Origin of the sequence: Streptomyces achromogenes subsp. achromogenes (assembly GCF_000720835.1) — a bacterium.
Taxonomy (GTDB): Bacteria; Actinomycetota; Actinomycetes; order Streptomycetales; family Streptomycetaceae; genus Streptomyces; species Streptomyces achromogenes.
Genome location: NZ_JODT01000014.1, coordinates 1 through 56,106, shown reverse-complemented (window position 1 = coordinate 56,106; position 56,106 = coordinate 1). Strand labels below are relative to the sequence as shown.

Annotated in this window: 51 protein-coding genes and 1 tRNA gene (1 of these 52 only partly in view); 23 read left to right on the top strand and 29 right to left on the bottom strand. The window is 71.6% G+C overall.

What is annotated here, in order from left to right; genetic code table 11:
• Positions 1-543, bottom strand: partial view of a 3-hydroxyacyl-CoA dehydrogenase gene (locus IH25_RS0115535; protein ID WP_030609404.1) — the 5' portion only. The gene continues 972 nt to the left of window position 1, outside the view; only the first 543 of its 1,515 coding nucleotides appear in the window; it begins with the start codon at positions 541-543; its stop codon lies beyond the left edge, outside the window.
• A 149-nt stretch (positions 544-692) separates the two neighbouring features.
• Between IH25_RS0115535 and paaN the strand changes: the two genes are divergently transcribed.
• Positions 693-2,387 carry a phenylacetic acid degradation protein PaaN gene (paaN, locus tag IH25_RS0115530; protein ID WP_030609400.1) on the top strand — a complete coding sequence of 565 codons (1,695 nt, stop codon included), beginning with the start codon at positions 693-695 and terminating at the stop codon, positions 2,385-2,387.
• Here paaN and IH25_RS0115525 read toward each other — a convergent pair.
• Genes IH25_RS0115525 through IH25_RS42970 form a run of 3 tightly spaced genes read right to left on the bottom strand, consistent with a single transcriptional unit; the run spans position 2,384 to position 4,979 of the window.
• Positions 2,384-3,136, bottom strand: coding sequence for a TrmH family RNA methyltransferase (locus IH25_RS0115525; RefSeq protein WP_030609397.1), 753 nt, complete (start codon positions 3,134-3,136; stop codon positions 2,384-2,386). The two genes, paaN and IH25_RS0115525, sit on opposite strands and share 4 nt — an antisense overlap.
• Entirely contained in the window at positions 3,133-4,344 is a 1,212-nt protein-coding gene (locus IH25_RS0115520; RefSeq protein WP_030609394.1) for an HTTM domain-containing protein, read from the bottom strand. The genes IH25_RS0115525 and IH25_RS0115520 overlap by 4 nt, the downstream gene beginning before the upstream one ends.
• Positions 4,341-4,979, bottom strand: coding sequence for a DUF5819 family protein (locus tag IH25_RS42970; protein WP_051753941.1), 639 nt, complete (start codon positions 4,977-4,979; stop codon positions 4,341-4,343). The genes IH25_RS0115520 and IH25_RS42970 overlap by 4 nt, the downstream gene beginning before the upstream one ends.
• A 994-nt stretch (positions 4,980-5,973) precedes the next feature.
• Here IH25_RS42970 and paaA point away from each other — a divergent pair.
• From paaA to IH25_RS0115490, 5 genes are read left to right on the top strand one after another with little or no spacing between them, the layout of a single operon-like run.
• Complete coding sequence (gene paaA, locus IH25_RS0115510; protein ID WP_030609389.1) at positions 5,974-6,990, top strand: 1,2-phenylacetyl-CoA epoxidase subunit PaaA; 1,017 nt, start codon at positions 5,974-5,976, stop codon at positions 6,988-6,990.
• Positions 6,987-7,274 (top strand): 1,2-phenylacetyl-CoA epoxidase subunit PaaB, encoded by a 288-nt coding sequence (gene paaB, locus IH25_RS0115505; RefSeq protein WP_014673816.1) that lies wholly within the window; start codon positions 6,987-6,989, stop codon positions 7,272-7,274. The genes paaA and paaB overlap by 4 nt, the downstream gene beginning before the upstream one ends.
• Complete coding sequence (gene paaC, locus IH25_RS0115500; RefSeq protein WP_030609383.1) at positions 7,271-8,002, top strand: 1,2-phenylacetyl-CoA epoxidase subunit PaaC; 732 nt, start codon at positions 7,271-7,273, stop codon at positions 8,000-8,002. The genes paaB and paaC overlap by 4 nt, the downstream gene beginning before the upstream one ends.
• On the top strand, positions 7,996-8,601 hold the full coding sequence (paaD, locus tag IH25_RS0115495; RefSeq protein WP_030609379.1) for a 1,2-phenylacetyl-CoA epoxidase subunit PaaD: 606 nt from the start codon (positions 7,996-7,998) through the stop codon (positions 8,599-8,601). The genes paaC and paaD overlap by 7 nt, the downstream gene beginning before the upstream one ends.
• Positions 8,601-9,665, top strand: coding sequence for a 2Fe-2S iron-sulfur cluster-binding protein (locus IH25_RS0115490; RefSeq protein ID WP_030609375.1), 1,065 nt, complete (start codon positions 8,601-8,603; stop codon positions 9,663-9,665). Before paaD ends, IH25_RS0115490 begins: the two co-directional genes overlap by 1 nt.
• Before the next feature lie 188 nt (positions 9,666-9,853).
• Here the strand turns inward: IH25_RS0115490 and IH25_RS0115485 are convergent, their stop codons facing one another.
• The 3 genes from IH25_RS0115485 to IH25_RS0115475 all read right to left on the bottom strand — a co-directional run bounded on the left by IH25_RS0115485 (position 9,854) and on the right by IH25_RS0115475 (position 12,613).
• Positions 9,854-10,183: a rhodanese-like domain-containing protein gene (locus IH25_RS0115485; protein WP_030609373.1), complete on the bottom strand. Its 330-nt coding sequence runs from the start codon at positions 10,181-10,183 to the stop codon at positions 9,854-9,856.
• Between the two features lie 44 nt (positions 10,184-10,227).
• Complete coding sequence (locus IH25_RS0115480) at positions 10,228-11,040, bottom strand: hypothetical protein (RefSeq protein WP_030609370.1); 813 nt, start codon at positions 11,038-11,040, stop codon at positions 10,228-10,230.
• A gap of 133 nt (positions 11,041-11,173) precedes the next feature.
• Positions 11,174-12,613: a DUF2252 domain-containing protein gene (locus IH25_RS0115475; RefSeq protein WP_030609367.1), complete on the bottom strand. Its 1,440-nt coding sequence runs from the start codon at positions 12,611-12,613 to the stop codon at positions 11,174-11,176.
• 314 nt (positions 12,614-12,927) lie between these two features.
• On the opposite strand from IH25_RS0115475, the gene IH25_RS0115470 reads away from it, so the two are divergent.
• Both IH25_RS0115470 and IH25_RS0115465 read left to right on the top strand, forming a co-directional pair.
• On the top strand, positions 12,928-13,521 hold the full coding sequence (locus IH25_RS0115470; RefSeq protein WP_030609364.1) for a TetR family transcriptional regulator: 594 nt from the start codon (positions 12,928-12,930) through the stop codon (positions 13,519-13,521).
• Positions 13,522-13,681: 160 nt separating this feature from the next.
• The gene (locus tag IH25_RS0115465) at positions 13,682-14,146 is read left to right on the top strand and encodes a hypothetical protein (protein WP_030609362.1); all 465 of its coding nucleotides are present in this window, start codon (positions 13,682-13,684) and stop codon (positions 14,144-14,146) included.
• A 63-nt stretch (positions 14,147-14,209) separates the two neighbouring features.
• Here IH25_RS0115465 and IH25_RS0115460 read toward each other — a convergent pair whose 3' ends face one another.
• The 7 genes from IH25_RS0115460 to IH25_RS0115430 are packed head-to-tail and all read right to left on the bottom strand — an operon-like array spanning position 14,210 to position 21,510.
• Positions 14,210-15,274 (bottom strand): isocitrate/isopropylmalate dehydrogenase family protein, encoded by a 1,065-nt coding sequence (locus IH25_RS0115460; protein ID WP_051753940.1) that lies wholly within the window; start codon positions 15,272-15,274, stop codon positions 14,210-14,212.
• A 4-nt stretch (positions 15,275-15,278) separates the two neighbouring features.
• A complete protein-coding gene (locus tag IH25_RS0115455) occupies positions 15,279-16,535 on the bottom strand; it encodes an aconitase/3-isopropylmalate dehydratase large subunit family protein (RefSeq protein ID WP_157846976.1) in 1,257 nt (418 codons plus the stop codon).
• Between the two features lie 11 nt (positions 16,536-16,546).
• A complete protein-coding gene (locus tag IH25_RS0115450) occupies positions 16,547-17,059 on the bottom strand; it encodes a LeuD/DmdB family oxidoreductase small subunit (protein WP_157846975.1) in 513 nt (170 codons plus the stop codon).
• Between the two features lie 15 nt (positions 17,060-17,074).
• Positions 17,075-18,412: an MFS transporter gene (locus tag IH25_RS41195; RefSeq protein WP_030609351.1), complete on the bottom strand. Its 1,338-nt coding sequence runs from the start codon at positions 18,410-18,412 to the stop codon at positions 17,075-17,077.
• Positions 18,412-19,356 (bottom strand): hypothetical protein, encoded by a 945-nt coding sequence (locus tag IH25_RS41190; RefSeq protein ID WP_030609349.1) that lies wholly within the window; start codon positions 19,354-19,356, stop codon positions 18,412-18,414. Before IH25_RS41190 ends, IH25_RS41195 begins: the two co-directional genes overlap by 1 nt.
• 16 nt (positions 19,357-19,372) lie before the next feature.
• Positions 19,373-20,089, bottom strand: a complete 717-nt coding sequence (locus tag IH25_RS0115435; RefSeq protein WP_051753939.1) for a YqcI/YcgG family protein — start codon at positions 20,087-20,089, stop codon at positions 19,373-19,375.
• Between the two features lie 38 nt (positions 20,090-20,127).
• Entirely contained in the window at positions 20,128-21,510 is a 1,383-nt protein-coding gene (locus tag IH25_RS0115430) for a LeuA family protein (protein WP_078844260.1), read from the bottom strand.
• A gap of 840 nt (positions 21,511-22,350) precedes the next feature.
• Between IH25_RS0115430 and IH25_RS0115425 the strand changes: the two genes are divergently transcribed.
• From IH25_RS0115425 to IH25_RS0115395, 7 genes are all read left to right on the top strand, one after another.
• Entirely contained in the window at positions 22,351-23,451 is a 1,101-nt protein-coding gene (locus IH25_RS0115425; protein WP_030609342.1) for an amidinotransferase, read from the top strand.
• Between the two features lie 27 nt (positions 23,452-23,478).
• Complete coding sequence (locus tag IH25_RS0115420) at positions 23,479-24,621, top strand: aminotransferase-like domain-containing protein (RefSeq protein ID WP_051753937.1); 1,143 nt, start codon at positions 23,479-23,481, stop codon at positions 24,619-24,621.
• A gap of 11 nt (positions 24,622-24,632) precedes the next feature.
• Positions 24,633-26,012, top strand: coding sequence for a hypothetical protein (locus IH25_RS0115415; RefSeq protein ID WP_030609339.1), 1,380 nt, complete (start codon positions 24,633-24,635; stop codon positions 26,010-26,012).
• Positions 26,013-26,330, top strand: a complete 318-nt coding sequence (locus IH25_RS0115410) for a chorismate mutase family protein (RefSeq protein WP_030609337.1) — start codon at positions 26,013-26,015, stop codon at positions 26,328-26,330.
• Positions 26,327-28,477: an aminodeoxychorismate synthase component I gene (pabB, locus tag IH25_RS0115405; protein ID WP_030609335.1), complete on the top strand. Its 2,151-nt coding sequence runs from the start codon at positions 26,327-26,329 to the stop codon at positions 28,475-28,477. The genes IH25_RS0115410 and pabB overlap by 4 nt, the downstream gene beginning before the upstream one ends.
• Positions 28,461-29,441, top strand: a complete 981-nt coding sequence (locus tag IH25_RS0115400) for a prephenate dehydrogenase/arogenate dehydrogenase family protein (protein WP_051753936.1) — start codon at positions 28,461-28,463, stop codon at positions 29,439-29,441. Before pabB ends, IH25_RS0115400 begins: the two co-directional genes overlap by 17 nt.
• Positions 29,442-29,642: 201 nt before the next feature.
• Positions 29,643-31,070 (top strand): amino acid permease, encoded by a 1,428-nt coding sequence (locus tag IH25_RS0115395; protein WP_051753935.1) that lies wholly within the window; start codon positions 29,643-29,645, stop codon positions 31,068-31,070.
• Positions 31,071-31,110: 40 nt separating this feature from the next.
• Here IH25_RS0115395 and IH25_RS0115390 read toward each other — a convergent pair whose 3' ends face one another.
• The 3 genes from IH25_RS0115390 to IH25_RS0115380 all read right to left on the bottom strand — a co-directional run bounded on the left by IH25_RS0115390 (position 31,111) and on the right by IH25_RS0115380 (position 34,182).
• Positions 31,111-32,580, bottom strand: a complete 1,470-nt coding sequence (locus tag IH25_RS0115390) for an MFS transporter (RefSeq protein WP_394298432.1) — start codon at positions 32,578-32,580, stop codon at positions 31,111-31,113.
• A 210-nt stretch (positions 32,581-32,790) separates the two neighbouring features.
• Positions 32,791-33,867, bottom strand: a complete 1,077-nt coding sequence (locus tag IH25_RS37550) for an LAETG motif-containing sortase-dependent surface protein (RefSeq protein WP_030609328.1) — start codon at positions 33,865-33,867, stop codon at positions 32,791-32,793.
• A 231-nt stretch (positions 33,868-34,098) separates the two neighbouring features.
• Positions 34,099-34,182, bottom strand: a tRNA-Leu gene (locus IH25_RS0115380).
• A 460-nt stretch (positions 34,183-34,642) separates the two neighbouring features.
• On the opposite strand from IH25_RS0115380, the gene IH25_RS0115375 reads away from it, so the two are divergent.
• The 6 genes from IH25_RS0115375 to pknB all read left to right on the top strand — a co-directional run bounded on the left by IH25_RS0115375 (position 34,643) and on the right by pknB (position 43,043).
• A complete protein-coding gene (locus tag IH25_RS0115375) occupies positions 34,643-35,509 on the top strand; it encodes an FhaA domain-containing protein (protein ID WP_030609326.1) in 867 nt (288 codons plus the stop codon).
• Between the two features lie 10 nt (positions 35,510-35,519).
• Positions 35,520-36,059, top strand: coding sequence for an FHA domain-containing protein FhaB/FipA (locus IH25_RS0115370; RefSeq protein WP_030609324.1), 540 nt, complete (start codon positions 35,520-35,522; stop codon positions 36,057-36,059).
• 140 nt (positions 36,060-36,199) lie between these two features.
• Complete coding sequence (locus tag IH25_RS0115365) at positions 36,200-37,861, top strand: Stp1/IreP family PP2C-type Ser/Thr phosphatase (protein WP_030609309.1); 1,662 nt, start codon at positions 36,200-36,202, stop codon at positions 37,859-37,861.
• Positions 37,862-37,888: 27 nt separating this feature from the next.
• Positions 37,889-39,340 carry an FtsW/RodA/SpoVE family cell cycle protein gene (locus IH25_RS0115360; RefSeq protein ID WP_030609306.1) on the top strand — a complete coding sequence of 484 codons (1,452 nt, stop codon included), beginning with the start codon at positions 37,889-37,891 and terminating at the stop codon, positions 39,338-39,340.
• Positions 39,337-40,821, top strand: coding sequence for a peptidoglycan D,D-transpeptidase FtsI family protein (locus tag IH25_RS0115355; RefSeq protein WP_030609303.1), 1,485 nt, complete (start codon positions 39,337-39,339; stop codon positions 40,819-40,821). The genes IH25_RS0115360 and IH25_RS0115355 overlap by 4 nt, the downstream gene beginning before the upstream one ends.
• Before the next feature lie 206 nt (positions 40,822-41,027).
• Positions 41,028-43,043 (top strand): Stk1 family PASTA domain-containing Ser/Thr kinase, encoded by a 2,016-nt coding sequence (pknB, locus tag IH25_RS0115350; protein ID WP_030609300.1) that lies wholly within the window; start codon positions 41,028-41,030, stop codon positions 43,041-43,043.
• A gap of 67 nt (positions 43,044-43,110) precedes the next feature.
• Here pknB and IH25_RS0115345 read toward each other — a convergent pair whose 3' ends face one another.
• From IH25_RS0115345 to IH25_RS0115325, 5 genes are all read right to left on the bottom strand, one after another.
• The gene (locus IH25_RS0115345) at positions 43,111-43,857 is read right to left on the bottom strand and encodes a class E sortase (protein ID WP_030609297.1); all 747 of its coding nucleotides are present in this window, start codon (positions 43,855-43,857) and stop codon (positions 43,111-43,113) included.
• A 27-nt stretch (positions 43,858-43,884) separates the two neighbouring features.
• Positions 43,885-45,141 carry a class E sortase gene (locus IH25_RS41920; RefSeq protein WP_209445319.1) on the bottom strand — a complete coding sequence of 419 codons (1,257 nt, stop codon included), beginning with the start codon at positions 45,139-45,141 and terminating at the stop codon, positions 43,885-43,887.
• Positions 45,138-45,776, bottom strand: coding sequence for an aminodeoxychorismate/anthranilate synthase component II (locus IH25_RS0115335; protein WP_030609290.1), 639 nt, complete (start codon positions 45,774-45,776; stop codon positions 45,138-45,140). Before IH25_RS0115335 ends, IH25_RS41920 begins: the two co-directional genes overlap by 4 nt.
• Positions 45,773-45,934, bottom strand: coding sequence for a hypothetical protein (locus tag IH25_RS40675; RefSeq protein WP_030609287.1), 162 nt, complete (start codon positions 45,932-45,934; stop codon positions 45,773-45,775). The genes IH25_RS0115335 and IH25_RS40675 overlap by 4 nt, the downstream gene beginning before the upstream one ends.
• Positions 45,935-46,086: 152 nt before the next feature.
• Entirely contained in the window at positions 46,087-46,875 is a 789-nt protein-coding gene (locus IH25_RS0115325; RefSeq protein ID WP_030609284.1) for a DUF881 domain-containing protein, read from the bottom strand.
• A gap of 152 nt (positions 46,876-47,027) precedes the next feature.
• Here IH25_RS0115325 and crgA point away from each other — a divergent pair, with 152 nt between their 5' ends.
• On the top strand, positions 47,028-47,282 hold the full coding sequence (gene crgA / locus IH25_RS0115320) for a cell division protein CrgA (RefSeq protein ID WP_030609281.1): 255 nt from the start codon (positions 47,028-47,030) through the stop codon (positions 47,280-47,282).
• A gap of 270 nt (positions 47,283-47,552) precedes the next feature.
• Here crgA and IH25_RS0115315 read toward each other — a convergent pair whose 3' ends face one another.
• Together IH25_RS0115315 and IH25_RS0115310 are read right to left on the bottom strand one after the other, a co-directional pair.
• Entirely contained in the window at positions 47,553-48,440 is an 888-nt protein-coding gene (locus IH25_RS0115315) for a rhomboid family intramembrane serine protease (RefSeq protein ID WP_030609280.1), read from the bottom strand.
• Between the two features lie 122 nt (positions 48,441-48,562).
• Entirely contained in the window at positions 48,563-49,093 is a 531-nt protein-coding gene (locus IH25_RS0115310; RefSeq protein WP_030609277.1) for a peptidylprolyl isomerase, read from the bottom strand.
• A gap of 210 nt (positions 49,094-49,303) precedes the next feature.
• On the opposite strand from IH25_RS0115310, the gene IH25_RS0115305 reads away from it, so the two are divergent.
• A complete protein-coding gene (locus IH25_RS0115305; RefSeq protein ID WP_030609275.1) occupies positions 49,304-50,008 on the top strand; it encodes a DUF5324 family protein in 705 nt (234 codons plus the stop codon).
• A gap of 55 nt (positions 50,009-50,063) precedes the next feature.
• On the opposite strand, the gene IH25_RS0115300 is transcribed toward IH25_RS0115305, so the two are convergent.
• Genes IH25_RS0115300 through IH25_RS0115280 form a run of 5 tightly spaced genes read right to left on the bottom strand, consistent with a single transcriptional unit; the run spans position 50,064 to position 56,069 of the window.
• Positions 50,064-51,260, bottom strand: a complete 1,197-nt coding sequence (locus IH25_RS0115300; RefSeq protein ID WP_030609272.1) for an acyltransferase family protein — start codon at positions 51,258-51,260, stop codon at positions 50,064-50,066.
• 24 nt (positions 51,261-51,284) lie between these two features.
• The gene (locus IH25_RS0115295) at positions 51,285-52,481 is read right to left on the bottom strand and encodes an LLM class flavin-dependent oxidoreductase (protein ID WP_051753955.1); all 1,197 of its coding nucleotides are present in this window, start codon (positions 52,479-52,481) and stop codon (positions 51,285-51,287) included.
• 11 nt (positions 52,482-52,492) lie between these two features.
• Complete coding sequence (locus IH25_RS0115290; RefSeq protein ID WP_037654998.1) at positions 52,493-53,869, bottom strand: NtaA/DmoA family FMN-dependent monooxygenase; 1,377 nt, start codon at positions 53,867-53,869, stop codon at positions 52,493-52,495.
• Positions 53,866-54,795 carry a hypothetical protein gene (locus IH25_RS0115285; protein WP_030609264.1) on the bottom strand — a complete coding sequence of 310 codons (930 nt, stop codon included), beginning with the start codon at positions 54,793-54,795 and terminating at the stop codon, positions 53,866-53,868. The genes IH25_RS0115290 and IH25_RS0115285 overlap by 4 nt, the downstream gene beginning before the upstream one ends.
• Positions 54,796-54,815: 20 nt before the next feature.
• Complete coding sequence (locus IH25_RS0115280) at positions 54,816-56,069, bottom strand: pyridoxal phosphate-dependent aminotransferase (protein ID WP_037654996.1); 1,254 nt, start codon at positions 56,067-56,069, stop codon at positions 54,816-54,818.
• Between the last annotated feature and the right edge of the window lie 37 nt (positions 56,070-56,106).

Below are 56,106 nucleotides of genomic sequence, written 5' to 3'. Positions count from 1 at the left end.
GGTCTTGCCCCAGGCGCGGGCGGTCTCGTACGCGCGCGTGGCCGAGGTGACGTCGGTGGCGAACCCGGAGACCACCTCCACGAGCGGCAGCAGCGGCGCCGGATTGAAGAAGTGCAGGCCGACGAAGCGGCCCGGGTGACGCAGGGCGCCGCCGATCGCCGTCACCGACAGCGAGGAGGTGTTGGTGGCCAGCAGGCAGTCCTCGGCGACGATCTCCTCCAGCTCGCCGAAGAGCCGCTGCTTGACGTCCAGCCGTTCCAGGACGGCCTCCACCACCAGGGCGCAGTCGGCCAGCTCCGCGAGGCCGTCCGCGGGCGTGAGGCGGGCGCGGGCCGCGTCCCGGTCGCCGGCGGAGAGCCGGCCCTTGTCCACCAGCCGGTCGAGCCGGGCGCCGATCGCTTCGGCCGCGTCCCGGGCCCGCCCGGGCACGGCGTCGTAGAGCCGCACGGGATGGCCGGCGACCAGCGCGACCTGGGCGATGCCCTGGCCCATGGTGCCGGTGCCGACGACGGCCACGGGGCTGCTGAGGTCGAGTGCTGTCATGTGCGCGATCCTCCCGCACGACGTTTTCCACAGATGCGGCGGACCCCCTTGTCCCGACCGATCGTTCGGTTACTCTAGCTCTGACGGGCAGCCCCTGCCCAGGTCACGGACTCGATGAAGAGGCTCTCCAGACGAGGAGTTGGTCCCGCATGGCCGCCGAACCGACCGCCCACGAGTTGCTCCGAAAGCACCGGCCCACGCTCGACCAGGCACTGGAAGCGATCCGCACGCGCGCGTACTGGTCCCCGCATCCCGAGCACCCGAAGGCGTACGGCGAGAACGGCAGCCTGGACGCGGCGGCGGGCAAGGCCGCCTTCGACGCCCTGCTGGGCAACCGCCTCGACCTCGCCGACCAGCCCGGCATCGACGACTGGGTGGGCGGGGAGGTCTCCCCGTACGGCATCGAGCTGGGCGTGACCTACCCGCATCCGGACATCGACGTGCTGCTGCCCGCCATGCGGGCCGGGCAGCGCGCCTGGCGGGACGCGGGGCCCGAGCTGCGGGCCGTGGTCTGCCTGGAGATCCTGAAGCGGATCAGCGACCGCACGCACCAGTTCGCGCACGCGGTCATGCACACCTCCGGCCAGGCGTTCATGATGGCGTTCCAGGCGGGCGGCCCGCACGCCCAGGACCGCGGCCTGGAGGCGGTGGCGTACGCGTACGCGGAGCAGGTGCGCACCCCCGAGCAGGCGGAGTGGACCAAGCCGCAGGGCAAGCGCGACCCGCTGGTCCTCACCAAGCGGTTCACCGCGGTCCCGCGCGGCATCGGCCTGGTCATCGGCTGCAACACCTTCCCGACGTGGAACGGCTACCCGGGCCTGTTCGCCTCCCTGGCCACCGGCAACGCGGTCCTCGTCAAGCCGCACCCGCGCGCGGTGCTGCCGCTCGCGCTGACCGTCCGGATCGCCCGGGACGTGCTCGCCGAGGCGGGCTTCGACCCGAACCTGGTCGCGCTGGCCGCCGAGCGCCCCGGCGAGGGCATCGCCAAGACCCTCGCGCTGCGCCCCGAGATCAAGATCATCGACTACACGGGGTCGACGGCGTTCGGCGACTGGCTGGAGACCAACGCCCACCAGGCGCAGGTCTACACGGAGAAGGCCGGCGTCAACACGGTGATCGTGCACTCCACGGACGACTACCAGGGCATGCTGTCCAACCTGGCGTTCTCGCTGTCCCTGTACAGCGGCCAGATGTGCACCACCCCGCAGAACCTGCTCATCCCCCGCGACGGCATCGCCACCGACCAGGGGCACAAGTCCTTCGACGAGGTCACCGCCGACCTCGCCCGCGCGGTCGACGGCCTGCTCGGCGACGACGCCCGCGCGAACGCGCTGCTGGGCGCCATCGTCAACCCGGACGTCAAGGCCCGCCTGGAGGCCGCGGCGGGTCTCGGCGAAGTCGCCCTCGCCTCCCGCGAGGTCGCCCACCCGGAGTTCCCGGGCGCGGTGGTGCGCACCCCCGTCATCGTCAAGCTGGACGGCGCCAAGCCGGACGACGAGGCCGCGTACATGAGCGAGTGCTTCGGCCCGGTCTCCTTCGCGGTCGCCGTCGACTCGGCGGCCGACGCCGTGGAGCTGCTGCGCCGCACCGTCCGGGAGAAGGGCGCGATGACGGTCGGCGCGTACACCACGGACGCCGCGACCGAGCAGGCCGTCGAGGAGGCCTGCCTGGAGGAGGCGGCCCAGCTGTCCCTCAACCTGACCGGCGGGGTCTACGTCAACCAGACGGCCGCCTTCTCCGACTTCCACGGCTCCGGCGGCAACCCGGCGGCCAACGCGGCCCTGACCGACAGCGCCTTCGTGGCCAACCGCTTCCGGATGGTGGAGGTGCGGCGGGAGGCCTAGGCCGGTGGCGCGCCCCCGGTCGCGCTCCAGTGGTACAGCGTCATCGCCACGCTGGTGGCGAGGTTGTAGCTGGAGACCTGGGGGCGCATCGGCAGGCGCAGCAGATGGTCGGCGCGGGCGCGCAGCCGGTCCGACAGGCCGGTGCGTTCCGAGCCGAAGGCCAGGACGGCGTCGTCCGGCAGCCGGATGCCCCGGATGTCCTCGCCCTCCGGGTCGAGCGCGAACAACGGCCCGGCGGGCAGTTCGTCGAGGTCCAGCCGCTCCACGGCGGTCGCGAAGTGCAGACCCGCGCCGCCGCGCACCACGGTGGGGTGCCAGGGGTCGAGCGTGCCCGTGGTGACCACCCCGGTCGCCCCGAAACCGGCGGCGAGCCGGATCACGGCACCGGCGTTGCCCAGGTTGCGCGGGTTGTCCAGCACCACGACGGGGGCGGTGCGGGGCGTGCCGGCGAGCGCGCGCAGGTTCGCCGCGCGGGACGGCCGTACGGCGAGCGCGGCCACACCGGTCGGATGCGGGCGCGGGACGAGGGCGGCGTACTCCGGCCCGGACACCTCCGTCAGCAGGGCGTCCAGGGTGTCGCGGACGTCCCCGGCCAGCTCCTCGGCGAGACCGAGCGCGGCCCGCCGGTCGGTGGTGACCGCGACCGGCACCTCGGCGCCGAAGCGCAGCGCGTGCTTGAGGGCGTGGAAACCGTCGAGCAGGACGGCGCCCTCGGCGTGCGCGCGCCAGTGGCTCAGCGGGTCGGTCATGCGGTGAACCCTACGTGGTCGGCCGTGCTCTCCTCCTTGGGGCGCGGTGCCGGGACCGCGCGGCCGGGGCTCCGGGCGAGCCGCCCCCGCGCGCGGCCCGCCAGGTCGCCGAGCCGGCGCAGGAAGGACGTCGGCAGGAACACCGCGTCGGCGGCGATCATCGCCAGCGAGAAGAACGGCAGGCCGAGGACGACCGCGATCACCGTGTGCTCGGCCATCATCACCACCAGCAGGACGTTCTTGACCCGCCGGTTGAACAGGGTGAACGGGAAGGCGACCTGCACGGCGACCGTCCCGTAGGTCACGATCATCATGATCGTTCCGCTGGAGGACATCAGGTCCGCCAGCCCGGGCCAGGGCGAGAAGTAGTCCAGGTGGAGCGGGTAGTAGACGGCGGTGCCGTCCTGCCAGCGCGAGCCCTGGACCTTGTACCAGCCGGCCGTGGCGTAGATCAGGCAGGCCTCGGCCATGATCACGGCCAGGGCGCCGTTGTGCAGGACGTTGGCGATGACGTCCAGCAGAAGCCGGGGACCCTGCCGGGCCGTCCACCGCCCGACGGCCCACCACAGACCGAGTCCGGCCCACGCCGTCCACAGCAGCACCGGGATCTGCCAGCCGTTGTCGAACCGCCCGGTCCCCATCGCGATGACGAGCGCCAGGCCGAGCACCGCCCACAGCGCGGGCCCCGCCAGGTCGGCGGGCACCCGTTCGCCACGCGCGCGTGCCGCCGCCGCGTGGGCCGCGCGGCGGGCATCGAGGGACCACACCTGTCCGCAGCGCGTGAACACCAGGTAGATCGACATCAGGTGCAGGACGTTGTCACCGCCGTCGCCGACGAAGACGCTGCGGTTCTGCAGCGACAGCACGCCCACCATGAACAGCAGGGAGGCGGTCCGGGTGCGCCAGCCGAGCACCAGGGCCGCGGAAGCGAGCACGGCCAGCACGTAGCAGAGCTCGAACCAGAGCCGCCCGTGGGACCACAGCAGCACCGTGAAGGCCTGGTTGTCGGCGGTCAGCTGCTTGGCGAGGTTCCAGCCCCACGGTCCGGTGGGACCGTACAGCTCGTGGCGGTGGGGGAACTCGCGCAGCAGGAACAGCAGCCAGGTCCCGGCGAACCCGATCCGGATCACGGCGCTCTGGTACGGCCCGAGGGCCACGCCGGTGACCTGGTCGACACCGCGCGACAGCGTCAGGGAGAGACGGTTCACCGCACGCCTCCCGCGGCCTCGTCGGGCGTCACGGACCACCAGGGCAGCAGGCGGTAGACGGGTTTGTCGGACACGCGCTCACGGCTCCAGGACGGCGGCTGCACATTGGTGGTGCTGGAACGGACCTGCACGCGCTGGATCACGCCGATCCGGCTCGCCGGATCGCTCCGGTACAGGCGCATCACCACGATCCGGCGCAGATACTGCTCGGACAGCGAGCCGCGCAGGCCGATGGCGCGGTTGTCGGCTCCGTGCGTGGCGGAGAAGAAGTCCCAGGCCCGGCGCAGCTCGTTCTGCTGGGTGTGGCTCGGCGCCGGATTGCCGTCGATGGCGGCGCCGTCCTGGGCGGACAGGTCGGTCCACGCGGTGGTGAGCAGCCCGCCGTCGCGCATCCGCACCTCGGCGCGGACCTGTACGGCGATGTTCTGCTGGAGCGGGTTCGGGGCGAACAGCTTCCAGTTCTGCTCGAACTCGGGGTACACCCACTCCTCTATCGCCTTGCCGTGCTGCTTCGTCACGGTGTTGGAGGGCGCGAGGCTGAAGAAGACCATCAGCAGATGCACACAGGCGACCACCGCGATCACGGCGAGCGCCAGCGCGGCGACGACCTGGTAGCCGGGGGAGAGGGCGGCCACGCCGGTACGGGGCCTGGGCACCGCCTGGCCGGGACGCGACGCGGCCCCGGGCCCGACGGCACCGGCGTGGGGCCCGGGCGCGGGCCCGCCGGTGCGGGGGCCGGCGCCGGTGATACCGGCACGGGGCTCGGACGCGGGCCCGTTGGTACGGGGACCGGTGTCGGCGGTGCCGGCGTGGGGCCCGGGCGCGGGAAGGTCGGCGCGGGCACCAGGCCAGGTGACAACGGCGCGGGGTCCGGGCGGGGGCACGGGGGCAGGGGGCTCGGGCGGGGACACGGGGGTTGGGGGCTCGGGCGTGGCGGCCGGTGGCGGGGCCGGCCGTGGTGGCTGATCCGGGAGACGCGTCCCGGCCGGCCCGTCGGGAGCCTGCGGTTCCCGCGAGTCCTCGTCGTACGCGTCCATTGGGTCCCGTCCCCCGTTTCGGCTCATTCTCGTTCGGCCCGGTCGTTCCGCTAGGTCTCGTCCGCCCGTCGTCCGGGCGGGGGCAGCCGTCGGCGCCGGGTTCGTCACAGGCGCCGCGTGCCGCACGGGCGCCGCCTCTCGGCGCCCGCACGGAACGGAACGGTACTCAGCCGGGGGCACCGGGCGCAGCCCCGGGTACGAACCGAGGAGGTGACCCTCGCTCCGGGCGCGACGCGGGACCACGGCGGATACGGCTCCGTCGCTCCGGCCGGCGCCTTGACCGGGCACTGCTTGCTGCCGTCCCCGCCCCTGCCAAGCCGGGCCTCGCTTCCGTCTTCACCCCGCGGGGGCGCGCCCCGCCCCAGCCCCTCGCGACGCCCTCCCGGCCCCTCCCACCCCTCCCCGGACCCAGCCCGGACCGGCCCGCCCGCCGCCTTCCCGCGCGTTGTCCACAGGTCGCGGCGGGAGTTTTCCACAGCGGTTGACACCCCGTGGCGGCCCGGCACACCATGGATTGCGCACGGACCGAACGATCGGTCGGGCCGGGCGGAGAGGACAGTGTTCACCGCAGAGCCGAGGTCAGGGGGACCGCATGGCCACAGCAGCCGCGCAGCGCACGGCCCGTACCGGGACGGACGGCGCGCCGGACACGGCCGACACGACGGCCTACCAGCGCGCCTTCGACGCGGCCGTGGCCGCCGACGAGCGCATCGAACCGCGCGACTGGATGCCGGACGCCTACCGCGCGACCCTGGTCCGGCAGATCGCCCAGCACGCGCACTCCGAGATCATCGGCATGCAGCCGGAGGCCAACTGGATCACCCGCGCGCCCTCCCTGCGCCGCAAGGCGATCCTGATGGCCAAGGTCCAGGACGAGGCCGGCCACGGCCTGTACCTGTACAGCGCGGCCGAGACGCTCGGCACCAGCCGTGACGAGCTGCTGGACAAGCTGCACGCCGGCCGCCAGAAGTATTCGTCGATCTTCAACTACCCGACCCTGACCTGGGCCGACGTCGGAGCGATCGGCTGGCTGGTGGACGGCGCCGCGATCACCAACCAGGTCCCCCTGTGCCGCTGCTCCTACGGCCCGTACGCCCGCGCGATGGTCCGGATCTGCAAGGAGGAGTCCTTCCACCAGCGCCAGGGCTACGAACTGCTGCTGGCCCTCAGCAAGGGCACACCGGAGCAGCACGCCATGGCCCAGGACGCGGTGGACCGCTGGTGGTGGCCGTCGCTGATGATGTTCGGCCCGCCCGACGACGAGTCCCAGCACTCCGCGCAGTCGATGGAGTGGAAGATCAAGCGCCATTCCAACGACGAACTGCGCCAGCGTTTCGTGGACATCTGCGTCCCCCAGGCCGAGTCCCTGGGCCTCACCCTCCCCGACCCGGACCTGCGGTGGAACGAGGAGCGGGGGCACTACGACTTCGGCGCGATCGACTGGACGGAGTTCTGGGAGGTCCTCAAGGGCAACGGCCCCTGCAACGAACAGCGCCTCACCCAGCGCAGGCGCGCCCACGACGAGGGCGCGTGGGTACGGGAAGCCGCCGCGGCCTACGCGGCCAAGCACACCGGCGACACCGGTGGGACGGGAGCGACGCGAGCATGAGCACCACCGACTGGCCCCTGTGGGAGGTCTTCGTCCGCTCCCGGCGCGGCCTGTCCCACACCCACGCCGGCAGCCTGCACGCGCCCGACGCCGAGCTCGCCCTGCGCAACGCCCGCGATCTGTACACCCGGCGCGGCGAGGGCGTCTCCATCTGGGTCGTCCCGGCCGCCGCCATCACCGCCTCGTCGCCGGACGAGAAGGACCCTTTCTTCGAGCCGGCCGCCGACAAGCCCTACCGGCACCCGACCTTCTACGAGATCCCGGAAGGGGTGAAGCACCTGTGACCGCCACCGGCCCCGCCACCGTCCCGGTGACCGCCGCGCTCGCCCTCGGCGACGACGCCCTGGTGCTCTCCCACCGCCTCGGAGAATGGGCAGGGCACGCCCCCGTCCTGGAGGAGGAGGTCGCCCTCGCCAACATCGCCCTGGACCTGCTCGGTCAGGCCCGGGTGCTGCTGTCGCTCGCCGGCGACGAGGACGAACTGGCCTACCTGCGCGAGGAACGGGCCTTTTGCAACCTCCAACTGGTCGAGCAGCCGAACGGCGACTTCGCGCACACCATCGCCCGCCAGCTGTACTTCTCCACATACCAGCACCTGCTCTATGCCGACCTGGCCGCGGGCGACGGCCCGTTCGCACCGCTGGCCGCCAAGGCGGTGAAGGAGGTCGCCTACCACCGCGACCACGCCGAGCAGTGGACGCTCCGGCTGGGTGACGGCACGGAGACCAGCCATGAGCGGATGGCCCGGGCGTGCGCCGCGCTGTGGCGGTACACCGGGGAGATGTTCCAGCCGGTGGAGGGCCTGGCCGCCGACTGGACGCGGCTGGAGGAGCGGTGGCTGGAGTCCGTCACGGAGGTGCTGACCCGTGCCACCCTCACCCTGCCCGAGGGGCCGCGCACCGGTGCCTGGTCGGCGGGGGCCGGCCGGCAGGGCCTGCACACCGAGCCGTTCGGCCGGATGCTCGCCGAGATGCAGCACCTGCACCGCAGCCACCCGGGGGCGACATGGTGACCGGCACCGCCCTGGAGGCGGAACTGCTGGAGCTGGCCGGGTCGGTGCCCGACCCCGAGCTGCCCGTGCTGACGCTGCGGGAGCTGGGCGTGCTCCGCGCGGTGCACCTCCACGACACGGACGCGGTGGAGGTCGATCTCACGCCCACCTACACCGGCTGCCCCGCCATCGAGACGATGAGCGTCGACATAGAGCGGGTGCTGCGCGCCCACGGCATGCGCGAGGTCACCGTCCGCACGGTGCTCAGCCCCGCCTGGTCGACCGACGACATCACCCCCGAAGGGCGCGAGAAACTGCGGGAGTTCGGCATCGCACCGCCCCGCACCCGACGGGCCGCCGACCCCGTTCCGCTGACCCTGGGCCCGACCCGCACACGGACCACGACCACGGCCACGAACGCCACCGCAGCCACGGATCCGGCCATGGACGCGGGCACGAGCGCGTCCCCGCCCCCCACGTCCGGCACCGAACCGGTCCGCTGCCCGCACTGCGGCTCGGCCGACACCGAGCTGCTGAGCCGGTTCTCCTCGACCGCGTGCAAGGCGCTGCGCCGGTGCCTGGGCTGCCGCGAACCGTTCGACCACTTCAAGGAGTTGTGATGGCACGCTTCCACCCGCTCCCGGTGGCCGCGGTCGACCGGCTCACGGACGACTCCGTCGCCCTCACCCTCGCCGTCCCGCCCGGACTGCGCGAGCAGTACCGGCACGCTCCCGGCCAGCACCTCACGCTGCGCCGCCGGGTGGACGGCACGGAGATCCGCCGCACGTACTCCATCTGCTCCCCCGCCCCCGATCCGGCCGGCGAGGGGCCGGCCATCCTGCGGGTGGGGGTGCGGCTGGTGGACGGAGGAGCCTTCTCCACGTACGCGCTGAAGGAGATCGACGTCGGGGACGAGCTGGAGGTGATGACCCCGGCGGGCCGCTTCACGCTGGACCCGGCTCCGGGGTGGTACGCGGCGGTGGTCGGCGGCAGCGGCATCACCCCGGTGCTGTCCATCGTCGCCACGCTGCTGGCCCGCGAGCCGCGGGCCCGGTTCTGTCTGATACGCAGCGACCGGACGGCCGCTTCGACGATGTTCCTGGAGGAGGTCGCCGACCTGAAGGACCGCTATCCCGAGCGGCTTCAGCTGGTGACCGTGCTCTCCCGGGAGGAACAGCAGGCGGGCCTGCCGTCGGGCCGGCTCGACCGGGAACGGCTCACCGGGCTGCTGCCCGCGCTGGTGCCGGTGGCGGAGGTGGCGGGCTGGTTCCTGTGCGGGCCGTACGGGCTGGTGGAGGGCGCCGAGCGGGCGCTGCGCGACCTGGGCGTGGCACGGGACCGGATCCACCAGGAGATCTTCCACGTGGACGCGGGCCCGGCCCCCACGGCATCGGTGACGGCCCCCGCGCACAGCACCGTCACCGCGCGGCTGGACGGGCGCGGTGGCACCTGGCCGGTACGGGAGGGCGAGTCGCTGCTGGAGACGGTGCTGCGCAACCGGCCCGACGCGCCCTACGCCTGCAAGGGCGGGGTGTGCGGGACGTGCCGGGCCTTCCTGGTCGCGGGTGAGGTGCGCATGGACCGCAACTTCGCGCTGGAGACGGAGGAGACGGAGGCCGGGTATGTGCTGGCCTGCCAGTCGCATCCGCTGACGGAAAGGGTGGAGCTGGACTTCGACCGCTGACCCGCCGCCCTCGACCGCTGACCCGCCGGCCTCGACCGCCGACGCGCCGGCTTCAACCGCCGACGCGTCGGTTTCGACCGCTGATCCGGGCGGCGGAGTGGCTGCGGCGGCGCCCATCCACTCGGCTGACGGGAAGGGCCCCCAGGGGTCGGCCGAACCCAGAGGACGGCCGAAGCCTGAGGACGGGGCTAGACGACGAAGCCCGGGGTGCCGTCGTCGGTGACGACCGGACGGCCGGCCCGCTGCCAGTCCTGCATGCCGCCGTCGACGTTCACCGCGTCGATGCCCTGCTGGACCAGGTACATGGTGACCTGGGCCGAGCGGCCGCCGGAGCGGCAGATGACGTGGACGCGGCCGTCCTGCGGGGCGGCCTCGGTCAGCTCGCCGTAGCGGGCCACGAAGTCGCTGAGAGGGATGTGCAGCGCCCCCTCGGCGTGGCCCGCCTGCCATTCGTCGTCCTCGCGGACATCCAGCAGAAAGGCATCGTCCTTGACGTCCGTCACCTGGACCGTGGGCACACCAGCTCCGAAATTCATGGCTCCGACGCTACCCGAAGCCGGGCTCAGCCCTGTCCCAGCAGCCCGGCCAGTTCCGCCTCCCGCTGGGCGATGTCGGCGCGCAGCCGGCCGGCGATCTCGTCGAGCAGCCCGTCGGGGTCGTCCGGGGCGAGCCGGAGCAGCCCGGCGATCGCGCCCTCCTCCAGCTCGCGGGCGACGAGGCTGATCAGCTCCTTGCGCTGGGCGAGCCATTCGAGGCGGGCGTACAGCTCCTCGGCGGGGCTCGGCCGGCGTTCCGGCGGCACCGGACCGGCGGCCCACTCGGCGGCCAGCTCGGTGAGCAGGGCCTCGTCGCCGCGCGCGTAGGCGGCGTTGACCCGGCTGAGGAACTCCTCGCGCCGCTTGCGCTCCGCTTCCTCCTGGGCCAGGTCGGGGTGGGCCTTGCGGGCGAGGTCGCGGTAGAGCTTGCGGACCTGCTCACTGGGGCGCACCCGCTGCGGGGGCCGTACGGCCTGGCCGGTGAGCATGGCGGTGGCCTCCGGGAACAGGCCGTCGCCGTCCATCCAGCCGTGCAGCAGCTCCTCCACGTCCGGCAGCGGCAGCACCCGGGCGCGGGCCTCGGCGGCGCGGCGGACGTCCTCGGGGTCACCGGTGCGGGCGGCCCGCGCCTCGGCGATCTGCGCGTCCAGTTCCTCGATCCGGGCGTACAGCGGGCCGAGCCGCTGGTCGTGCAGGCGGGAGAAGTTCTCCACCTCGACGCGGAACGTCTCCACGGCGATCTCGTACTCGATCAGCGCCTGCTCGGCGGCCCGGACGGCCTGTTCCAGCCGCTCCTCGGGGCGCGGCGCCTCGGACTGGCCGGCTTCGGGGGTGGTCACGCGTTCAGCGTATCGCTCCGCCGAGCCCGGCCGAGGCCTGGTGCTGGGCTCTTGGCAGCCTGGCCTGACGGACGTAGGCGGGGTGTGTCGCCGTAGGGGTGCGGGTGAACCGCCGAGTGCGGGTGCATGGGGCTCATACCCCCGTCTCCGCGGCGATGCGGCCCGTTCGGATGGCGGTCAGGAGGTGGGCGTGGTCGGATTCGGTGCGGTCGGCGTAGGTGACGGCGAACGCGGCGACGGCCTCGTCCAGTTCCTCGTTCTTGCCGCAGTAGCCGGCGATCATCCACGGGTCGGCGCTGTGGGAGTGGGCGCGGGCCAGCAGGGCGCCGGTCATCCGGCCGTAGTCGTCGAGCTGGTCGGCGGGGAGCGCGGCCGGGTCGACGCTGCCCTTGCGGTTGCGGAACTGCCGCACCTGGTACGGGCGCCCCTCGACGGTGGTCCAGCCCAGCAGGATGTCGCTGACCACCTGCATCCGCTGCTGGCCGAGGACAACCCGGCGGCCCTCGTGCGACACCGGCCGCACCGGGAAACCGGCCGTGGCCAGGTGCGGGACGAGCGCCGAGGGGCGGGCCTCCTTCACCTGGAGGATCAGCGGTTCCCCGCGGTGGTCGAGCAGCAGGACGACGTAGGAGCGGGTGCCGACGCTGCCGGTGCCGACCACCCGGAAGGCCACGTCGTGCACGGCGTGCCGGGCGAGCAGCGGACGGCGGTCCTCACCGATCGTGCCGAGGTACTCCTCCAGGGCCAGGGCGACCGCCGTGGCCTCGGCGTCCGGGATGTCACGCAGCACCGGCGGGGCGGGCACGAACCGGCGTCCGCCGCCCGCGACGGGCTCCGTCGACTTCGCCGCGAACCGGCCGCTGGTGTTGGACCGGGCCTTCTCCGAGACCCGCCGCAGGGTGCCGAGCAGGTCGTGGGCGTCGGTGTGGGAGACCAGTTCCTCGTCCGCGATGGCGTTCCAGGCGTCGAGCGCGGGGAGTTTGGCGAGCAGTCGCATGGTGCGGCGGTAGGCGCCGGCGGCGTCGCGGGCCGCCGCTCGGCAGGTCTCCTCGTCGGCGCCCGTCTCCCGCCCCGCCAGCACCAGGGAGGCCGCGAGCCGCTTCAGGTCCCACTCCCAGGGGCCGTGCGCGGTCTCGTCGAAGTCGTTGAGGTCGATGACGAGGTCACCGCGGGCGTCGCCGTACAGGCCGAAGTTGGCCGCGTGCGCGTCGCCGCATATCTGGGTGCCGATCCCGGTCATGGGGGTGCGGGCGAGGTCGTACGCCATGAGCCCGGCGGAGCCGCGCAGGAAGGCGAACGGTCCGGCCGCCATCCGGCCCACCCGCAGCGGGATCAGCTCGGGGATGCGGCCGGCGTTGGACTCCAGGACCGCGGTCACCGCGTCGGGGCGGCCGGCGTCCGGGTCGAGCGCGCTGTGGGCGGCACGCGGCACGCTCCGCCGCAGAGCCTTGCCCTCCTTCTTCGGCGAACCCGGCGCGCCCTGCGGCGGCCAAGGGGCGAATCCCCGCACCCCGGGCAGCCGGCGCGCCTCCCGGTCCGCCGTGTCCGCCGCCCGCTCACCGCTTCCGGTCATCGCGACCGCCTCCCCCGCACTGCCCGCACGCCTTCGAACAGGCGTCGGTACGAAATGAACTCGGAGAGACGGTACAACCGGTGGCCGAAACGCATCAGCCCCGCCGGGCGCCGACCATCGGCCGCCCCCGCCCGGCCCACAGGCCGCCCCGGACCTCCGCCCCCCGATACCGGCCGCCCCCCCCCACCGGTCCGGTTCCGGGAACCGCCCCACCCCCGCGCTGCCCACCACCCCCACGGCCGAAAGGACGCCGCGGCGCCGGTGGGACAATGGGCAGCGGCCTCATGCGTCAGGAAGGGGGAAGGTACCGGCCCATGACCACCCGACCCGGCCTGCGGGAGCGGAAGAAGGCCAAGACCCGCCGCCTTCTCCGGCAGGAAGCCCTCCGTCTCTTCGTGGCACAGGGGTACGACCACACCACCGTCGAACAGATCTGTGACGCGGCCGACGTCTCGCCGAGCACGTTCTTCCGGTACTTCCCGGCCAAGGAAGACGTGGTCCTCATGGACGACGACCCCGGCCCGTACCCCGAGGAGCCGGCCCGCGCGGCCGGTCCGGCTCGGCCGCCGGCGGACGACGCGGTGCGGGCGACGCTCCGCGACCTGCTCGCCCGGCGCGTGGGCCCCGACCCGGACACCACGCTGGCGCGGCTCAGGCTGGCCGCGCGGGTGCAGCCGCTGCGCGCACGCCTGTGGCAGCACCAGGAAGCACAGGTGACGCACACGGCGGCGCTGCTCGCCCGGCGCGCGGGCAGGGACGCGAACGCGTACGAGGTCCGGCTGAGCGCGGCCGTCCTCGTCGCGGTGACCACCGAGACGCTCATGTACTGGGCCGAGCGCGACGGGGAGCCGGACCTCACGGCCCTCTGCGCGCGGGCACTGGACCACCTCGGCGCCCTCCCCCTGTGACCGGCCGGGCCGCACCGCCCCCGGCCACACCGCCCCCGGCCGCACCGCCACCCGGCCATGGACACCACACGGCACGGCGCCCTGTCCGCCCTTTTCGACTTCCAGGGGCTTTCATGAATTCCACGGTATCCCTACCATCGAGGGATGGTAGGTTTTATCGATGGATAAGAAGCCGCTTCAGAATGCCGGGTTCTTGTGTACGAGGGTCCCGCGAGCCGCCATAAGGCAGACCGGCAGCCACCACGGCGATCAGGATATGGCGGCGTTGCTGGCTTTCCAGAGCTGGTTCAATTCTCTCGGCTCCCGGGTCGGTCCACCGGAGGCCACGCCCTTCATCGGGGACGACGTCGAACTGTGGTGGATCGACTCGGATCTGTGCGTGGAGCGCGGAGCCGAGCAGGTCAGAGCCCTGCTGGTGGACGCGACGCCGGAGCATCACCTCTCCCTGCACGCGACGGAAAGACGCGAGGGGCGCCTCTTCGGACTGTTCCGTCCGGCCACTTTCGGCGGGGAAACGGAACTCCACGTCATAACGGAGAACGGCCGGGTGATCCGCATTGTCGTCGCGATTTCCCCGGAGCGGGGCTGGGTCACCCGTCTGACCCGCAGCCGGTCATGGAAATAAGGCAGCGATTCGGCCGGCCGGGACATTCGCCCCGGCCGGCACGAAATATCCGGTGCGCCGAGATTATTTCCCGCCCGCCGCGATCTCCCGCATGCGGTCGGCGACCGCCTTGCCCAGCTCGGCCGTCGTGACGGCCGGCCCCGGCCCGCTGATGTCCGCGGTCGCGCGGCCGGGGATCGTGGCGAGCACGGCGGACTCGATGAGCTCCCTGGCGTCCACCCTGCCGAAGGCGTGCTCGCACATCATCGCCACCGACAGGATGGAGCCGACGGGGTTGGCGATGTTCTTCCCCGCGATCGTCGGCGCCGTGCCGCTGACCGGCTCGTAGAGACCGAAGCCCCGGTCGTTCAGGCTCGCGGACGGCAGCAGGCCCAGCGAGCCGACGAGCCCCCCGGCGAGATCGCTCAGGATGTCCCCGAACAGGTTCGGCGCCAGGATCACGTCGAAGTCCGCCGGGCGCAGACAGAGCTGGGCGGCCATGTTGTCCACGTAGAAGTCGTCGAACTCGACATCGCCGTACTGCTCGCGCAGCGGTTCCAGGACCTTCCACCACACGGAGAACACGGGCCCGATCGCGTTGGTCTTGTGCGCGAAGGTCAGCCGCTTGCGCCGGCGGCGGGCCTGCTCGAAGGCCACCGCCGCGATGCGCCGGGCCTGGTGCTCGTCGTAGTACATCTCCTGTGACGCCCACTCGCCTCCGCTGCCGTGGCCCTGCCGCTGTCTGCCGTAGTAGACATCGGAGGTCAGCTCGCGCACGACCAGCAGGTCCGTCCCCTCGATGACCTCCTGTCTCAGCGGGGAGACAGCGCTCAGACCCGGGTACGACCGCACCGGGCGGAGATTGGCGTACAGGTCGTAGCGCTCCCGGAGCAGACCGATCGGCTCGGACGGGACCGCCCCGAACAGGATCGAGGTGTCCCCCGCGGCCTGGCCCTCGTCGCAGGCGCGCAAGGCGTCCTCGGAGATGAAGTCGCCGCTTTCCTGGAAGGCGGCCTCGCCGACCTCGAAGTGGCGCAGCGCCACGTCGAAGCCGCAGATCTCGGCCGCGGCGGTGAGCACCCGCACGCCCTCGCGCGTCACCTCCGGCCCGATGCCGTCGCCCGGCATCACGATCACGTTCATGGGCATGCGGTCATTTCCCGTCCGTGATGAAGCCGTGCAGCGCGGTGTGCCCGGCGGTCAGGGAGGACGCGAGGTAGACGGAGGCGTTCGGGGAGCCCATCCGGCCCCGGAAGTTGCGGTTGATCGTCGCCAGGCAGACATCGCCGTCGCCGAGGACGGCGCCGTGCGCGCCGAAGCACGCCTTGCAGCCAGGGGACTCCACGTTGACGCCCGCCAGCACCAGGTCCTGGGTGATGCCCTGCACCGTCATCGCCCGGTAGACCTGCATCGTCGCGGGCACCACGACGACCTGGACGCCCTTGGCGACCCGGTTTCCCCGGACCACGTCGGCGAAGATCTTGATGTCCTCGAGTTTGCCGCCCGCGCATCCGCCGACGTACACCTGGTCCACCTTGATGCCCTTGCGCACGACTTCGCCCAGGGGCACCCCGTTGTCCGGCTTGTGCGGCAGGGCGATCATCGGCTCGATGTCCTCCGCCCGGTAGGACACGACCCTCTCGTACACGAAGTCCGGGTCCGGCGTCACCGCCTCGTACGGCCGTTGGGCGACCTCGGCGAGGTACTTCTCCACTTCCGGGGTCAGGGTCATGATGCCGTTCATGGCCCCGCCCTCGACGACCATGTTGCACAGCGAGATCCGCTGGTCCAGCGTGAGGTCGTCGATGGTCGACCCCGCCCACTCGATCGCCTTCCCGGACGCGCCGCCCATTTTGATGTCGCTGAGCAGCCGCAGCATGATGTCCATCGCCTGCACGTCCGGCTTCAGCCGGCCGTCGATGCTCACCTGCATCACCTCGGGCACCGAGAACCACAGCCGGCCGGTCTTGAGCACGGCCGCCATGTCCACGATGCCGACGCCGGTGGCGAGCGCGTTGAACGCGCCGCCGGTGACGGTGTGCGAGTCGTTGCCGACCAGGAGCTCGCCGGGCAGGGTCAGGCCCTGCTCGATCAGTACGGTGTGCGAGACGCCGTAGTTGGGGCCGTACGGGAAGTAGTGCTGGATGCCCTGTTCCGCGGCGAACTCGTCCATGATCTTGACCAGGTTGCGCGACGCGGGGTCCTTCGCGGGCACCAGGTGGTCCTGGAAGAGGGCGACGCGGGAGGGGTCCCAGACCTTCGCGTCCCGGCCGAAGCCGTTGTAGAAGGTCTCCGTCAGCACGGCTATCCCCGGGTCGTGGGTGAAGCTCATGTTGATGCGGGCCTCGATGAACTCGCCCGATTCGACGTGGTCCCTTCCCGCCTGACGCGCGAAGATCTTGTGAGTCATGCTCTGCGGTGTCATCGCTGGTCTCCCTGCTGGAGCGCGTACGGGATCAGGCCTCCGGCGTTCATGATGGAAAGGAGCGGGCCGAAGTCCTTGAACGTGTGGGTCCGGCCGGCCACGGTGCAGCGCCGGGCGTCGAGGTCGACCTCGACGGACGCGCCGTGGACCGACTCGTCGAAGTCGTGGTCGATCCGGATCGGCAGCAGGATGCCCATGTTGATGCAGTTGCGGAAGAAGATGTTGCCGAACGACTTGGCGATGACGACCTTCACGCCCGCGAGGCTCAGGGCCTGCGGCGCCGTCTCCCGGCTGGAGCCGCAGCCGAACTCCCGGCCGGCGACGATCACCTGGAAGTCCGAGCGGCCCGTCTTCTCGTCGACGAGCGGTTCGAGGCCCTGGTAGTCGATCAGGGCGATGCGGGCGAGCTGCTCGTCACTCTCGATCGGCTCGAACCTGCCGGGTGCCATGAGGTCCGTGTTGACGTAGTCCCCGCAGTGATAGGCCTTGCCTGTCATTAGGTTGGGCACTTGCACTCCTTGCCTTCATGGATGGGATGGCTTCTCCCGCGGACGGCCCGTGGTCAGGCGCGGGGACGGTGCGTTCCGCACCAGGGGTGCGGCCAGCAGCAGGACCGGCAGGGCGAAGGCGGCGCCGACCGACACCACCGCCCACGTCGTGCCGATCGCGGGGGTCAGGAACCCGCCCAGCGACCGGCCGAGCAGCTGGCAGGCGTCACCGACGGAGAGCACGGTCGCGTAGTACCGCCCCGTGTACTCCGCGGGCAGGAGGTGTTGCACCTCGGTGAAGTAGAGGACGGTGGCGGACGATTCGAGCGCGCCCGCGACGAACATCAGCAGCACCGCGCCGACGGCGCTGCCGGTCCAGGGCAGGACCAGCCAGGCCACCCCTTCCAGGACGCTGGCCAGGACGTACACGACCCCGCTGCGGTATCTGCCCAGCAGCGGCGCCAGCATGGCACCGGCGATGCCGCCCAGCCCCAGCGCCCCGAACAGGTAGCCGAGCATGCCGGGTACGGCGTGGAACCTCCCCAGCGAGTAGGCGGCCAGCAGGACGGTGCCGGCGCCGAACGCGAGGTAGTACGTCAGGACGGTGACGGTCAGCGCCGCCAGCCGGGGGCTGCCGCGCAGGAACCCGGCGACACCGCGGATGCCGCCGACCAGCTCAGCCGCCCAGGCACCGGGGCGCAGGGCCGCCATGATGCCCGGCGCGCGCTCCCCCGGGGCCCGCTCGACCGGCACATGGCTGTCGATCCGGACGAAGAACACCGTGGCGGTCAGCGCCATGGCGGCTTCCAGTACGAAGATCCACGACAGCCCGACCAGGGCGATGCCGGGCCCGGCGACCGCGGGGCCGAGGAAGCGGGCCAGCCGCTGGGCGGTGACGACCAGGCCGTTTCCGCTCATCTCGGAGCCGGCGTCCATCACCTGCGGACGCAGCGCCAGCGCCGCGGGCACCACGAACATGTAGCCGATGCCCACGAGCACGGCCAGCACCTGGACCTGCCACAGCTCCGTGGTGAGCGGGAACAGGGCGACCATCAGACCGCTGAACACCGCGCTGGCGACGAGGACGTTACGGGGGTTGTTGCGGTCGACGACGTTGCCCGCGGCGACACCGAGGAGGATGTTCGGGACGGCCATCAACCCGGTCGTCAGGCCCACGCCGAGGCCGAGGCCGTGGCGTTCGATGACGAACAGGGGGATGGCGACCCAGGTGGCCCACTGTCCGACCTCCATCAGGAGCACCGACACGACGAGCCTGCGCAGACCGGCGTTGCGGCGCAGGAGACGGAAGACGGACAGGACTTCGGCGAGCCTGCCACCCGACGCGGCCGTCGCCCGCGTTTCCTGAGCGGCCATCACCGGACCCGACGCAACTGGGCCCAGCGCCGGTACGGCCGCACCGCGGCTTCGTCCGTCTCGTCCGACACGAAGCACACCAGCCGGAGCCGGCGCGCGGCGTCCGCCAGGTCGCCGGCGGCCGGCGGGGCGTACGGGGCGTCGCCGTCCACGGGGAGCTGCTCGAAGCACAGCACCGGCTGCCGCAGCCCCCGCAGACCGAGCATCTTGTCGGCGACGAGCCCGCAGTCGGGTTCGCCCAGCATGCCGGCCGGCACCGGGATCCCCCCGAGGCGCAGCTTGTACAGGCACAGCCCGGGGCTGAGGACGGCGCCGTAGAAGTTCATCTCGATGCCCATCGACAGCGTCTTCAGCCCGTAGGCCGGGGCGAGGGAGGCGGCCACCGCGTACATCCCGGCCGTGGTCGCCGGCGCGGGCGCGGGCTCGCGCACCGCGAGGAACCGGACGTGCAGGAGGCTGTTCTCCCGGTCCTGCCGGGCGATCATCCCGCAGACCAGGGCGCCCGCCTCGTCCCGCCAGGTGGCGAGGAGGTGGTCGCCGCCGAGCACCGCCTCCCGCAGCTGCCCGGCGAAGTCCAGGCCGCCGTGGATCCTGCCCATGTGCGCGCGGTAGAGCGGGAGGAACTCCTCGTACGACCTCTCCGTCACCGGGTCTTCCAGCGACATCGCGTACCCGGCGAGGGCGTCCATGGCCAGCCTCGTGCGGTTCGGCCGGACCTGCGCCGCCAGGAAGCTGTCCGTGCCCTCCGGCACTTCGCGGGTGAACATGATCCAGTCCGGCCTGATGACGAAGCCCGCGTCGCGCAGCCCGGCGTAATCGGGATCGCGCCAGCCGGCCCGCAGCACGTGGGCCCGAGCCGCCCGGGCCTCGCCCTCGGCCTGTGCGAGTGACGCCGGATCGTCGCAGAGCCTGAACTCGGCGCCTTCGAGGTCGGTCAGTTCCATGGTTCCTTCTCCCGCGTCAGGTCCCCTTGTAGGGGCAGGCGTCCACTGGGAACTCGGTCAGGTCGTCGGGCAGAAAGTACTGCCGCCACTTGTAGTCGACCTGCCGTTCCGCGGAACCCAGATGGGGATGCGGGGGCAGCTCTTCGTATCCGGCCAGTCTGTCGCGGACGTTCTGCTTCGCCTTGCGGCCCGCCGGGGTGTTGCCGGCCAGGCCCTCGAAGATCCGTCGGGTCTGGAAGATCACGGTCAGGCAGTGGCCGATGGCCCTGCTGCGCCGCGCGGCATAGGCCGGGCTGCACATGAAGGTGAACCACGGTTCCCCGGCGAAGCACCAGTCCCATTTCGGGTCCGCCGGATCGCTCGGGCAGTTCTCGGGCCAGGGCGACCGGTCGTGGGCCCGCAGGTCGCCCAGCAGACGCCAGAACCGCTCCCGGTCGTGGTCGAGGTCCGGGACCTCGGCCGGCGGGCCCACGAACACCACGAGCGACTGGCGCCGCGGCCCGGTCCACGCCTTGTCCCGGAAGGCACGCAGGGTCTGGGCCAGCCGTTCCACGCCGTGCGTGTGCGGCAGCCGCGTGTCCAGCGCGGTGAAACTGTTGTGGCCGTTGTTCTGCGCGCCGACTCCGAAGAGGCACGGGAACTTGGCGGACTCGTCCGTCAACGTCCGGTCGAACTCGCGGAAGGCGGGCACGACCCAGCTCCACAGCGGATCGGCCGGGTCGGCCTGTGCCATCTGTTCCGCGGTCCACAACTCTGCCGGGGGCACTGGATTCAGGATCCCTTCGCCGCGTGCTGCTTGTACCAGGCGACGATCTCGTCCTCGTACATGAGGCGGTGCTGTGTCTTGGCGTGGGCCAGGAGTGCCTCGGCGGTGCCCTCGGAGGAATCCATGTTCCCCTTTCGGAGCACGTACGTGGCATTGGCCATGCCGCTCGTCGGGCCCACGCCGATGTCCTGCACCGCGCCGAGCTCGCTCGCCGGAATGCTGCTGAATACGTAGTCCTCGAAATCGGTGCCGATCTCCGCGGCCTTCAGGACCGCGGCCGCGTGGGTGCCGGTGCAGGTGGCGAACGCCTGCTGCCCCACCAGCGGCATGTTCACCGGGATCGGGAATTCCGTCGCGGCCGACAGCTTCTTCAGATACGGGATCAGGTTTTTGACGTCGAAGTTCCCGACACCGTTCTGGTAGAGATACATGATGACCTGTTCCAGGGCGGTGTTCCCGCTCCTTTCACCGATCCCCAGGAACGCACCGCCGACGATGTCGGCCCCCGCCTCGACGGCGGCGATCGAGTTCGCGAGCCCCAGTCCCCGGTCGTTGTGCCCGTGCCAGAGGATTTTCACGTGCGAGCCGCGGTCCTTGATGAGGGACTTGACGTAGCCCACCAGCCGGTGGACTCCCGCCGGCGTGCTCTCGCCCACCGTGTCGCACACCGCGATGCTGTAAGCCGAATACCGCACGGCCAGTTCCACCATGTCCCGCAGTTCGTCGGGCGGTGTCCGGCTCGCGTCCTCGACGCTGAAGGAAAAGGGCAGACCGACCTTTTCCAGGTACTCCATCGTGCCGGTGATGCGCTCCATGATCTGGGCCATGTCCCACTTCTCGACATGGCGCCGGATCGGGCTGGTGCCGATGAAGAAGGCGGCGCCGACGTCCGCGCCGAAGTGGTCGCGCAGCCGGAGCATCGGCTCCAGGTCCTCCCGCACCGCGCGGCCGAGGAACCAGGGCATCAGGGGCAGGCCGTCGTCCCGGATGACGGACAGCAGACGTCGGCTGTCCGAGAACTCCGCGGGCGAGCTGGCGGGAAAGCCCACGACCGCGTGGCGCGCCCCGATACCGGCCGACATCCGGAACAGCTCGGCCTTCTCCTCGACCGTGGGCTTGCGGATGAAGCTCGCCTGCAGGCCGTCCCGCAACGTGTCGTCCTCGATCTCGACGGACGTCCCGGCGGGAAGCCGCTCGTTCCAGGTGAAGAGAATGTCCCCGATGTTCGACATCATCACTCCCGCGTTCTTCGGCGACGGCACGCGCCACTGGCGGTGCACGCGTATCGCCGGACGGTGGATTTCAGGTGCATTGGTCTGCGAGAAACCCGGAAGGCGAAGGAAACGCGCCCCGGTCTCCCCGGGCGCGCCGGCACGTACAACCGGCATACCGGTCCGGGGAGTTATAGAGGGACGACCCGAGGGCGGATGAAACTCACCCGGGGAATTCGAAGATCCGCGTCGCGGGGATACCGGAACACGCAATTCCGGAAGTACTCACCCAGTTGATCACCGGATCGGCTGTCTATCCAATGATCTTCCCCCCACGACGGCGGTCCCTCCGCAGATCACGGTGAAACAGACGCACTCATGATTGATACCGGATGACAAGCTGTCAACGGCCCGGACAGAACAAGTGGGACTGCCTACTCCCCCTTGACCGGCAGGGCCTCCTGATCGATCACGGAACTTCTGTTACACGATTGACAGGAGCTTCACTCGGGATGAAGTATGAGCGGGTCCCTATCACCTTGATCTTCGGAGGGATCTCCCGTCGTGGGGATGAGATCAACAGGTGTTCGAGTAGAGCAGGGCATTCCGCGGCGTAACCACCGTCGTCACCCGGCCGTTCGCCGGTCTTCGCCGTCCGCCGCCGAGAGAAGATCCACTCACGGGTCCGGCAGTCCCGTCCGGCCCGTCCGCGGGTGACCTCGGCGACGCCCCACGACGAGATGACGCTCGTCCGTCCCGGAAGATCCCGACTGCCGTCCCCGCCCGGCACCGAGAACCGCACCTGACGACAACACGCATCGCCGACCTCCTGGGCACGACCGGCATCAGGGCCTGCCGTCAGCCGACCGCGGGCCCCTGCCTTTCCGCACCGACGAGACCGCGCGTGCCGGCACCCGTGTGCCTTCGGCCGGCCGCCTCGGCAGCGGTCCTTGTGGGTGTCCTCGGCACGCTGCTGCGAAGCGACTGTACAAGTGACTCCGGAAGGAAGACGCGGACATGAGCGCTGTGGGTGGAACGCCGGCCGAACCGGTCGTCAACATACACAACGAGTGGGACCCCCTCGAGGAGATCATCGTCGGCCGGCTCGAAGGTCTGCTGATCCCCGCCTGGGAGCCGGACATGCTCGGCTGCATGTACGAGGAGTACTTCGACTTCTACAGGACCCGGGGCGGCGAGGAGTGGCCGGCCGCGGAGATCCAGGCCGCCCAGCGGGAGCTCGACGAGCTGATCTCCATCCTCGAGGGCGAGGGCGTCACCGTACGGCGCCCCGACCTCCGGGAGTACGGCGGACAGCTGCGCACGCCCCACTGGAGCGTGCCCAACGAACTGGGTGTGGCCAACCCGCGCGACTCCCTGCTGGTGATCGGCAAGGACATCATCGAGACGCCGATGGCCTGGCGCAGCCGGTACTTCGAGACGTTCGCGTACCGGTCGCTGATCAAGGAGTACTACGCGCGCGGCGCCAACTGGGTCGCCGCGCCCAAGCCGGAGTTGCGGGACGGCCTCTACAAGGAGTCGTTCACCGCGGCCGGCCCGGGCGAGCCGCCCCGCTTCGTCCTCAACGAGCTGGAGCCGGTCTTCGACGCCGCGGACGCCATCAAGTGCGGGCGTGACATCTTCATGGGCCTGAGCAGCACGTGCAACGAGGCCGGCATCGAATGGCTCCAGCGCTATCTCGACGCCACGCACCCCGACACCTACCGGGTGCACCGGCTGGTGTTCAACGACCCGCACGCCATGCACATCGACGCGACCTTCTACCCGCTGGCGCCGGGGAAGCTGCTGGTGCACCCAGAGCGGGTCACCTCGATCCCGTCCCTGTTCAAGGACTGGGACGTGCTGCGGACTCCGGACCCGTGCGTCCCGGACTCCTACCCCCTGTACTTCTCCAGCAAGTGGATGAACGCCAACGTCCTCATGCTGGACGCCTCGCGCGTGATCGTGGCCGCCGGCGAGGTCAACACGATCAAGGCGTTCAAGGACTGGGGGCTCGAAGTGATCGAGTGCCCGTTCTGGAACTTCAACAACTTCGGTGGCTCGTTCCACTGCGCCACCCTCGACATACGACGCCGCGGCAGCCTCGAGAACTACTTCTGACCGGGCGCGCGGAAGAAGAGAGAACGCATGGACCAGACATCGGTCTTCGACTTCGTCCTGCGCAAGAACGCGGACCTCGTCTCCTTCGCGCTGGGCCTGCCCAACCCGGACCTGTTCCCGGTCGCCGAGCTGACCGCCGCCGTCGACGCCGTCTTCAAGAGCCCCGGCGACGTCTACCAGTACGCCAACCCGCTGGAGGAGTTGCGCGAGCACATCGTGCGGCTGATGGCCATGCGGGGCGTGACCTGCGCACCGGAGCAGATCGTGCTCACCAACGGCGCCCAGCACGGCATCGACATGGCCGTGCGGCTGCTGTGCGGGTCCGGCCGCCCGATCGTGCTGGAGGAGATCACGTACACCGGCGCGCTGTCGGCCGTGCTGGCGGGGGACACCCCCGTGCACACCGTCGGCACGTCGGGGAGCCTCGCCCGGTCGGTGGCCGGCCTGGTGGGGGCGGGGGTCCGTCCCGGCGCCATGTACGTCATGCCCGAGGGACACAACCCGCTCGGCGTCAGCCTGCCCGGACCGGAGCGCCGGGCGCTGGCGGAGCTGGCGCGGGAGCACGCGTTCACGCTCATCGAGGACGACGCCTACGGCTTCCTGCAGTACGACGACGAACCGAGACCGGCGCTGCGCTCGCTGGAGGACCGGTGGGTGTTCTACGTCGGCTCCTTCTCCAAGATCATCAGTCCGGGGCTGCGCGTCGGCTGGATCGTGGTGCCCGACGCCCTCGTGGACCAGGCCCTCGTCGTCAAGGAGGCGTCCACGCTCGAGGTCGCCACCCCCGGCCAGCACATCGTGGCCCGGCTGCTGGACGGGTGGGACCTGGCCGCTCACATCGGCGTCCTGCGCCGCGAGTACGCGCTGCGCCGCGATGTCATGCGGCGCTGCCTCGAAGAGGTCCTCCCCGCCGGAACGCCCTTCTCGCGCCCCGACTCGGGGATGTTCTTCTGGGTGGAGCTGCCGGAGGGAGTGGACACCGGGGAGCTGCTGAAGGTCGCGGCGAGCGAGTACGGGGTGTCCTTCGTGCCGGGCGACCTCTACCTCTCCGGCCCGGTGCAGGCGAAGCGCAACTACCTGCGCCTGTCCTTCTCCTGTGTGTCCCCGGCCGAGATCGAGGCCGGGACCGAGCGCCTCGGGCGGCTGCTCCGGGACCGCGGAATCGCTTAGGAGGAACGGCGATGTTCACCGACCCGGACCTGTTCTCCGACGTGGAACTGCCCGATCTGTCGGCCGCCGAGCTCGACGAGATCACCGGCCGCTTCCCGCACGCCCGCCGGCTTCTGGAGGTGGACGGCACGGTCGGCGACTACTACGCCGGACTCACCGTCGACGGCACCACCTTCCAGGCCGGCCGGGCGGAGCTCTTCCTGGCCGCCCTGAAGCGGCACATCGACGCCCTGTTCCCGCCGGGCACCTCCACGGGCGTCATCGACCAGCTCACGCGCGCACCGGTGCTGTCCGCGGCCGAGCACATGGCCAGCATCACCAATCCCGAGAGCCTGAACGTGGTCGTCAACCAAGCCCTCTACCAGCGGCGGCAGCGGCAGAAGTACGTGCTGGCGCTGCCGATCACGGCGATCAGGCTGGACAACATCCTGCTGTCCAGGGACCTGTTCGTCGGCGATCGCAAGGTGCGGCTGCTGCCGTCCAAGTACCGCGACACACTGGCCACGGACGCCCCCGCGGCCGACGGCGAGTTCGTCCGCCGCAACCTGGAGGCGGTCCTGGCCGACGGGCCCGACGCCGTCCGGGCCCGGGCCGCCGAGCTGCGCCGGTGGTGGGAGCGGACGTCCCGCGACATCTCCTCGCTGGACACGCTCTGGAAGCAACTGGTGGTGCTCAACCACGCGTACTGGAAGGAGCTCGTCCACGCGAACCACTGGGACCTGCCCGACGAGTACGTCACCGTCCCGATGTGCGTCCTGGTCCGCGACGCGATCCTCGCCGAGCTCGAGGCGGGGCACGACGGCTGGTTCCACCGGATGATCCTCGATCCCGCCACGCGCGACACCGTGTACCGCGTCTTCGACGGCGTCCGCTCCTGCTGGGACTCGAGGACCGGGGGCGGCACCTTCCTGTTCTGGACGATGAACAAGAAGGGCGAGCCACGGGCGATGGCCTACGAGGACGGCGCCCTGCGCTCGACCGGCGTGGCCGGCACCCTCCCCCTGACCCGCGAGAGCCTGCTGGAGGCGCTGCGGTCGGGCGCCGTCTACCCCGGCACGTTCCTGGTGATGGCCTACCTGGGTTTCCACCTCGGACTGCAGTTGTTCGGCGGCATCCTCTGCGCCCAGTTCTACCCCGAGATGCACCGGCGCATCACCGAGGGAAACCCGCTGGGCCTGTCCGCCGCGGACCTGCGGACCATCGAGGCGGTGCGCACCGATCTGTACGTCAATTTCGAAAGACGCAAGCTGGCCGACGGCGGCCTTCTCAAATTGTGGTACCCGCAGTCGGCCGACACCTACGACGAATATCGCGACCGGCCCTTCCGCCAAGAGATCATGGGCTGCTTGGGATATCTGCTGGAAATGGTCAGGAAAGGCGAGGGGGCTTAGATGGAGAGGGCCGAGGCGGACTTTGCGCGGGTGTCCGGGATCGAGGAACTGCGCGCGATACTGAACGACATCGACAACAGCCTGCTCCGGGTGATCGAACGCCGGATCGCCTGCTGCGTGCGCATCGCGGAGTACAAGAGAGAGCACGACGTGCCGATGATGCAGCCTCACCGGATCGAGGCCGCTCACCGCAGGGCGGACGACTTCGCCGCCGCCACCGGCCTCGACCCCGCCTTCCTGCACAAGCTGTACGACCTGCTCATCGAGGAGTCGTGCCGAGTCGAGGACCTGGTGATCGACGGAGAGCCGCAACGATGAGGACGCTGCTGATCGACAACTACGATTCGTTCACCTACAACCTCTACCAATTCCTGGCCGAAGTGAACGGACGGCCCCCGGAAGTCGTCCGGAACGATTCCGCCCGCCCGCTGTCCGGACTCGGGGAATTCGACAACATCGTGATCTCCCCCGGGCCGGGCCGGCCGGAGCGGCAGCGCGATTTCGGGATGAGCGCGCAGGCGATCCGGGACAGCGGCGTCCCCGTTCTCGGGGTCTGTCTCGGGCACCAGGGGATCTGTCATCTGTTCGGCGCCGGCATAGAACTCGGCGAGGAACCGATGCACGGCCGCGTGTCCCGTATCCACCACACCGGGGAGGGCCTCTTCAGCGGCATACCGTCGCCTTTCGACGCGGTGCGCTACCACTCGCTCGTCGCCACCCGCATCCCCGAAGGGGAACTGCTCCCGATCGCCTGGACGACCGACGGCGTCAACATGGGCGTGCGCCACCGCACGCTGCCGATCTGGGGCGTGCAGTTCCACCCGGAGTCGATCTGCTCGGAGCACGGCCTGCGACTGCTCCACAACTTCCGGCGGCTGACCGAGGAGCACGCGGGCGGCCCCGCACAGCCACCGCCCACGCCGGTGCCCGGGCCGCGCGAGCCCCTGCCCGCGCCCGCCCGCCGGACCGGCCGGCGGGAGGAACCGGCACGGTATTCCCTGCGGACCCGGACGATCCCGCTGCTGCCGGACACCGAGGCGGCGTACACGGAGCTGTTCGCCGGCGCCGAGCACAGCTTCCTGCTGGACAGCGGCGAGACGGCGACCGGGATGGCGCGCTACTCCTTCATGGGCGACGGGACCGGGCCGCACGCCGAGTTCGTCACCTACCGCCTCGCGGAGCGCGCCGTGACCGTCGACCGCGCCGGACAGCGGATCCGGCGGCAGGAGTCGGTCTTCGACTACCTCGACCGGGAACTCCGGGAGCGCGCGGTCGAACACCCGGGCGCCCTCGGATTCGCGCTCGGTTACGTCGGCTACCTGGGGTACGAGCTCAAGGCCGAGTGCGCGGGCCGCGCGGCCCACTCCGCGGCGGAGCCGGACGCGGCCCTGCTCTTCGCCGACCGCGCGCTCGTCCTCGATCACGTGGCACGGGTCAGCCATCTGCTCTGCCTGGCGGCACCGGGCGAGGAGGCGGCGGCGGACCGGTGGCTGGACACCATGGCGGGCCGGGTCGGCGGGCTGGACCGGGCGGCCGGGCCCGGAGAGGTCGTCACCCCGCCGCTGCTCTCGGCCGGCGAGGACGCCTCCGCGCTGCCGGTGACGTTCCGGCACTCCAGGCAGCGGTACCTGGACCTCATCGCCGAGTGCCGGCGGGAGATCCGGGCGGGCGAGTCGTACGAGATCTGCCTGACGAACATGGCCACGGCACCGATCCCCATCGATCCCCTGGCCACCTACGCGCAGTTGCGGCGGATCAGCCCGGTCCCCTACGGGGCGCTGCTCAGGTTCCCCGGTCTGTCGGTGCTCAGCGCGTCCCCCGAGCAGTTCCTCCGGATCGGCGCCGACCGCACGGTCCAGGCCAAGCCGATCAAGGGCACGCGGCCCCGCGGGGCCACCCCGGAGGAGGACGAGCGGCTCCGGCTCGAACTGGTCAAGCTGGAGAAGGAACGCGCCGAGAACCTGATGATCGTCGACCTGCTCCGCAACGATCTGGGCCAGGTCTGCGAGATCGGCAGCGTGCACGTCCCCGACCTGTTCGCGGTGGAGTCCTACGCGCCCGTCCACCAGCTCGTGTCCACCATCCGCGGTCGCCTGCGGTCCGGTGTCTCGACCGTCGAGGCGTTCCGTGCCGCGTTCCCCGGCGGGTCGATGACCGGGGCGCCCAAGATCCGGACGATGGAGATCATCGACCGGCTGGAGGCGGGGCCGCGGGGCGTCTACTCGGGGGCGCTCGGCTACTTCTCGCTCGACGGCGCGGCCGACTTCAGCATCCTCATCCGGACCATCGTCGCCACCCCGCGGCAGGTGAGTTTCGGTGTGGGCGGCGCCATCACCGCGCTGTCGGACCCCGCCGAGGAGTTCGAGGAGACCCAGGTGAAGGCCAGGGCCATGCTCAGGGCGATCGCGGCGAGCCGGCCTGCGGTCCAGCCCCTTACGGGAGGCCCCGATGCCCACCGAGGGTGACGCCACCATGTCCACCGGGGGTGAGCCGCCGCGCGACCCGGGACCGGCCGCCGGCCGGCTGGCCCGCGCCGTCGTGGTCGGGGGCGGCGGCGCCGTCGGGCACATGTTCACGGAGCGGCTGGCGGCCTCCGGCCTCGCCGTGACCTCGGTCGACATCGCCCCGGCGGACCGCCCCCCGGTCGCCGGCGTACACCGGATCACCGGCGATGTCACTTCCCCCGCGCCGCCGGTCCGGGACGCGGTGGCCACGGCCGACCTCGTGGTGCTGGCCGTGCCGGAGAAGGTCGTGCTGGCCGCCGTACGCCCGCTGGCGGCACTGCTGCGCAAGGACGCGGTGCTGGCCGACACCACGTCGGTGAAGGGCGCCGTCGTCGCGCGCACGCGGGACGCCCTGGCCGAGGTGCCGGGCGGCGGGGGGATCGAGGCGGTGAGCCTGAACCCGATGTACGCCCCGTCGCTGGGGCCGGACGGCCGGCCCGTCGCCGTGGTCCGCCTCAAGGACGGACCCGGGGTGCGGGCGCTGCTCGGCCTCATGGAGTCGTGGGGTGCGCGGATCGTGCCCGTCGGGGCGCGCGAACACGACCGGCTCATGGCCGCGGCCCAGGCGGCGACCCATGCGGCCGTGCTCGCCTTCGGCCTCTCCCTCAAGCACCTGGGCGTCGGCATCACCGAGTTGAGCGCACTCGCACCCCCGCCGCACACCGCGATGCTCGCGCTGCTGGCGCGCATCACCTCCGCCGCGCCCGAGGTGTACTGGGACGTCCAGACCGGCAGCGCGGACGCCGGGCGGGCCAGGGCCGCGCTGAAGGACGGCGTCGGCACCCTCATCGAGCTGGCGGACACCGGTGACGAGGCCGCCTTCGCCGCGACCCTCGCCGAGCTGCGCGCCTACCTGGGCGCGGACGCTCCCCGCCTCGCCGACCTGTGCGCGCGGATGTTCCGCCACACCGGCCGGCCCGCCTGACGGCACTGCTCACCAGCCTCCCGCGCACCCACCGATCAGCGTCCCCTTCCCGGTGCCGGCGCGCCCTTTCCCACACCCCGCCGCCGGCCGCGTCCGGCCCGGGCCCGCCGCACCCGGCTCGGCCATGCCCTCTTCACCCGGTCGACGCGCGCCGACGACCACTGACCAGCAAGCGAACCGATCTGTCCGGGAGGCAGTGAGATGGCAAGCGGCACCCCCGAGGTGTACGAGAAGGAAAACCTCAGACGAGACCTCAAGAGCCGGCACATCCAGATGATCGCCATCGGCGGCACGATCGGCACCGGCCTGTTCTACGGCTCCGGCTGGGCGGTGGCGACCGCGGGCCCGGCGGTCATCCTGGCCTACGTCGTCGCGGCCGTGGCGATCTACTTCGTCATGCGCGCCCTGGGCGAGATGTCGGTCGAGGAGCCCGTCTCCGGGGCCTACGTCTCCTACGCGAACCGGTACATCCACCGCTTCGCCGGCTTCCTGAACGGGTGGAACGCGTTCGTCTTCCTGCTCGCCACCAGCGCGGCCGAGCTCAACTCCCTGGGCCGCTTCGCCCAGTACTGGTTCCCCGGCCTGCCGATCTGGGTGCCCGGGGCGGTCGCCGTCCTCGTGATGTACGCCGTCAACGTCGTCGGGGTGAACTTCTACGGCGAGTCGGAGTTCTGGTTCGCGATGATCAAGGTCGTGGCGATCGTGGCCATGATCCTCTTCGGCCTGGCCATGGTCTTCCTGGGCGTCGGCCACGACGGCCGGCCGATCGGCCTCGGGAACCTGACCGAGCACGGCGGCTTCTTCCCCCACGGCCTGTCCGGGACGGTCCTGGCCCTGGTGATGGTCGCCTTCTCGTTCGGCGGGGTGGAAACCCTCGGGCTGGCCGCCGGTGAGGCCAAGGACGTCACCAGGACGATGCCCAAGGCGGTCAACGCCACCTTCTGGCGGCTGATGATCTTCTACGTGGGCGCCGTCACCGTGCTGGTCACCCTCTTCCCGTGGACCCAGCTGACCGGTGAGGGAAGCCCGTTCGTGACCGTGTTCGCCGAGATCGGCATCCCCGCCGCGGCGACCGTCATGAACCTGGTCGTGATCACCGCCGTGCTGTCGGCGGTGAACGCCAGCGTGTACACCAACAGCCGCACCTTCTACAACCTGGCGCTCCAGGGCAACGCGCCGGCCGTCCTCGGCACCGTCAACCACAGGAACGTCCCGACCCGGGCGATCAGCCTCGTGTTCGCCACCATGTTCGGCAGCGTCCTGCTCAACTTCCTGATACCGGACCAGGTCTTCGAGATCTTCTCCTCGGTCACCGTCTTCGGGCTGCTGTGCGCCTGGTCCTCCATCGCGGTCAGCCACCTGAGGTTCCGCAGGATCAAAAGGCGCGCCGGCCAGGAGGACCGGATCCGCTACAAGATGCCGTTCCACCCCTACGGCGACTACCTCGCCCTGGTGTTCGTGGCCACGGTCCTGGTCTGCATCGCCGTCCTGCCGGAGACACGCACCTCGCTGTACGTCTCGGGCGGCTGGGTCCTGGTGGTCTTCCTCGCCTACAAGGTCCACACCAGAGCCGGCGGAAGGCCGGCGGAGCCGGCCCCGGCGACGACCGAGACCGCGCCTCTCGGCTGAGCCCGGCCGGCGCGGCCGTACGGGCACCGGCCCCGGCGGCTCACCCCGAGGAGCCGCCGCCGGCCTCGTCGCGGGCCGTGGCCGCCGGGTCCCCGCGCCGGGCGGCGGGCCCGGTGCCGCGCAGACCGAAGGCGGAGACCGCCGCCCCCAGCACCACCATCACCACCGGGACGACGAGCGCGGCGCGGTAGGCGTCCAGCACCGCGCCCGGTGACCCGTCGGCACCGGCCGAGGCGATCCCGTACACCGCGGTGGTCGCGGAGATCCCGACCGCCGAGCCGAACTGGGTGAACGTGTACAGCAGCCCGCCCGCCAGGCCCTGCTCCTCCTCGGCCACGCCGTCGGTCGCCGCGATGGTGAGCGGGCCGTAGGCGAGGGCGAAGCCGACGCCCGCGAGGATCAGGCTCGGGAACATCGCCGCGTACGGCCAGTCCGTCCCGACCGGCAGGAACAGCCCGTACGACACGATCGCCAGCAGGAAGCCGCCGAGGATCACCCGGCCGTTGCCGTAGCGGCTCACCAGGCGCGGGGTGAGGGTGGGCGCCAGCACGGCGTCACAGCCCATGGCGATCAGGGCGAGGGCGGCCTGGAAGGAGGACCAGCCGCGCAGCTCCTGGAGATAGAGCGTGACGACGAACTGGAACCCGAAGAACGCGCCCAGGAAGAGCAGCGCGGCGACGTCGGCCCGCATCACCTCGGCCTTGCGCAAGATCTCCAGCCGGACGAGCGGGGCCTCGGCGCGCCGCTCGATCGCGAGGAAGGCCGCCACCGCCGCCGACCCGGCGACGAGCGCGCCGAGAGCCTGCCCGAGCCCCTCCCCGCCGTGTTCGAGCCGGACGATGCCGTAGGCGAGGAGCAGCATCGCGGCGGCGGCGCAGGCCGCGCCGGCCAGGTCGTAGCCGTGCCGAGGGGGCTCGGGGCGGGCCTCGCGCGGCAGCAGCCTGAGCGCCGCGAGGAGGAGGGCGCCGGCCAGGAACACCGGGGCGAAGAACACCCAGCGCCAGCCGAGCCCGGTGAGCAGTCCGCCGATGACGAGGCCGGTCGAGAAGCCGCCGGCGCCGACTCCGGCGAAGACCAGCAGGGCCTTGTCGCGCTGCGGCCCCTCCGGATACGAGGTCGTGATGATCGACATGGCGGCGGGGGTCATGAAGGCCGCCGCCACACCGGTGACGAACCGGGCCACCACCAGCGTCCAGCCGTCGGTCGCGAAGCCGCCCAGCGTGGAGAAGACCAGGAAGACGCCGAGCCAGGTGCGGAACATCCGCCGTCTGCCCAGCAGATCGGCGGCCCGGCCGCCGAGCAGCGTGAAACCGGCGTAGCCGAGCACGTAGCCGCTCATCACCCACGCGGTGGCGCCGGTGGTCAGGCCGAGGTCGGCGCGGATGGCGGGGACGGCGACGGCCAGCATGGCGACGTCGCTGCCCTCGAGGAAGATCGTGCCGCACAGGACGAGCAATAACGCCCAGGCCCGACCGCTCATACGGGCCCCGGGGACGGAGGACACGGACATGCCCCGCCTTTCTCTCAGGCGTGCCGGAAGGAGGGAGCAGGGCCCCGGCAAACCCTAGAAGATCACCCCGGGCACCGACCGCCGAACCGGCGAACCCATCCCCCCGCTCCCCCCAGGACACGACGAAGGCGGGGCCACGCCCCGTGAGTCGACTCACGCGCCACGGCCCCGCCTCCCCCTTACCCGTCACCCGTTACCAGGGGGACCCGGTCAGACGGCGGCGTTGGAACCGGCCGTCTTGCGGCGGCGTACGACGAACATGGCGCCCGCGCCGACCGCGACCGCGGCGCCGCCCGCCAGGGCGATCATCGGGAGCGCCGAGCTGGAGCCCGTCTCGGCGAGGTGGCCCTGGGGCTCGATCTTGGTGTTGCCGGAGGGCTGGTGCTGGGGCAGCGGCTTCTTGCCGCCCTGCGGCTTGGCGTCCCCGGGCTCGCCCGAGGCGGTGCCGGCCTTCAGGATGTCGAACTCGTAGTAGCTGTCGTCACCGGCGAGGACGCAGTTGCCCTGGTCGTCGGCGTACATGCCGATGCTCAGGGCGTAGCCCAGGCCGGCCGGCGCGGACTTGTCCACGGCCAGGCGCAGGTCGACGGAGAAGGACTCGTGGGCCTTGACGTCGGTGTAACCGAGGTAGCCGGCCCCCTCGTCGTTCTCGTCCAGCGAGATGTCGATCCACTCGCCCGAGGACGGGTCCTTGTACTGCAGGGTCAGGTGGCTGGTGTCGATGAAGTACTCCTCCTCGTCCATCTGGGCGGCGAAGACTCCGAGGTCGACGCGCTGGTACGCGCGGTCACCGGTGTTCTTCACGTCCAGCCGGAACCCGTGGAAGCCGCTTCCCGCCACGATCTTCGAGGGCAGACCGGACAGGGCGGTCCGGAGGTCCTCGTCGACCTTGGGTTCGTCGTCGGAGCACTCCACGGGGCCGTCCGACGGGGACGCGGACGCCGAGGGGGACGCGGACACGGAAGCGGAAGCGGAAGCCGAGGCGGAGGCGGAGGCGGAAGCCGAGGCGGAAGCGCTGGGCGAGGACTGCGCGGCAGGCGGAGTGTCCTCACCGGCCGCGGGCGAGGACGCCTTCTCGGCCGGAGTCGTGTCGTCCGCGGGGGACTCGTCGGCCGCAGGGGACTCGTCGGCCGCGGGCGAGGACGCCTCCTGACCCGGTGCCGTCTCGGTGACGGTGGACGCCGGGGTGTCCCCGTCCGCCGCGTGGGCGATCGGGGCCGCGAGGAGAACGGCCGGTGTGATGGCGGCCGTGGCGGCGGCGAGGGCCAGGGAACGACGAAGCTTCATACGAACCTCAGAACGGAAGTGACCAGTGAGTTCGCACTCATGACCCGGAGAAGCCGTAAAGGGTTGCGCCACCCTTACCTCATCCTTATGTGAAGGCCGTCACAGGCGCTGCGAGCGGGGGGCGCCCTGAGACCTTCGTCACGCGCCATTCACGCCGAGCGCGGCCCACTCGAAGAACCGCGAAAACAAGAATGAGCGGCATCGTGATCACGATGCCGCTCATTCCTTCGGTGCGCGAGGGGGGAGTTGAACCCCCACGCCCTTGCGGGCACTGGAACCTGAATCCAGCGCGTCTGCCTATTCCGCCACCCGCGCATTGGGTGTGTCTTCCGGTTCCTTGCCTTTCGGGCTGGCCCCTTCCGACATCGAGAACATTAGCACGTCGTCCGGGGTTGATTCACATCCCTTCCCGGGCGCCCCCGGCGGCCCGCGGGCGCGCCCCCTCCGGCGGCCGGTGCCCGTGCGCCCCCCACGCGCCCCGCCCGTGTCCGTCCGTCTCAGGGAGACACGGTTCACGTATCAACCTCGTACCGGTCCCGGCCGTCTCCCCGGAAGGCGGGCCGGGCGCACAGCCCGGTGCGGGACACTGGTCTTCGCCCGCCTCTACGATCCAGGGGCAGCAGGACACGCACCCGGAGTTCGAAGGGGAGCCGCTGGGGGAACCGGCTGATTGGCGGGCGCGTAGATACGATCAGTAAGCAGTACCCGGCAGTACCCCGGCAAGGCAGCGGCACAGAGCAAGGCAAGACGACGGCAGGGACGGAGGAGGTGCCCCATGGGAGTCCTGAAGAAGTTCGAGCAGCGTCTCGAAGGTCTGGTGAACGGCACCTTCGCCAAGGTCTTCAAGTCCGAGGTCCAGCCCGTGGAGATCGCCGGAGCGCTCCAGCGGGAGTGCGACAACAACGCCACGATCTGGAACCGCGACCGCACCGTGGTGCCCAACGACTTCATCGTGGAGCTGAGCGCGCCGGACTACGAGCGCCTCAGCCCCTACTCCGGGCAGCTCGGCGACGAGCTGGCCGGCATGGTGCGCGACTACGCCAAGCAGCAGCGCTACACCTTCATGGGCCCGATCAAGGTCAATCTGGAGAAGGCCGACGACCTGGACACCGGCCTGTACCGGGTGCGCTCGCGCACCCTCGCCTCCTCCAGCAGCCAGCAGGACCAGCAGGCGCCGCCCGCCCCGGCGGCCGGCCGCCCCGCGACGAGTGCCCCCGGCGGCTACGGCTACCCGCCGGCCGCCCCGCCCGCGGGCGCGCCCCCGATGCCGGCGACGCCGCCGCCCGGCGCCCGCCCCGGCGGCTACGGCTATCCGCAGCCCGCCACCCAGCGGCCCGCCGCGGCGCCGATGGGCGGCGCGCGCACCCGCTACTGGATCGAGATCAACGGCACCCGCCACCAGATCTCCCGCCCGACGCTGGTACTGGGCCGCAGCACCGACGCCGACGTGCGGATCGACGACCCCGGCGTCTCCCGCCGGCACTGCGAGATCCGGACCGGAACGCCCTCGACGATCCAGGATCTCGGCTCCACCAACGGCATCGTGGTGGACGGGCAGCACACCACCCGCGCTACGCTCCGCGACGGCTCGCGGATCGTCGTGGGCAGCACCACCGTTATCTATAGGCAAGCCGAAGGGTGAAGCGGGGGCAATGTCAGAGCTGACCCTCACGGTCATGCGGCTGGGTTTCCTGGCCGTACTGTGGCTGTTCGTGATCGTGGCCGTGCAGGTCATCCGGAGCGACCTGTTCGGTACGCGCGTCACCCAGCGCGGATCGCGTAGGGAGGCGGCCCGGCCGCAGCCGTCCGGGCGCCAGCAGACCCGGCAGCAGGCCCGGCAGCAGGCCGCCCCGCCGCAGCAGCGCGGCCAGCAGGGCGGCGGCCGGCGCGGCCGCAACGCCCCCACCAAGCTGGTCGTGACCGAGGGCACGCTGACCGGCACCACCGTCGCGCTCCAGGGCCAGACCATCACCCTGGGCCGGGCGCACGACTCCACGATCGTGCTGGACGACGACTACGCCTCCAGCCGCCATGCCAGGATCTACCCGGACCAGAACGGCCAGTGGATCATCGAGGACCTCGGTTCCACCAACGGCACGTACCTGGACCGGTCCCGGCTGACGACCCCCACACCGATCCCGCTGGGCGCGCCGATCCGCATCGGCAAGACCGCAATCGAGCTGCGGAAGTAGTGCTACGTCATGAATAAGCGCGAGCGGAGCGAGCACGCCGCGGCAGGCCGCCACCCGGTCTCCGGCGCGCTCCCGACCGGAGGGTGGGCAGTGTGGCTCGACACGACCGGCTGCATTCGGAGCCGACGGGCGAGGTGCGCATGAGTCTGTCACTGCGCTTCGCCGCCGGATCGCACGAGGGCATGATCCGCGGGCACAACGAGGACTCCGGCTACGCCGGCCCGCGCCTGCTGGCCATCGCCGACGGCATGGGCGGCCAGGCGGCCGGCGAGGTCGCCTCCTCCGAGGTGATCTCCACCATCGTCCCGCTCGACGACGACGTGCCCGGCTCCGACATCCTCACCTCCCTCGGCACCGCCGTGCAGCGCGCCAACGACCAGCTGCGCGCCATGGTCCAGGAGGACCCGCAGCTGGAGGGCATGGGCACCACCCTGACCGCCCTGCTGTGGACCGGACAGCGGCTCGGCCTGGTCCACGTCGGCGACTCCCGCGCCTATCTGCTGCGCGACGGCGTCCTCACCCAGATCACCCAGGACCACACCTGGGTGCAGCGGCTGGTCGACGAGGGCCGGATCACCGAGGAAGAGGCCACCACCCACCCGCAGCGCTCCCTGCTGATGCGCGCCCTCGGCAGCAGCGAGCACGTCGAGCCCGACCTCTCCATCCGCGAGGTCCGCGCCGGCGACCGCTATCTGATCTGCTCCGACGGCCTGTCCGGGGTGGTCTCCCACCAGACGATGGAGGAGACCCTCGCCAGCTACCAGGGCCCGCAGGAGACCGTGCAGGAGCTGATCCAGCTCGCGCTGCGCGGCGGCGGCCCCGACAACATCACGGTCATCGTCGCCGACGTGCTGGACCTGGACCAGGGCGACACCCTCGCCGGCCAGCTGTCCGACCAGCCGGTGGTGGTCGGCGCGGTCGCCGAGAACCAGCACCACCTCCAGGACAACGGGATCATGCAGACCCCGGCCGGCCGCGCCGCCCACCTGGGCCGGCGGGGCCAGGGCGGCGGCGAGTTCGGGCCGCCCGGCTCGGGTGACGACGGTTATCTCCCGGCCGGCGAGTACGGCGACGAGGACTTCACCAAGCAGCGCAAGCCGCGCAGGTGGCTGAAGACCTCCCTGTACGGCGCGCTCGCCCTGGCCGTCGTGGGCGGCGGCCTGTACGGCGGCTACCGCTGGACGCAGACGCAGTACTACGTCGGCACCAAGGACGAGCACGTGGCGCTGTACCGCGGGATCAGCCAGGACCTGGCCTGGGTGTCGCTGTCGGAGGTGGAGAAGGACCACCCCGAGATCGAACTCAAGTACCTGCCGCCGTACCAGCAGAAGCAGGTGAAGGCCACGATCGCGGAGGGCGGCCTCCAGGCGGCGCGGACGAAGGTCGAGGAGCTGGCCGTGCAGGCCTCCGCCTGCCGGAAGCAGGCCGAGCGCAAGGCCGCTGACCAGGCCGCACGCGACGCGAAGAACGACCAGGGCAAGACCACCGGCGCCGACAAGGGCAGCGGCACGGCCGGAGCCACCGGCACCGGCGGCACCACGGGTACCGGTACCGGTACCGGCACCACCGCGGGTACCGGCACGCACACCGCGTTCTCCCAGGACCCCGCCGCGCCGGTCGTCGCCCTCACCCAGGTCTCCCTCGTCACGAAGGCCACCCCGGCCCCGAACCCGTCGGCCTCGAAGACGTCCCCGGCGACCCCTTCGAAGGCTCCGTCCACGACCCCGTCCGCGACCCCCAGCCCCGGCCCCACTCTCTCGGAGGATGAGCAGAAGGTCGTCTCGCTGTGCGGTAAGCAGTAGGCAAGCCGTGAGAGGCCCCGTCACACGATGAGCAGTTCTACGAATTCGCCGACGCATCACACGTCCACGATCGGCGCCATCGGCGCGCCGAGCCGCCGCAACACCGAGCTGGCCCTGCTGGTCTTCGCCGTGGCCATCCCGGTGTTCGCCTACGCCAACGTGGGCCTGGCCATCAGCGACCAGGTCCCGTCCGGGCTGCTCAGCTACGGCCTGGGCCTCGGGCTGCTGGCCGGCGTCGCCCATCTCGCGGTACGGAAGTTCGCGCCGTACGCCGACCCGCTGCTGCTGCCGCTGGCCACCCTGCTCAACGGGCTGGGGCTGGTCGTGATCTGGCGGCTGGACCAGTCCAAGCTGCTCCAGTCACTGCCCAACTTCGTCACGGCCGCGCCCCGGCAGCTGCTGTACACCGCGCTGGGAATCGGTCTGTTCGTGGTGGTGCTGATCTTCCTGAAGGACCACCGCGTCCTCCAGCGCTACACGTACATCTCCATGTTCACCGCCCTGGTGCTGCTGATCCTGCCGCTGGTGCCGGGCCTCGGGGCGAACATCTACGGCGCGAAGATCTGGATCAACATCCCCGGCCTCGGCTCCCTCCAGCCCGGTGAGTTCGCCAAGATCGTCCTCGCCGTCTTCTTCGCCGGCTACCTGATGGTCAAGCGCGACGCCCTGGCCCTCGCCAGCCGCCGCTTCATGGGCCTGTACCTGCCGCGCGGCCGCGACCTCGGCCCGATCCTGGTCGTCTGGGCCATCTCGATCCTCATCCTGGTCTTCGAGACGGACCTCGGCACCTCGCTGCTGTTCTTCGGAATGTTCGTCATCATGCTGTACGTCGCCACCGAGCGGACCAGCTGGATCGTCTTCGGTCTGCTGATGTCCGCGGTCGGCGCGGTCGGCGTGGCGAGCTTCGAGTCACACATCCAGACCCGTGTGCAGGCCTGGCTCAACCCGATGCGCGAGTACGAGCTCAGCCGCCAGGTCACCCATGACGGCATCCTCCACTCCGACCAGCTCCAGCAGGCCCTGTGGGCCTTCGGCTCCGGTGGCACCCTCGGCTCCGGCTGGGGTCAGGGGCACTCGGACCTGATCCGGTTCGCCGCCAACTCCGACTTCGTCCTCGCCACCTTCGGCGAGGAGCTGGGCCTGGCCGGGGTCATGGCGATTCTGCTGATCTACGGCCTGATCGTGGAGCGCGGTGTGCGCACCGCCCTGGCCGCCCGCGACCCGTTCGGCAAGCTGCTCGCCATCGGCCTGTCCGGCGCCTTCGCCCTCCAGGTCTTCGTGGTGGCCGGCGGTGTCATGGGCCTCATCCCGCTGACCGGTATGACCATGCCGTTCCTCGCGTACGGCGGTTCGTCCGTGCTCGCCAACTGGGCGCTGATCGGCATCCTGATCCGGATCAGCGACACCGCCCGCCGTCCGGCGCCCGCCCCCGCCAGCAGCCCCGACGCCGAGATGACCCAGGTGGTCCGCCCGTCATGAACAAGCCCCTGCGCCGCATCGCGATCTTCTGCGGCCTGCTCGTGCTGACCCTGCTGCTGCGGGACAACTACCTCCAGTACGTCAGGGCCGACAGTCTCAAGGACGACCCGAAGAACCGTCGTGTGACGATCGCCCGCTACGCCACCCCGCGCGGCGACATCCTCGTCGGCGGCGACCCGATCACCGGGTCCGCCGAGTCGAGCAAGAGCGGTGTGAACGACCTGAAGTACAAGCGGACGTACAAGAACGGCCCCATGTGGGCGCCGGTCACCGGTTACGCCTCGCAGGCCTTCGGCGCCACCCAGCTGGAGTCCATCGAGGACGGCATCCTGACCGGCGACGACGACCGGCTGTTCTTCCGCAAGACCCTGGACATGATCACCGGCAAGGAGCAGCAGGGCGGCAACGTCGTCACCACGCTCAACGCCGCCGCGCAGAAGGCCGCGTTCGACGGCCTGAAGAAGCGGGGCGGCAAGGGCGCGGTGGTCGCGCTGGAGCCGTCCACGGGCAAGATCCTGGCGCTGGCCTCCTACCCGTCGTACGACCCCTCGTCCTTCGCGGGCAACACCAACGACGACGCGGCGGCCTGGAAGAAGCTCCAGAAGAAATACGACCCCGCCGACCCGATGCTGAACCGGGCGCTGCGCGAGACGTATCCGCCGGGCTCGACCTTCAAGGTGGTCACGGCCGCCGCGGCGCTGGAGAACGGCAAGTACACCTCGGCCGACGAGCGGACCGACTCGCCGCTGCCGTGGGTCATGCCGGGCACCACGACCGAGCTGAAGAACGAGGGCAACATCCCGTGCGAGAACGCGACCATGCGGGTCGCGCTCCAGTACTCCTGCAACACCGTCTTCGGCAAGATCGGCTCCGACCTCGGCAACGACAAGATGCTGGAGGAGGCGAAGAAGTTCGGCTTCGACTCCGAGCAGTTCACCCCGGTCCGCGCCACCGCCTCGGTGTTCTCCGACGACATGAACAAGTCGCAGACCGCGCTGTCCTCCATCGGCCAGTACAACACCGCCGCCACCCCGCTGCAGATGGCGATGGTGGCCTCGGCGGTCGCCAACGACGGCAAGCTGATGAAGCCGTACATGGTCGACGAGCTCCAGTCCTCGAACCTGGACCCGGTCGCCAAGACCGAGCCGGAGGAGCTGAGCCGGCCGCTGTCGCCGAAGAACGCGCAGATCCTGCAGGACATGATGCAGACGGTGGTCGAGAAGGGCACCGGTACGAACGCGCGGATCAGCGGCGTCGAGGTCGGCGGCAAGACCGGTACCGCCCAGCACGGCGTGGAGAACAGCGAGAACCCGTACGCGTGGTTCATCTCCTACGCCAAGCTGCCCGACGGCAGCTCGCCGGTGGCGGTGGCCGTGGTGATCGAGGACGAGGGCGCCAACCGCGACGACATCTCCGGTGGCGGCCTGGCCGCGCCGATCGCGAAGAACGTCATGGAGGCGGTCGTCAACGCCAAGAAGTGACCGGCCCGCGCGGGTGACGCGGCCGCACAAGTGAGGCCGCTCACACGCTTTTCACATCGCCGCACGTTGCGATACCGGTCCTGTATCGGGTTACGGGCTTGGCCAGGTCACACAGAGCGAGCCGGGTACGGTAGGCCCGGACGGCAGCGCCTCCGGCCGCGCACAGGGGCGCGGCCGAGACCGACGGAGAGGGCTGGTAGGTAGCTATGGAAGAGCCGCGTCGCCTCGGCGGCCGGTACGAGCTGGGCCAGGTGCTCGGCCGCGGTGGCATGGCCGAGGTCTACCTCGCGCACGACACCCGGCTCGGCCGCACCGTGGCGGTGAAGACGCTGCGCGCGGACCTCGCGCGCGACCCGTCCTTCCAGGCCCGGTTCCGCCGGGAGGCCCAGTCGGCCGCCTCGCTCAACCATCCCGCGATCGTGGCGGTCTACGACACGGGCGAGGACTACATCGACGGGGTCTCCATCCCGTACATCGTGATGGAGTACGTCGACGGCTCCACCCTGCGTGAGCTGCTGCACTCCGGCCGCAAGCTGCTGCCCGAGCGGGCGATGGAGATGACCATCGGCATCCTCCAGGGCCTGGAGTACGCGCACCGCAGCGGCATCGTCCACCGGGACATCAAGCCGGCCAACGTCATGCTGACCCGTAACGGCCAGGTCAAGGTGATGGACTTCGGCATCGCCCGCGCCATGGGCGACGCCGGCATGACCATGACCCAGACGGCCGCGGTCATCGGCACCGCCCAGTACCTCTCCCCGGAGCAGGCCAAGGGCGAGCAGGTCGACGCCCGCTCGGACCTGTACTCGACCGGCTGCCTCCTGTACGAACTGCTGACGGTACGGCCGCCCTTCGTGGGCGACTCCCCGGTGGCCGTGGCCTACCAGCACGTACGCGAGGAGCCCCAGCCCCCGTCGGTGTTCGACCCCGAGATCACGCCGGAGATGGACGCGATCGTCCTCAAGGCGCTGGTCAAGGACCCGAACTACCGCTACCAGTCGGCCGACGAGATGCGCGCCGACATCGAGGCGTGCCTGGACGGCCAGCCGGTCGCGGCCACGGCCGCGCTGGGCGCGGTGGGTTACGGCGGCTACCCCGAGGAGCAGGCGACGACCGCCCTGCGCGCGGACGCGGGCGCGACCACCGTGCTGCCGCCGATGAACCCCGACGACGGCGGTTACGGCTACGACGACCGCCCGGACCGCCGCCGCCAGCAGAAGAAGAAGTCCGGCACCGGCACGGTCCTGCTGGTGATCGCGGGTCTGCTGGTGCTGGTCGGCGCGATCCTGATCGGCATGTACGCGGTCGGCGGCAAGAAGTCGGACGACGGCAAGGTGCCCGTGCCGGCGTTCGTGGGCCAGCCGCAGAAGACGGCCGAGAAGATGGCCGCCAACGTCGATCTCAAGGTGGCGATCACCAAGAAGGACTGCGAGGACCAGGCCACCGGCAACGTGTGCTCGCAGGACCCGCCGCAGGGCGAGAAGGTCGACAAGAACAGCACGGTCAACCTGGTGATCTCCACGGGCGCGCCCAAGGTGCAGGTGCCGGACGTGCGCGGGGCCCAGTTCGACCAGGCGGAGACCCAGCTCAAGGACAAGGGCTTCGAGGTCGACAAGAAGCTGGAGGTCTCGGACCGCACGCCGGGCGTCGTCATCACCCAGGACCCGGAGCCGGGCGTCAGCAAGGAGAAGGGCAGCACGATCACCCTCACGGTCGCCAAGCCGGAGGAGAAGGTCGCGGTTCCCGATGTCACCGGCAAGTCGTGTGACGAGGCCAAGGCCACGCTCCAGGCCCAGGGTCTGGTGCCGAGCTGCACCGAGACGCCGGTCACCGATCCCGCCCAGGACGGCAAGGTGCAGAACACCAATCCGGCGGCGGGCCAGCAGGTCGTCAAGAACACCAATGTGGTGATCAACGTCGGCAAGGCCCAGCAGCAGCAGTCGTCGGTGCCGGGTGTCGTCGGCCGGCGGGTGAAGGAGGCCCGGCAGATGCTTCAGCAGGCCGGCTTCAACAACATCCAGTTCGCGCCCGGCAGCTCCGATGACGAGAACGCGTTCGTCACCCAGCAGGACCCGCAGCCGAACAGCCAGGCGGACCCCAACGGCACCACGGTGACGCTGACCACGGTCGCGTTCGGCCGCGGCAATGACAACGGCAACGGCAACAACACCAACGACGACGGCAACGGGACGGACTTCTTCGGCGGCGGCTGGGGCAACTGACGTCCCCCGCCTCCGTGTGGCCCCGCCGGGACGTCCCGGCGGGGCCACACGCCGTTCCGGCCCGGGGTCAGCGCAGTTCCGCCGGCGGGGTGCGCTCGCCGTCGACCTTCTCCGTCCGGACCAGCTCGCCCCAGACCACGTAGCGGTGGCGGGAGGTGTAGACCGGGGTGCAGGTCGTCAGGGTGATGTAGTGGCCGGGCCGCTTCCGGCCGGAGCCTGCGGGGACCGGGGAGAGGACCTCGACGTTGTACTTCGAGGTCTCGGGCAGGATCGAGTAGACCTTGTAGACGTACCACTCGTCCCGGGTCTCGAAGACGATCGGGTCGCCCTTCTCCAGCTTGTCGATGTTGTGGAACTTCGCGCCGTGGCCGTCCCGGTGCGCGGCCAGGGTGAAATTGCCGTCCTTGCCGGAGGTGGGCAGCGTCGCCTTGACCGGCTTGGTGTAGTAGCCGGCCACGCCGTCGTTGAGGACGTCGGTGCCGGTGCCCTTCTCGACCAGCACCTCGCCGTTGCGCATCGCCGGCACGTGCAGGAAGCCGATGCCGTCACCGGTGTCCAGCGCGCCCGGGCCCGCGTCCTTCTGCCGCGCCCAGTGCTCGCGCACCTTGTCGGCCTTCTGGTCCGCCTTGCGGTCCGCTATCACGTTCGTCCACCACAGCGAGTAGGCGACGAACAGGCCGAGCAACACACCCGCCGTGATGAGGAGTTCGCCGAAGACGCTGACCGCCGTCGCGATCCGGCCGGGGCGCCGGCGGCGCGGGGCCGGTCCGGGCGCGTCCGTGGTCTCTTCGGTCTCGTCGGCGGTCGCTGCCACAGTTCCTCTGCCCCTACTCGGTGAGCCCTATTCGATGAGCGCGTCCGGCTTGCCCTTGGCGCGCGGGCGTTCCTGGACCATCTTGCCCCAGACGATCAGCCGGTACTTGCTGGTGAACTCCGGCGTGCACGTGGTGAGGGTGAGGTAGCGGCCGGGGCGGGTGAAGCCGGAGCCCGGCGGGACGGGGTCCAGCACGCTGACGTTGGACGGCGAGGTCACCGGGAGCATCGAGGTGACCTGGTACACGAAGTAGGTGTCCTGCGTCTCGACCACGACCGCGTCGCCCGGGGTGAGCCGGTTGATGTAGCGGAACGGCTCGCCGTGCGTGTTGCGGTGGGCCGCGAGACCGAAGTTGCCGGTCTTGTCCTGGGGCATCGCCGTCTTCAGCGGGGCCTCGCCGTAGTGCCCGACCATGCCCTTGTCCAGCACCCGCTTGTTGCTGATGCCCTCGGCGATGGGGGCGACCACGTCCAGCTTGGGGATGTGCAGGATGGCGAAGCCCTGGCCCGGCTCGAAGACGCCCGGGCTGCGCTTGCCGCTGGCCCAGTCGTCCTGGAGCCGGTGCGTGGCGCTGCCGGCCTGCGCGTGCGCGCGGACGTTGGTCCACCACAGCTGGTAGGTGACGAACAGCAGCATCAGCACGCCGGTGGTGATGAACAGCTCGCCGACGGCCCGGCTCGCCAGGGTCGCCGGGCCGGGCTTGCGCAGCCGGGCCTGGCGCCGGGCCTCCACCCGGGTCAGGGGACGCTGCGGGTCCCCTCCGGCGGGCCGCGGGTCCCGTCCGGCGGGGGGTGGCGTCGCCGTGCGGCGCCCGCCACGCCGCTTGGCGGCCTTTCTGCGGGCCGCGCGGCCACCGGGTGTGACGGGAGTGGCCATCGTGCCCGGGGCGGCCCCAGAGGCCCCCAGGGGCTCGCTCGTCCGACCGGCCGCCGCCCGCTCCGGCACCACCCGCAGCGCCATCGTCTCGTCGTCGGCGGGCGGAGACGGGTCCGCCGGGGGTTCCTCCGTGATCCGGGGCATCCGCGCGGTGGGGGGCTCGTCCGTGATCCGGGGCAGGGGAGCCGTCAGGGGCTCCCGGGGCGTACGGGCGGGCGCGGGCCCCTCGGTCACCCGGGGCAGCCGTGCCGTCCGGGGGCCGTCCGGCAGGGGGGGCAGGGGGGCCGTCGGCGGGTCGGCGGGCTGCCCGGCGGGGCGGCCGTGCGGGTGCGGGCGCGCACCGGCGGAGGGCTCGTACGGGCTGCCGCCGCCGTACAAGTCCTCGCGCTCGGGGCGCAGCGCGGTCACGCCGTGGCCCTGCCCACCACCGGGGCGAGCCCGGCCGAGCGTGCCACGGCCTCGTGGTCACCGCACTCCGCGAGCCAGTTGGCCAGCATCCGGTGGCCGTGCTCGGTCAGCACCGACTCGGGGTGGAACTGCACGCCCTCGACGCGGTGTTCCCGGTGCCGCAGGCCCATGATGATGCCGTCCTGGGTGCGGGCGGTCACCTCCAGCCCGGCCGGGACCGTGGCCGGTTCGGCGGCCAGGGAGTGGTAGCGGGTCGCCGTGAAGGGGCTGGGGAGCCCGGCGAAGACGCCCTTGCCCTCGTGCTCGACCAGGGAGGTCTTGCCGTGCAGCAGCTCGGGCGCCCGGTCGACCACGCCGCCGTACGCCACCTGCATCGACTGCATGCCGAGGCAGACCCCGAAGACCGGCACGCCGGTGGCCGCGCAGTGCCGGACCATGTCCACGCACACGCCCGCCTCCTCGGGCGTCCCGGGCCCGGGGGAGAGCAGCACGCCGTCGAAGCCGTCCTGCGCGTGCGAGGTCGTCACCTCGTCGTTGCGCAGCACCTCGCACTCCGCGCCCAGCTGGTACAGGTACTGCACGAGGTTGAAGACGAAGCTGTCGTAGTTGTCGACGACGAGAATCCGCGCACTCACTGGTTGTCCACCGTCACATCGTTGAAGGGCAGCAGTGGCTCGGCCCACGGGAAGACGTACTGGAAGAGGACGTAGACCACGGCCAGGATCAGTACGAGCGAGATGAGCGCCTTCACCCACGCGTTCCCCGGCAGATGCCGCCAGATCCAGCCGTACATGCCGTCCCTTCCGTATCCCCTACGGCACCAGACCCACGCCGTACGTCACCAGACTAGCGGCGCGGGGCATCGGGTCGGCCGGTGTCCACGGGCCGGGTGGCGTCGGGATGCGCCCACCCGATCAGCCGGTGGCCGTGGCCCCGGACGGACGGCTACCCCACCGGCTTCGCGTAGTGCAGGTCCACTGTGCCGGAGTAGCCGGGAAGAGTCACCGTGCCGTCGTCGGTGACCTTCCAGCCGAGGCCGTAGACGTTGACGTAGACCATGTAGGTCTGGATCGCCCTGCTGTCCGCGAGGGCCTGCTTGAGCCGGTCCGGGTCGCCGACCGCCGTGATCTTGTACGGGGGTGAGTAGACGCGGCCCTGGAGGATCAGGGTGTTGCCGACGCAGCGCACCGCGCTGGTGGAGATCAGCCGCTGGTCCATGACCTTGATGCCCTGGGCACCGCCCTGCCACAGCGCGTTCACCACGGCCTGGAGGTCCTGCTGGTGGATGACCAGGTAGTCGGGCTGCGGCTCGGGATAGCCGGGGAGCTTGGCGGTGGCGTCGGGCGGGGCGTCGTTCAGGGTGACGGTGACGGCCTTGCCGGTCAGTTCATGGGTGCCGGCGCTCTTCTCCAGCCCGCTGAGCTTCTCGTCCTCGGCCTTGGTGCTGCCGTCGTCGCTCTCGGCCAGTGACTCCACGCTGTCGCGCAGGGTGGCGTTGGACTCGTCCAGCCCCTTGTTCTTGCGGCTGCGCTGCTGGATCAGGTCCGACAGCTTCAGCAGGGAGGCGTCCTGGCGGATGTCGGTGCCCTTGGCCGTGTCGAAGCTGGTGAAGAAGATCAGCCCGGCGAGGGCGAAGACGGCCGCCGTGAGGATCCGCACCGGACGCGGGCGCGGCCTGCGGGCGGGGCCGGAGCCCGTTGCTCCCGTCCCGGGGGAGTCGGCAGAATTGCTCAACGTACCCTTATCTCCTTCGGCGCCACGGAAGCACTACGCTAACGGACGCCCGGGGGAGCACACAGAGTCGTCATGTTGGCCCCTTGTACGCTGCCCCGAGCCCGACCCAGTTCCCTGCGCGGCCACGCAGCGCATCGACAGGAGAGACCCTCGTGCCGAAGTCACGTATCCGCAAGAAGGCCGACTTCACGCCGCCGCCGGCGAAGCAGGCGCAGGCCATCAGGCTGACCAACCGGGCCTGGGTCGCACCGGTCATGCTGGCCATGTTCCTGATCGGTCTGGCCTGGATCGTCGTCTTCTATGTGACGGACGGCTCGCTGCCCGTCGACAGCCTGGACAACTGGAACATCGTGGTCGGCTTCGGCTTCATCGCCGCCGGCTTCGGTGTCTCCACGCAGTGGAAGTAGCCCCGCGCCCAGCTCTGCCCAGGGCTATCCACTGAGTTATCCACAGCCGTTGTCCACAGTGGGGAAAAAGAACGACGATCTGTGGATAACCCGTCGGATGTTGACGCCGGTGTGACTGGTCCAACACCGTTCAGACATCCGTTCGCCCCCCTGTCCTACCTGCGGAAACACATCCGAGCGACAGGGGGCACAGCTGTACCCGCACGGTGTGCACAAGATCGGGCACAAGCTGTGGACAACGGTTCGGGGACAGTGTGTTCCCCCGCCCGGTCAGGTGAGCTGGGCGGTCCTGATCAACGCCAGTGCCAGGGCCAGCGCCAGCACCACGGCGCAGGTGCCGTACTGCACCAGCGCCCGCCGCTCGCGCGGGGCGTGCACCATCGCGTAGCCGGTGACGACACCGGCGACGAGCCCGCCGATGTGCGCCTGCCAGGCGATGTGCAGGGACCCGTTGAAGGTGAAGATCAGGTTGATCACCAGCAGCGCGACGACCGGCCGCATGTCGTAGTTGAGCCGGCGCATCAGCACGGCGGTGGCGCCGAAGAGGCCGTACAGCGCGCCCGAGGCGCCGAGCGAAGCGGCCGCCGGGTCGGTGAGCAGATAGGTCAGCGCGCCGCCGGCCAGCCCGGAGACGAAGTACACCGCCAGATAGCGCGCCCGGCCGAGGGCCGCCTCCAGCGGGCCGCCGACCCACCACAGGCTGAGCATGTTGAAGCCGATGTGCCAGTACTGCTCGTGCGCGAACATCGACGACACGAAGCGGTACCACTCGCCGCCGGCCACGCCCGAGGTCGGCGTGAAGGGCTTCTCGGGCAGGCCGCCGTAGAGCACGACGTCGTACAGGAACGAGGGATTCGCCTTGATCGCGACGAACATCGCGAGGTTGATCCCGATCAGGATCTTGGTGAGCAGCCGGGGGTCGGCCGTGACCGTGCCGCCGGCGAGCGTGCGCGGCCGGGACGCCTGCGGGGCGGGGTGCTCGCCGGAGCCGCCGCGGACGCAGTCCGGGCACTGGAAGCCGACCGAGGCGCTGACCATGCATTCGGGGCAGATGGGGCGTTCACAGCGGGTGCAGCGCACGCCGGTCTCGCGATCCGGGTGCCGGTAGCACCCGGGCGCGCTCTGGGCGTCCTGCGCGCTCCCTGCGGCCTGCTCCATCAGATCCCCTTGCTCGTCGTGTCCGTGCCTGACGGCACTATCCTGCCCCCTTCATCCTTACGGACGAGCGCGGTGTCCGGTTCCCCGCGTTCCCCGCGCGAGCGGTCCGGGGCGGGCGCCGTTCACTCGTCGCGGGTCTCGATCAGCACCGTGTGCAGCACGATGTCGGACAGCGGCCGGTCGTTGCGGCCGGTCGGCACGCGCGCGATGGCGTCCACGACCTTGCGGCCGGCCGGGGTGCTGACCTCGCCGAAGATGGTGCGCTTGCCGTTCAGCCAGGTGCTCGGGGTGACGGTGATGAAGAACTGCGAGCCGTTGGTGCCCGGGCCGGCGCTGGCCATCGCCATCAGGTACGGCGTGTCGAAGGCCAGGTCGGGGTGGCACTCGTCCTCGAAGCCGTAACCGGGGCCGCCGAGGCCGTTGCCCAGGGGATCGCCGCCCTGGATCATGAAGCCGTCGATCACCGCGTGGAAGACCGTGCCGTCGTACAGCGGGTCCCTGCTGCGCACGCCGGTGCCGGGATGGGTCCACTCGCGCTCGCCGCGCGCGAGTTCCACGAAGTTTCTGACCGTGACGGGCGCGTACAGCGGAAAGAGCCGGATCTCGATGTCGCCGAGAGTGGTCTTCAGGGTGGCGTAGAGCTGCTCGGCCACGGTCCGCCTTCCGTCGTCGTTCCGCCGCGGTGCTCCGATCCTTCCACGCCCGAACCCGCCCGACGCCCGGCCGCCGGCGCCCGGACCGCGCCGGGAAGGCCGGCCGGCACCCATATGCCCGCCCGCGCGTGCCGCACCGGCCGTCGGCAGGCATGATCCGTAAAAGGGTGGAAAGTCGAAATACCGTACGCCACCGAGGAGGAGGAACCCGTGACCCGCATTGACAGCGTGCGCGCCGCGACCGGCTCGGCGAAGGACAGCGTGCTGCACGCCGCGGAAGTGGTGGCGCCTTACGCCGACACGGCCAAGGAGCGTGCCGCGTACTACGCGCAGGAGGCACGCGTACGGCTGGCGCCCGTGGTGTCGCAGGCCGCGGAGCAGGCCCGCGTGCAGTACGACGCCCGGCTCGCCCCCCGCTTGGAGCAGGCGCTCACCCATGTGCCGCCGAAGGTCGACCTCGCCGCCCAGGAGGCCGCCCTGCGCGCCCGCAAGGCGGCCCGGCAGGCCGCCCTGTACTCGCGTCCGAAGATCGAGCAGGCGATGGCCGCCGCCGCGCCCGTGCGCGACGAGGCCGCCGCGCGCAGTGCCGCCGCGATGGCCGCGCTGCGCGGACAGGTCTCGGCCGAGGACGTCCAGAAGCTGGTCCGGCGCCAGGAGCGGCGGTCCCGGACCGGCCGGAAGCTGAAGGTCTGCGCGGTGCTGACCGTCCTGGCGGGCGGCGCCTTCGCGGCCTGGAAGTGGTGGGACAAGCAGGCCAACCCGGACTGGCTGGTCGAGCCGCCCGCCGCCACGGAGGTCCCCGCGGACTCGCCCCGGCTCGCCTCCGTGGACGGCACCGAACCCGGCGAGCTCGACCCCGAGGTGCGGGCCAAGCAGGCCGACCAGGACGCGACCGGCCAGGACGACGAGCCCTGAGCCCCGTCCGCCCCTGCCGCGGAGCCTCCGCCGAAGCGGCGGGGGCTCCGCCGTGTCACCGCTTGGCGTACGCGGCGATCGCGGGCTTCATGAAGCGGTTGACCGGGGTCTCCACGAACCGGTGGGACAGCACGGACAGCACGACGCACAGCGCGTAGAAGGCGACGACGAAGAGCACACCGGCGGCCACCGAGTTGCCCCAGGGGTGCAGATACCGCTGGCAGAGCAGGATCAGCGCCCACTGGTACATGTAGATGCCGAAGGTGTACTTGCCGTACGGCGCCACGCTCGCGACGAGCCGGTTCTCCCGGGCGCCCGGGGTGTCCCAGCGGGCCGTCTCCCGGGCCGCCAGGGCGCCGACGAGCAGCACCACCGGCACGATCGTCAGCGCCGACAGGTCGAACAGGATCGGCACCCACAGCTCCTCCGCCACCACGGCGAGCACCAGCAGCGCGGTGGGCAGCCACACGTTCCGCGTCCACCTGCCGCGCCGCACCAGCAGGCAGACCACCATGCCGCACAGCGCCTCCAGGACGCGGGTGAGCGGGAAGACGTAGACGAGCCAGTACTTCCACTCCGAGACCCGGACCGGGTGACCGCGCTCGGTGAACGCCGCGTTCGCGAACGTCGTCCCGTCGGGCAGGAGTTGCAGCACGAGCGGCAGCAGCACCACGACCGCGACCAGGCCGGCCAGCAAGGCGGCCAGGAACCGGTCGCCGCGCCGGGTCAGCCGCCGCAGGACGGCCGGGAACACCGCGTACAGGACGAGCTCGGTCGACAGCGTCCAGGCCGGGGCGTTGGCCGACCAGTAGATGTCGTGGTCCGGGAACCAGCCCTGCACCAGGGTGAGCGTGGTGAACAGGCCGGCGGCCGGGAAGGTGGCCGCGAAGGCGCACACGATCACGGCCCAGGTCAGCAGGTGCGCCGGCAGGATGCGCAGCAGCCGGTGGGCCATGAAGCCGCGGCCCGGCGGGCGCTCGGCGGAGATCCAGGTCAGGATGAAGCCGCTGAGGACGATGAAGAACGACACCGCGTTGAAGCCGGCCGGGTTGAACACCCGGTAGTACGCCCGCTGCACGGTCCGGTCCCCGAAGACCTGGTCGAAGGACAGGTGCGAGGCCAGGATGCAGAACGACGGCAGCAGCCGGGCGGCGGCGATGAAGGTCAGCTGTCTCGCCGCCGGGCGGGCCCGTGGGGGCTCCGCGCGGACGGCGGTGTCGGTGGCTGCGGTCGTCCTCTCAGGGGTTGCCAAGATCGTGTGCCCTCACAGTTCGGTTCAGCTGGCCCGCGCGTAGCGGCTTTCGGGGCGCGGCAGGCGCAGGTGGCCCCGCAGGGTCGTCGCGCCGTACGCCGTGCGGAACGCCCCGCGCCGCTGGAGCTCCGGCACCAGCCCGCGGGTGATCTCCACGAGGTCGTGCGGCAGCGCGCCGGGGCGCAGCCGGAAGCCGTCCAGGCCCGCCTCGCGCCAGTCCAGCAGCAGGTCGGCGAGCTCACCGGGGGTGCCGGTGAACACCTCGGCGTCGGAGCCGAGTGCGGCGCCGTCCAGCTCGTCCAGGCGGGCCTTGCGGCGGGCGGCGGCCCCCGGCTCGGCGTCCAGGAAGACCAGGACCTCCGCGAACCGCAGCAGCGGCCGGGCGCGGGTGTCCCGGCCGGTGCGCCGCACGGCCGCGTCCACCTGGGCGAGGATCGCCGCCGCCTGGGCCCGGTCGTGCGGGGTGACCCACACGGCGTCGGCGGCGCGCGCCGCGAACTCGTACGGCACGCCGGCGTGCGCCAGGCTCATCACCGGTGGCTGTCCCTGCGGCGGGCGCGGGGTGATCGCGGGACCCCGGACGCTGAAGTGCTCGCCCTCGAAGTCGATGTGGTGGACCTTGTCGCGGTCGATGAAGCGGCCGGTCGCGGCGTCGCGGATCTCGGCGTCGTCCTCCCAGCTGTCCCACAGCCGCCGGGCGACCTCCACCGCGTCGGCGGCCTCGTCGAACAGCGGGCTCAGGCGCCGGCCGATCCGCTCCGGGTCGCGCACGTCCTCGTCGGTGAGCCGCGGGGTCGTACGGCGGCCGAAGTGGGCGGCGTCGGCGGCGCGCGAGGCGATCTGCGGACGCAGGCCCGCCCGGCCGGTGCTCGCGTAGTCGAGGGTGGCGATGCCGGTGGAGACGTGGAACGGCTCGGTGTGGGTGACGTTCGCGGTCGGGACCAGCCCGATGTGCGAGGTCAGCGGCGCCACCCGGGCCGCGAGCAGCACCGCGTCCAGGCTGCCGCGGACCTGGTCGGTGCGGTCGTCGGGCCGGTGGAAGGCGGCCGACTGCACACCGAGCGCGTCCTCGAAGGTGACGAAGTCCAGCAGGCCGCGCTCGGCCTCGGTGACCAGGTCCGCCCAGTACCGGGCATCGAACAGGTCGGCGGGGCGGGCGTCCTCGGCGCGCCAGGCCGCCGGGTGCCAGCCGGCGGCGTCCAGGGCGACGGCGAGGTGCATCGGGGGCGCGGTCACGGGGTCTCCTTCGGTACGGGGGTGCGCTCCGGGCGGTGCGGCAGGCCCAGGTGGTCGCGCAGGGTCGGGCCGGTGTAGTCGCGCCGGAAGACGCCCTTCTCCTGGAGCAGCGGCACCACCCGGTCCACGAAGTCGTCCAGGCCGCCGGGGGTCAGATGCGGTACGAGGACGAAGCCGTCGGCGCCGTCGCTCTGCACGAAGTGGTCGATGGCGTCGGCGACCGTGTGCGGGGAGCCGACGAAGGTCTGCCCGCCGGAGACCTCGATGACCAGCTCGCGGATGCTCAGCCCGCGTTCCTCGGCGAGGGCCCGCCAGCCGCGGGCGATCGCGTCGCGGTCGCGGCGGAAGAGCGAGTGGCCCTTGAGCATCTGCGCGTCCGGCACGGGGTCGATGTCCGGCAGCGGCCCGTCGGGGTCGTAACCGGACAGGTCGCGGCCCCAGACGGCCTCCAGATGGGCGATCGCGGTCTGCGGGCTCACCTGGGCGCGGGTGATCTCCTCGGCGTGGGCGGCGGCCTCGGCGTCGCTGTCGGCCACCACCACGGTGGCCGTCGGCAGGATCTTCAGCCGGTCCGGGGTGCGGCCGTACCGGGCCAGCCGGGACTTGACGTCCCGGTAGAAGGCGCGGGCCTCGTCGAGCCGGTTGTACTTGCTGAAGACGACGTCGGCCTCGGCCGCGGCGAACTCCCGGCCCGCCGGTGAGTCGCCCGCCTGGATGATCACCGGGTGGCCCTGCGGCGGGCGCGGGGTGGTGAAGCGGCCGGAGATGCCGAAGTGCTGGCCGTGGTGGGCGAAGCGGCCGGCGCCGGGCCGGACGAACGCGCCGGCCGCCGCGTCGGCGCGCACGTCCCCCTCGGCCCAGCTGTCCCACAGCTCGCGCGCGGTGGCGAGGAACTCCGCCGCGCGCGCGTACCGGTCGCTCTCGGCGAGGAAGCCGCCGCGCCGGAAGTTCTCGCCGGTGAAGGCGTCGAAGCTGGTGACCACGTTCCAGGCGGCGCGGCCGCCGCTGAGGTGGTCCAGGGTGGCCAGCCGCCGCGCCACCTCGTAGGGCTCGTTGAAGGTGGCGTTGACGGTGGCGGCCAGCCCCAGCCGGGCGGTGACCGCGGCCAGGGCGCTGAGCTGGGTGAGGTTCTCCGGGCGGCCCACCACGTCCAGGTCGTACAGCCGCCCCTTGTGCTCGCGCAGCCTGAGGCCCTCCGCCAGGAAGAAGAAGTCGAACCGGCCGCGTTCGGCGGTCCGCGCCAGGTGCTGGAAGGAGGCGAAGGCGATCTGGCTGCGCGAGCGCGGGTCCGCCCAGACGGTCACGTTGTGGATGCCGGGCAGCTGGGCGGCGAGGTGCACCTGCTTGCGGCCCGTGTTCTCGGGGCCGCTCATGCGGTGGGGAGCACGGCCGCGGGGGCCGGGGAGACGTAGCGCACGGTGTTCTCGAAGGCGATGCCGTGGCTCTTGACGTCGATGGCGACGCGGTCGCCGTCGGCGATCCGGAACCCGTCGTGGAAGCTGGCCTCGTCGGCGCCCAGCAGCACGTAGTTGACCAGGCCGGGCCGGCGCACCGCCGGGAAGGAGAACAGGTGCTCGGCCATGTCCCGGATGCGGAAGTACAGCGCGTCGCCGCCGCAGTCGAAGCTGCCCTCCCAGGCCGGCGCGCCGTCCCGGGTGATGGTGACGCGGCCGGTCGCCGAGCGCGGCGGCGCCCCGAGGAACAGCCAGGGCGCGAGCGCGGTGTCGCACAGCTTGCAGTACGGGTTGTAGCCGGGGTCCTTGCGGTGCAGGCCGATGTCGCACAGGTCGTTGCCGAAGGTGTAGCCCGCGTAGTGCGGGGTGCCGTCGGCGTCGTTGACGTAGACGAGCGCGACCTCCGGCTCCTCGATGAGGGCGACGGGGCGGGCGGGCACGGTCAGGTCCTCGCCGGGCAGCCGGGCCCAGTCGCCGAAGCCCTTGAAGAACCACTTGGGCGGGGTGAACTCGGCGTCCTCCGGCTGGCTCCGCCCGTCCCACTTCTTCTTGTGGGTGCCCATGAAGCCGCTCAGCAGCGCGGTGCCGGGCGCCTCGGGCAGCAGCGGCACCCGCGGGCGCACCCCCGGGTCGCCGGCCGGGACGACGACCGTCTCGGCGCCCTCGGTGACGGCGGCCCGCACGGCGTCGGCGGAGCCGTCGGTGGTGAGGAACGCGGCGGCCAGGGCGCCCTCGGCCACCCGGTACAGGGTCTGCGGCTCGCCCGGCTCGGGCAGGCCGAAGGTGACGTGGCGGCGGCCTTCGTAGACCACCTCGGTGAGGACGGGCGGCAGGGACGCGGACATGGGAAGCCTCCAGGGTGCGGTCAGGGTCGGGGGCCGGTCAGGTCGGCCAGGGCGGCGCCGAGGTGGTCCAAGGCCTCCTGGATCCACGGCAGGGCGAGGGGGTCGGGAGAGGTCAGCGCGGTGGTGCGCCGCTCGTCGGTGTCGCCGTACAGGCGGCTGGTGGCGGCTCGGACGCGCAGGGCGCCGTCCGGTTCACCGAAGGCGCTCGCCGGCAGCACGCCGACGCCGTGCCGCTCGACGAGGAACCGGACCAGGCCGGCGCCGTCGGTGATGCCGTGCGCGGCGGCGAGACGGGCCCGCAGCGGCTCGAAGTCCGGGTAGAGGTAGCAGGTCGCGGTCACCGGCGCGAGGTGGGCGCCGGCCCCGGTGAAGCGGGCCGCCGCCGCGCGGGCCACGGTGGCGTGCAGCCGGCGGCTCGCCGCGATCCGCTCGGTGATCTCCGGGGGTTCGGCGAAGGCGTAGGCCGCGGCGGACTGCACCGGGGCGGGCGGGCTGGACCAGATCTGGCTGGCCACGGAGAGCAGCGTGTCGCGCAGCTCGCGCCCGGCGGGGCTGTCGGGCAGCCGGGCCACGCCGGTGCGCCAGCCGCCGACCGCGAGGTTCTTGGTCAGGCCGGTGGTGACGACGGTGCGCTCGGGGGCGTAGACCGCCGGGGAGACGGCGGGCCGGGCCGGGTCGTGGACCAGGTCGCCGTAGATCTCGTCGGAGATCACGAACAGGTCCAGGTCGCGGGCGACCGCGGCCAGGCGGCGTACGGTCGCGGCCGGGGCGACGGTGCCGGTCGGGTTGTCCGGCACCGTCACCACCACCGCGCGCGGGTCCCGGCCGGCGGCGCGCGCGGCGAGGACCGTCTCGCGCAGCCGGGCGGGGTCCGGGACACCGCCCTGGCCGGGCAGGATCGGCACCGGCAGCGGCTGCCCGCCGGCCAGCCGGGCCTGTGCCGCGTAGCTGACCCAGCCCGGCACGGGCACCACCACGTCGCCGCCGGCCGCGAGGAGCAGCGCGTACAGCAGCGCCTTGCTGCCCGGCCCGGCCACCACCAGCCCGGGGTCGGTGGCCAGGCCGCGGCGGCTCCAGTAGCCGGCGGCGGCCTCCCGCAGCGCGGCCGAGCCGGCCACCGGGCCGTAGGCGTTCTCCCCCGCCGCCGCGGCCAGCCGTTCCCGCAGCTCCGGCAGCACGGGCAGCCCGATCTCCCCACTGGTCATCGCCAGCACCCGCTGCCCCGCCCGCCGCCGCGCCTCCAGCGCGGCATCGGCGGCGAGGGTGGCGGACATGGGGACGGCGGCGGCTCGGTGGGGGGTGGCCGGGGGT

What these genes read in the sequence shown, in the direction of transcription:
- paaD (WP_030609379.1), top strand. Translation starts at nt 7,996, where the DNA reads ATGGTGACCGGCACCGCCCTGGAGGCGGAACTGCTGGAGCTGGCCGGG.
- pabB (WP_030609335.1), top strand. Translation starts at nt 26,327, where the DNA reads ATGAGGACGCTGCTGATCGACAACTACGATTCGTTCACCTACAACCTC.
- IH25_RS0115280 (WP_037654996.1), bottom strand. Translation starts at nt 56,069, where the DNA reads ATGTCCGCCACCCTCGCCGCCGATGCCGCGCTGGAGGCGCGGCGGCGG.
- IH25_RS0115465 (WP_030609362.1), top strand. Translation starts at nt 13,682, where the DNA reads ATGGATAAGAAGCCGCTTCAGAATGCCGGGTTCTTGTGTACGAGGGTC.
- IH25_RS0115390 (WP_394298432.1), bottom strand. Translation starts at nt 32,580, where the DNA reads ATGTCCGTGTCCTCCGTCCCCGGGGCCCGTATGAGCGGTCGGGCCTGG.
- IH25_RS0115375 (WP_030609326.1), top strand. Translation starts at nt 34,643, where the DNA reads ATGGGAGTCCTGAAGAAGTTCGAGCAGCGTCTCGAAGGTCTGGTGAAC.
- IH25_RS0115435 (WP_051753939.1), bottom strand. Translation starts at nt 20,089, where the DNA reads ATGGCACAGGCCGACCCGGCCGATCCGCTGTGGAGCTGGGTCGTGCCC.
- paaB (WP_014673816.1), top strand. Translation starts at nt 6,987, where the DNA reads ATGAGCACCACCGACTGGCCCCTGTGGGAGGTCTTCGTCCGCTCCCGG.
- IH25_RS41190 (WP_030609349.1), bottom strand. Translation starts at nt 19,356, where the DNA reads ATGGAACTGACCGACCTCGAAGGCGCCGAGTTCAGGCTCTGCGACGAT.
- IH25_RS0115365 (WP_030609309.1), top strand. Translation starts at nt 36,200, where the DNA reads ATGAGTCTGTCACTGCGCTTCGCCGCCGGATCGCACGAGGGCATGATC.
- IH25_RS0115525 (WP_030609397.1), bottom strand. Translation starts at nt 3,136, where the DNA reads ATGACCGACCCGCTGAGCCACTGGCGCGCGCACGCCGAGGGCGCCGTC.
- IH25_RS0115460 (WP_051753940.1), bottom strand. Translation starts at nt 15,274, where the DNA reads ATGCCCATGAACGTGATCGTGATGCCGGGCGACGGCATCGGGCCGGAG.
- paaA (WP_030609389.1), top strand. Translation starts at nt 5,974, where the DNA reads ATGGCCACAGCAGCCGCGCAGCGCACGGCCCGTACCGGGACGGACGGC.
- IH25_RS0115400 (WP_051753936.1), top strand. Translation starts at nt 28,461, where the DNA reads ATGCCCACCGAGGGTGACGCCACCATGTCCACCGGGGGTGAGCCGCCG.
- IH25_RS0115290 (WP_037654998.1), bottom strand. Translation starts at nt 53,869, where the DNA reads ATGAGCGGCCCCGAGAACACGGGCCGCAAGCAGGTGCACCTCGCCGCC.
- IH25_RS0115410 (WP_030609337.1), top strand. Translation starts at nt 26,013, where the DNA reads ATGGAGAGGGCCGAGGCGGACTTTGCGCGGGTGTCCGGGATCGAGGAA.
- IH25_RS0115285 (WP_030609264.1), bottom strand. Translation starts at nt 54,795, where the DNA reads ATGTCCGCGTCCCTGCCGCCCGTCCTCACCGAGGTGGTCTACGAAGGC.
- IH25_RS0115370 (WP_030609324.1), top strand. Translation starts at nt 35,520, where the DNA reads ATGTCAGAGCTGACCCTCACGGTCATGCGGCTGGGTTTCCTGGCCGTA.
- IH25_RS0115395 (WP_051753935.1), top strand. Translation starts at nt 29,643, where the DNA reads ATGGCAAGCGGCACCCCCGAGGTGTACGAGAAGGAAAACCTCAGACGA.
- IH25_RS37550 (WP_030609328.1), bottom strand. Translation starts at nt 33,867, where the DNA reads ATGAAGCTTCGTCGTTCCCTGGCCCTCGCCGCCGCCACGGCCGCCATC.
- IH25_RS40675 (WP_030609287.1), bottom strand. Translation starts at nt 45,934, where the DNA reads ATGTACGGCTGGATCTGGCGGCATCTGCCGGGGAACGCGTGGGTGAAG.
- IH25_RS0115490 (WP_030609375.1), top strand. Translation starts at nt 8,601, where the DNA reads ATGGCACGCTTCCACCCGCTCCCGGTGGCCGCGGTCGACCGGCTCACG.
- IH25_RS0115455 (WP_157846976.1), bottom strand. Translation starts at nt 16,535, where the DNA reads ATGACTCACAAGATCTTCGCGCGTCAGGCGGGAAGGGACCACGTCGAA.
- IH25_RS0115425 (WP_030609342.1), top strand. Translation starts at nt 22,351, where the DNA reads ATGAGCGCTGTGGGTGGAACGCCGGCCGAACCGGTCGTCAACATACAC.
- IH25_RS41195 (WP_030609351.1), bottom strand. Translation starts at nt 18,412, where the DNA reads ATGGCCGCTCAGGAAACGCGGGCGACGGCCGCGTCGGGTGGCAGGCTC.
- pknB (WP_030609300.1), top strand. Translation starts at nt 41,028, where the DNA reads ATGGAAGAGCCGCGTCGCCTCGGCGGCCGGTACGAGCTGGGCCAGGTG.
- paaN (WP_030609400.1), top strand. Translation starts at nt 693, where the DNA reads ATGGCCGCCGAACCGACCGCCCACGAGTTGCTCCGAAAGCACCGGCCC.
- IH25_RS0115355 (WP_030609303.1), top strand. Translation starts at nt 39,337, where the DNA reads ATGAACAAGCCCCTGCGCCGCATCGCGATCTTCTGCGGCCTGCTCGTG.
- IH25_RS0115420 (WP_051753937.1), top strand. Translation starts at nt 23,479, where the DNA reads ATGGACCAGACATCGGTCTTCGACTTCGTCCTGCGCAAGAACGCGGAC.
- IH25_RS0115360 (WP_030609306.1), top strand. Translation starts at nt 37,889, where the DNA reads ATGAGCAGTTCTACGAATTCGCCGACGCATCACACGTCCACGATCGGC.
- IH25_RS0115470 (WP_030609364.1), top strand. Translation starts at nt 12,928, where the DNA reads ATGACCACCCGACCCGGCCTGCGGGAGCGGAAGAAGGCCAAGACCCGC.
- IH25_RS0115430 (WP_078844260.1), bottom strand. Translation starts at nt 21,510, where the DNA reads ATGCCGGTTGTACGTGCCGGCGCGCCCGGGGAGACCGGGGCGCGTTTC.
- IH25_RS0115475 (WP_030609367.1), bottom strand. Translation starts at nt 12,613, where the DNA reads ATGACCGGAAGCGGTGAGCGGGCGGCGGACACGGCGGACCGGGAGGCG.
- IH25_RS0115295 (WP_051753955.1), bottom strand. Translation starts at nt 52,481, where the DNA reads ATGCACCTCGCCGTCGCCCTGGACGCCGCCGGCTGGCACCCGGCGGCC.
- IH25_RS0115315 (WP_030609280.1), bottom strand. Translation starts at nt 48,440, where the DNA reads ATGGAGCAGGCCGCAGGGAGCGCGCAGGACGCCCAGAGCGCGCCCGGG.
- IH25_RS0115415 (WP_030609339.1), top strand. Translation starts at nt 24,633, where the DNA reads ATGTTCACCGACCCGGACCTGTTCTCCGACGTGGAACTGCCCGATCTG.